Genomic DNA, 57,671 nt, shown 5'->3' with positions numbered 1-57,671 from the left:
CTAAAAATCGAGCGAGTCCCATCTCATCGGATGGAGCGTTAGGGCGTTGGTCATTAATCTCACTAATTAATAGATCGACGCTTAACTTATCCCTCAGTCGTTGACGCTGTTCTTGATCAAAGGTTACAGCGTTGATGAACTGCTCTCGCACTGCCTGGGTCTGCGCCAGTGCCGCATGCAAACGAGCAGACCAGTCGATGTCTTGGTTGTGGTAATAGTCTCTGGTAGTGACATATTCTCCGTGCACATCTGGAGGAGTAAGTAGATCACCAGGAAATATCTCACCTCGTTCGGCGCACTGATCCCTTAGCTGCTTAAAAGCGGCTCGCAGCCAAGTCTTGCGAAGGAGACGCATAGGAATGGCGTCGTGAGCGGGCGCAAGGAAGGGAGGAGGTGGCGGGTCGCCAGTGATCGCGTGCGGATGTGCGAAGTAATATGCATCGTGGCTCCGCCCGCGACAGAAAGTTACGACGAACGAAAAGGCTTGCCCACGACGACCAGCGCGCCCCACCCGCTGTTGATAGTTGAATCGTTGAGGTGGCATGTTCGCTTGATACACAGTCTGTAAAGCGCCGATATCGATCCCAACCTCCATCGTTGTCGTGACAGACAGCATGTCTATCTCTGAAGCTAGCCTCTCTAATTCGCTAACTTCATCAACGAAAATACCCTTGAACTTTCTGAGTCGATCAGAGAAGTCATCTGTTTGACCTGTTAGTTCTTCCACGCGCAAGCGGAAGCGCCCCACACCATCGCGCTCGCTGCGAATGATTCGCTTTCCTAGGAAATTGGTAGACCAGAGCTCCTCAACCTTTCCACTTGGCTCTGGCAGCGGCGTAGCGCAGCGAGTGCATATCCCTAGCCCTTCATGCAAGTGAACACGTTCGCAGTTGGTGCAGCGCCAAAATAAATCACCCGGCTTAGTAACTTTCAGGAATAGCTTTCCAATATTGAATAAGCCGCCGCGATGTCCAGAGCGGTCAAATTTATATAAGACCGTCGTTAGTTCATCAATATACAGTGAGTTACCGTACAATGCCTGGGCGATTTTCTTGATTCGACTATTGCTGATGTCGCCCCCTCTTTGCCAAAGCTTTACCTTGTTCTTATCAAAATACTTATTTTCCTTAACACGATAGGCGCTTGCAAAAATACGAAGCCATGCATCCAACGCTTGATTTTCTTCATCACTCGAAAGGCAAGGGTAGGCGAGACCAGTTTCCTCGAGAGCGAAGAATGTATTGGCGAAAATCACATCGTCGACTAGTTCATATTGACTATCAATGATGTCTAGATTTATTTCAGATATTTGAGGTAGGGACAGCGCATTGTCGTAGGAAATAACTTCTCCAGATTTCTCGAACTCCTGATGCCAGGGGAGCTCTTTGATGCTAGATGAGCTGCTCTTATAGGGCGATATACCTAGCCGCACTAGCTCGGCTGTTATTCTACCAATAGAACCATCCTGGCTTAACTCTAGAAGTCTGTCCAGCTTTACCTTTTGAGTTCTAGATGCATCATTTTCGGTCTGTTTAGTTAAGAGGCCGGACAACCTGCGGATCTCGTTGTTATCTCTCGCAGCATGAGCTTTACCCAGAAGCTCGATTATTTCAGCTGAGCTGAGAGCTTCTATCGATGCTTCTTTTATGTAGGATCTCGCGGTTGTAACTAGAATTTCACGACGCAGATCACGCAAATGCAGCCGCTCAATCTCCATAGCTTGCCCAGCCGCATCCTGGCGACTATCAGAAAAGACAATTCCTTTAGGCTCGGCCCCTATAGCATGTAGCAGTTCGAAAAGCTCCGTTGCCACTAGCTGCGAAGATTTAGTCACGCCAGTACGAAATGCGCGGATCGGTGAGCGTGAACGATTTGTATCAGGCCGGTTTGAGTAATCGGTGCCACATTTTGGGCAGCAAAACGGTTGCGCAGAGGGTTGCTGAACAGGCTTATTCTTTCCTTTGCTAATCGCCGTTTCTGTCTGATAATAAAGATAACCTGCTATATTTCCTTCCTTCGCAGTCTCGCCCAGTTCCACTACACCTGTATCCGGACTGAGATGGGCGGGCATCCATTGATCATAGCCCTTATCTGATCCGATCCAGTCACCACGTCGCGGCCAGAAAACTGCGAACTCATCTAAAGTCATGTCATCGTAATATTCTGCTCCTGGGCGCTCAGGTAAGTGCTCCAGATTCGCTGCCGACGGCAGTAGCTCAGTAGCATTAGTTGAACCGCTACTCTGGCCTCGCTGGCCACCGACAAACAAATCCCCACATGCTTCACAATATAAAAGCTCAAAAAGCCGGCGGCCTCGCGCTTGACCCGTTGCGGGGGATGAATGCGAAGTTCCCCGTTCTACAGAGAAATCGCTAAAGGTCACGCTATGCTGACGTGGGGTGACGGAAGCAAATAGGCCTTCTATATTCCGAATGAAGGTATGGACACGGAAGGCTGGCGTTGCACCTGCAACTCTAGCCCGCGAATCGTTAGCCTCTGGAAGCGCTCGGGCCAGCATCAGTCCGCGGAGAGCCAACTCAGTGTCGTCGCTGCCCGGGGCAAATACCCTAGCAGCAATCGATTCGGGTGTAGTAGCCCGGATAGTGTCATCGTTTTTACAAGCATGTGTTAGTAGTCCGGCTGCCGCTTCGGCTAGCAACTTCTCAAGCGAGGCTTGCGCCGTTGCTACAACACCCAGCGCTGCAGCTGCCTTAGATATAGCAGCCTCTAATGCGGGAGTCCGATCCAGTATGCCGACAAATCCATCTTTCCCCTCAAGTGCAGCCATCATCAATTGAGCGAATGGTTCAGAAGGAATGCCACCCGCTCTCGCGGGAGGGATATGCGGCACACCCTGGATTATGCACTCATTCCAAAATCTTGGATCGGTAGAACCTGGATCGTCTTCGCTGATGCTTGTGCCGAATGGTGCGAAAAGATCACGTAAGTATGTCCTTGACTGAACACCTTCGGCGCCTTCCAAAGGAAGAGAGGCCGAAGATGCAAGTAGACGTAGTTTGTACGCGTGCTCCGGTTGATCAAGGCCAAGCCGCTGAATCAGGGACTTAATTAGGCAGGCAATCTCAGTGCCGGCGGAGCCGCGAACTAAATGAAGCTCGTCGAAGACGAGGTAGAAATAGGAGTCTTTGTCTGATAAGAGCCATTCACGGGTTTTGTCGAAAATCGCATCTTCAATTTCTCTCGACAGCATAGCTCCCAGCATGGATGCGTTGGTAACTAGTATGTCTGGCGGCGAAGCCTGCATATCCCATCGCGAAACCATTTCGCCCCCATCTATCGATGGGAAGATGTAGCGCGTGGTCTCTCGAATACGTCCTTGCTGACGCTCAGAATTTTCATCAAATTTGCGGGCTGCGCTCTGGTTGCAGAAGAAATCCTGCATCGCCTTACGCAATCTAGAGATGCGTCGAGCTCGACGCTTCGCTTCCTGCTTGTCACCTGCGAGGCGAGGATGTTGCTCGTAGCCTGTTACAGGGGTAGCGCTCGTATATTGTCCGAAGAAAAGACGATTCCCAGCGAATCGAGCATCCATTACTTCATGTGCATCTTGTGAGTCGAGAGTCTTGCGCAAGCGAACCATCTGGTCTTCAACAAGAGCATTCATAGGATAGAGTACGAGTGCTCTAACGGCACTCGGCCGTTTCTCGCCAGCTCTCCGGGGGGCCCATTGGGACTTCGGAGTTTTCCACCAGTGTTCTTGCAAATATTTGGATTCCGGTTTTTGCCACTCGACTGCTTCATTAGAAAGAGCAGCCAGTATCGGAAGCATAAAACTCTCTGTTTTTCCTGAGCCGGTGCCGGAAGTTACAATACCGGGGCGGCCAGGTCGAATGCCTCGTTCAAGCATCGAGACCTGATGCCGGTATGGCGCGTATTGGGACTTCCGGAGTAAAGGGCCGTCATCAGAGCTCCCATCAAACAGACCAGACAGAGCCAGTTCAACGAAGGCCTTGCGGCCCTTTAGCGACAGTGGCTTGAGGACGCCATCTGCCTCCTCAATTAGGTCCTCAAGATTTTTATCCGAAGATTCGTAGCGAAGCACTGGCTCAATAAATGGAGCTGTGGCCAGGATGCCGCTGGTCTTGAGCAGGGCACGCCGTGCTTCAGAAGCTAGAGGGTCGGAAATTCGAAAGCTGGTTTCAACATATGAAATAAAAAAATCCCGAATGCGATAAAAACTTCCAATAGGGTCCAGCATATCGACCTCCTTATTAATATGCTACCGCAGGTTGCTCCGAACCTACGGAATTAAGAAACAATGTATTCATTCGCGCAATAGCATCTATAGCTTCCTTCCCCTTATAGAAAGTAGCTACCTCTGCTGCTGATCGAACCGCTCTTAGCGTGTTAACGAGCCCAAGGCGGTTTGCGAGCTTTTGGGCAACATTGAGGCCACCCTCGATGCTTTCAACCGGGCAATCGCCGGGATCTAATTCTCGATACTGGCTCGGAGAGAGCCACAGTGGGGCAACAGTGGCTGCATCCTTAGCGATGGCTTCCTTGACTGGCAGCCAAATCTGGCTGCCCCGCAGAGCTTCAGCCTCTTCGCAGCTATCGTCTTCAACAGTGGCACATAGCAAGAGCCGTCTGGGGAGGTCTCCACGACGGGCTCGGTCCGTCAACGCAGGCAGCCAGAACCTCGCGGCAGAGCGCTCAGCTCGATCGATTACCCCCAAAACGGAGCATGGCTCCTGGCTGCTGGCTAGTGTTAATCCTTGAGCCAAAGATGTTGGCAACCCCGTTCCTGCTCGCACCCACAAATCTTCAAATGTCAGGATTGTCGGATCTGCTTCCAAGCGCGCTGACCGTCCTGAGGCTACTAGTGACTCAGCGACCAACAAAAAGTCTGCAACATCGGGACCTACTAGCAGCGGTATCTCACCGGCCAGAGATAGCGCGATAAACTGCTCCATCAATTTTTTCCCGTTACTTGTCAGCAACGCACAGTTCTTTAATACCTCTCCAGCTTCAGAGCAACACCAGGCCGTCGAGTGTTTGGGACGGTAAAATGGGACGACAGTCACCGGAGCATAACCGCGCCCCTCTGATGCTACTCGGCTAATTTCTTTTAGGCGTTCGACTTCAGCTGTACCATGCTCTCTTTGTTCTTTCAGAATTGTAACAGCTGCACTCAGATCTCCGACCAAGGCGTTTAAATCTTCGGCTTTTATCTCGAGTTCATGTAGCGTCAAGATGAGCTCGTCCCTAGATTGCGATAGGTTGGCGCAATACTCCGTAAGCTCCGCCTTTTCTTGCTCCAGCGCGGCTAGCCGAGAGCAGATAACTTTATCGATCTCGACTTTTTGTGCGGCTTGATACGCCGCTATGGCGGACTCCGCTTCCTGCCGATCATGATCCAGCTGTTCTTTTATTTGAGCACGACTGGCCGCTTCATGCTCTTTTAGCTGGACTTCGAGCTGAGAAGTGCGAAGATCACGCTGCAACTCCATTTCCACAGCCAACTGCATCTCGAGATTGGTATGTATGGTGTTGCGTTCCTGCTCGATTAGAGCATTGCGTTCACGCTCAAGGAGACCTGCCATGCGGGCATCACCTGTCAGCGCGTCCACCAATGAACGTAAAAGCGTCTGTTCGGCGTTTAGGCGTTTGGCTAGCTCACCTGAACGAAGCGCCTCATGGGCGGCAAGCACGTCATCAGGGTTAACGGTAATTCGGCCAGTGCGCTCATCAGCGTGCTGCTGAAGCCAGGAAATAATCTCTGCCAACTGTGGTGATTGGAAACCTGCGAGGCGACGGATGACACGTTCAATGTATCCACTTTCAGGTGTCCAGTCGTAGGTGTAGCAGGGCTTGGCGTCAGAACCAAGATCATAGAACAGGTGCTCAGAAGACCCGGTCGGCATTGATATCACCGAGTCCTGATCAAACTCATACGCCGGTAGTGTAGTGATGTGAGATGCTAATAGGAGATCGTCTCCCGACCGGGTAAACTCGATCTGGACGACCTGATCTCCATTGATGCGGATCATCCATATCCCTGGCGGCCGATGCGTCGCTACCCCGTTAAACGTAAGAGTTTGGCGTGCTTCTTCAACAGATTGAGCAGATGACAAATCGTAATAGGCGTATAGGCGATGGTGCCGAGTAGCTCTCCATTGATCCTTGCGCTCGCTTGGCCCTACCTGAAATTTCACCCATTCCCCAAATCGGAGTGATGCGACATCTGCCCCGCGCATCTCGACTTCTCCCGATTTGCGGAACAACTTGTGTGGGTTCTCAACCAAGCTCCAGCCCAACTTAGTTTTAACTGCTACCACCTTGAGCTGGACGGTCATGTCATTCCGTCTTTCACAAGTCCCGGCGTACCATGGGGTAGTTGAAGCCATCACCAATAACTCCTTACGTGTGACGCGGCAGCGTCAGGCGCCCCTTGCGCCAGTGCAATCGTTGCTGCCCCCTTGACCTACGTGCCTCAGCCACAAGACGGGTAGGGGGACGCTCATCAATCAAATCCGGCCCTGCTAGACAGCCTGGCAACAGTGAGCTAAGCCAACTAAGAGCTTGCTGAGTAATCGGATAAAAATATTCATTTCCCACGGGACCCGCTGTGCGGAGCAGTCGTCGTCTGAGGCCGGCCGCGACCGCGTCGGGAAGCCCCCCGTCGCAAGTGAGGCGTACTAGTAGATTGTCGTCACGCTGCTCAAACAGGGGGGTGTGCGAAGAGGCGTGCGCAGCAGCAATTGCAGCCGTACGTGACAGATAATTCATCAGGCGACTGCGACTCGTCAGGCAGTAGAGGTCGTGATCTCGCCCGCCGGGATGAGAGAAACGAGTCAGCTTAAATGGCTCTTCGCGGGAGGCACTTTCCTTGAATCGTCTCTCATTCCAATCCCATGCAGAGGCGACCTCATGTAAGTCTGACATGCGATGAGTCTCGACGAATGCCAGTGGCTCTGCGTCAGGCATCATCGGTTGAAGTGCCAACGGCCAATCCATTTTTTCTGCCAGGGCCTCAACGGATGCAACGCTCGCCCCGATTACTGGAGGAGACCAAGGGCTTACACCGGTCCGCCTAAAGCACTGGCCACCCAACCTAGCGACCACAGACCGGAACTCGTCGATAAGTGATGCGCAGACTGCCCCCTCGATGACAGCGATGTTCTGATTACCCCTCGTTACTCCGACCAGCCGAGGCGCTACAAGAGTCCAGGCACGGCCTTTCCAACCGTTTCGCAGCCTAGGCTCGATAATGCCTGCGTCCTGAAGACAGCGAAGTAAGTCCCATGTGCTTGTATCGACACCTCGTAGAAGAGTGACAAGCGCTGCCTCTTCCCATCCACTAGCACCGTCGGCGTAGATCGCCTCAAGCAAGTCTTCGCTTTCGGAGACGATCTCTTCCCAAACTAAAGGATCCTGCCCTTCGAAAACGACGGAGGAAGGTGAGACTCGCGACCAGTCGTTCAGCTGCTCCAACTTATATCGAGCACTCGAACCCAAGCCGAGATGGGGCAATGCATTACGAATCAACTGCACTCGAAGCCGCCAGGGGGCAGCTTTCTCTACTAATTCACGCTCTGGTTCTATGACAAAGGAGCCCTCGACCGGAACCAATGCCGTTAGCTGCCCGCCCTCCATCACAATGGATTCTTTCTCGAGTCGGACGTCTACTGGGTTAATTATGTAATCAGTCGTATCGGACTCAATGTGCGGTAAAAAGCCTGGTCGTCCCAGCCAACCATGAGCTACACGTACACCTCCTGAGAGACGAGGTCGTACGATCTGCTCGGAAGCGCGCGGGAAAAAACCCATAGGAGTAAGAGTTTCATGCAGGGAGTGGTAGCTGTGCACAGTGGTTGTTAAAAACCAATCACCCTCGCACACTAATCGCCCCAATCGACTGCCTAGATGTGACACATGCCTTCGCGCCAGAGCCATATGGAGACCCTGTGGAGCGCTGCAGAGCCGAGCCTCTGCTCGCCAGCGGCCTACACCAATTTGTCGAAAGAATAAGAGACCAGTTTTAACTGCGGCGCTCAAATTCAAGCTCGACTCGGCAGAAACGCCGTTCAAAGCGAGAAATAGGGTAGGGTGAAACACTGCCTGACTCGTTTGATCCGCAGAAGAAAAATACTCCCTGGTCCCGTCAGCATCAAACATCATGTCGACCACTACGCTGTGTCGCTCGAGCTTTTCAGAGTGGGCGTGAGCGCGGCGAAGCAAGCGCCAGAAACGTAGGTCAGCTAGGGCGCGCCGGCCTAGCAAATAGGATTCGCGGAACTCACTGAAGGCTGATTTAAGTGCATCAGATGCTCGATCGTTGAGTAATATGGCTGGAAAGCTTCTTACCACTAGACCTGGGTCAGATTCAGCCTGAGGGCAGTTCGCTAAAAAAACCTCCATCAGCCGAAGATCAACCTTATTAGGGAAGGTTAATCTCAACGTATAGCCGATGTGGCACCAAGTTTTTGGAATAATCGGTAGAATAAGTCGGCGATAAGGTAAACCTTCGTCGACTCGCTTGTCCAGCCAGCGCCCAAGCGCCCCCCACATTATATTTACGCCAGGAAGCTGCTGAAAACCATGTTCAGAATTTAGCCACTTCCGCAATTTCCCTCGAAATTCATTCCCGTCGCCACTTCCTTCCAGCTGGCTATCAATCAACAGTGTCATGACGAGATAGATGAAGAAATTAGGCAGCTCGCGGGTGGATGCTCCTTGCATTCCAATATTCAGCCGGTTTGGAAGATTTGAAATCCCAGCCATAAATATTCTGAATGATTCTTCGATATTTCGCTCTTGATCAATTCCTGCCCCGCAGGCGAGCGCTAAAGTAGTAGGGGTTACCTCAAAAGAGCGTATATCACTAGCATCCCCGTCTGATCCCACAACTAGAAAATGCCGAACTAGGCAGCGCTCCCACTCTTCGAAAGTTTTGGGAGATTGAGGGTTCATCCCATAACCACCGTTTGACCCTGAAGGTTATTTTGTAGCCGAGCTGCCCATGCAAGCGGTTCAAGTAGACGTTCAGCAAGAAAGCGAACGACAGGGACTGCGACTCCATCACCTATTACCTTAAATGCATGGTGATATATGCTTGGCAATAAGAATGAATCCTCCAGCCCCATCAACTTAGACGCCTCATTAGACGTAAGTAAACGAGTTTTAACCGAGCCGCCTTCTATCGTGATGATTCTGGGTCGAGATGCGCCGCCTCGAGGAGTTCGTAAGCAACCCAGCAATGGTGAGAAAGTTATTTCTGCTCGCTGCCTATTAACCCCGCCCTCTCTGCGCATTCGCAAGTAAAGACTGCCAATAGCTAATCTGCCTGAAAGTTTTGCCTTGTCGAGGCGTGCAAGGTGGGATGGCGCCATCATGCCAATTAACCGATCAGTTTCCTCTTGCGTATTCCAGATCACATTCTTGCGCTGAATGAAACTGTGAAGTGCGTCTTCTCTTAAAGCAGGAGGATCCCCTAAATCCCACCAGACCCAGTCTTCATGTAGGCGAGAGGGGAGAGCCCTATAAGTGCGAAGCAATGTAGGGGAATGCCAGTGACTACTGGCCATCCCGCGAAATAATTTTGTAGGGATATTAATTCCCTTTAGGATTGCAATGATAAAGACTCGAGGACGAGATTGAGGGAGAAAGTGCTTGGCATCCACTATCGTTGCCCCGTAGCAATAACCCATTTCCCTGAGGCGCTCACAGATGGCGGAAAAGTCACGACCTCCTTCCAGCGTAAGCAAGCCTACTACATTCTCCAAGACCAATAGTGGCGGCTGTCGATTTTCTAAACGGAGCTGCTCTATAAGATCAAGAAAAGGCCAAAGTGCGCCAGACCTTGTGATCTCATTTCCACCAGAGCTACCAATTCCTAAGCCATTTCCTGCCACAGATAAGTCTTGACATGGAAATGACGCCCAAGCCAAATCCCCAATCCCCTTAAGGTCCGATGTCTTTACGTCTCTAACATCGCGGTTATCAAAATGGGCGTCACCCCAGTTTTCAATATAAGTGGACGCCTTAATACGATCCAAGTCATTAGCGAACAAACAGTCCCAATCGCCACCTAGGCCGGCGCGCGCCATTCCACCACCTGCAAAGAACTCATAAAACTTTAAAGCGTCATTCATATAATATTTGCCGCTAAATCAATAATGCGCGAGCACAAGCTACAATACAGGCATGAGGGACAAGCGCAGGTATTGTAAGACGCAGGAGGACGGGAGTGGATCGTTCGGAGATTATGAGGAGCATAAAGTCGGAGGACACGGCCCCCGAGCTCGCCGTAAGACGAATCGTATCCGCTCTCGGCTATCGCTATAGGCTGCATCGGCAAGACCTTCCTGGTAAGCCTGACTTGGTATTCATTGGTCGCCGTAAGGTCGTGTTCGTCCATGGCTGTTTTTGGCACGGTCACAGCTGCCCCCGAGGAGCCCGTAAGCCAAAGACCAATGGAGAATACTGGCATTTTAAGATCGAGCGCAACCGTCAGCGAGACTCACAGAACCAAGCTCGCTTGGCCGAGCTTGGGTGGCGGGTTCACGTCGTATGGGAATGCGAGCTGAAAGATCATTGTATGCTGGCGTCTCGTCTATGCACCTTTTTGAATGGATAACAGCACGCCTGCGATTCGGAACGGACTCCACTCGCTGTGCTCTCAGTGACGCTTGTGGACGCACAAGGTGGAAAATGTAGTGGTCTACTGATCCCGGACACCGATTTAGGCGAAAATCCTCGCCGTGAGAGAGGTGTCTGATGAGCAAGCAACGACGTACGTTTTCCGCCGAGTTCAAACGAGAGGCCGTGGCCCTGGTGTTGGACCAAGGCTACAGCCATATCGACGCCTGCCGTTCGCTGGGGGGGGTGGATTCGGCCTTACGCCGTTGGGTGAAGCAGCTCGAGGCGGAGCGCCAGGGTGTGACCCCGAAGAGCAAGGCGTTGACGCCTGAGCAGCAAAAGATCCAGGAGCTGGAAGCCCGGATCAACCGGTTGGAGCGGGAGAAAGCGATATTAAAAAAGGCTACCGCTCTCTTGATGTCGGACGAACTCGATCGTACGCGCTGATAGACCAGTTGAGTGAGCAGGAGTCGGTGGAAGTGGTCTGTTCAGCTTTCGATGTGGCGCGGTCTTGCTACTACGTCCACCGTCTTCGACGGCGGCGTGTCGATGCTCGCCGCGTGGCGCTACGCAGCCAAGTCAACCAGTTGTTCAGCCAGAGTCGGGGCTCGGCCGGCAGCCGCAGCATTCTGGGCATGCTGCGCGAAGAGGGCGTGACCATCGGCCGTTTCCGAGTGCGTCGGTTGATGCGTGAGCTAGGCCTGGTTAGCAAGCAACCGGGCTCGCACGCCTACAAACAGGCCACGGTTGAGCGGCCGGATATCCCGAATCGGCTGAACCGCGAATTCGCGACCGAGCATCCCAATCAGGTGTGGTGTGGCGACATCACCTACGTCTGGGCGCAAGGCCGTTGGCACTACCTGGCCGCGGTGCTGGATCTGCATACCCGGCGGGTGATCGGCTGGGCGTTCTCGGCCAAGCCGGATGCCGAACTGGTGATCAAGGCCCTGGACATGGCCTACGAACAGCGCGGCAAGCCACAGCAGGTGCTGTTCCATTCAGACCAGGGCAGCCAGTACGCCAGCCGCCTGTTTCGGCAACGGCTCTGGCGCTATCGGATGCAGCAGAGCATGAGTCGCCGAGGGAATTGCTGGGATAACTCGCCGATGGAGCGCCTGTTCCGCAGTCTGAAGTCGGAGTGGGTCCCGTCAACGGGTTACCTGACGGCGCAGGAGGCCCAACGGGACATCAGTCATTACCTGATGCACCGCTACAACTGGATCAGGCCGCATCAATTCAACGACGGGCTACCGCCTGCGGTGGCCGAAGAAAAACTCAACCCACTGTCCGGGATGGGTTGACCACTACACAACCGATCTAGGCAATCTTCATTCAATTGGATCTGTACCGAGCGGTACATCGACTCAATGACCGAGAGATGTGCCGATAAGGTTGACTCGTGCAGTGCGGCGCCATGTAACGCCACCCATACCGTCGCCCAATATCTTGGCAAGCCTTGGTCAACGACAAGCAGCCAGCCCATGAGAGCGGGTGGGACGCTGGGATCTCGAAGCCGAATACGAGCCATGCGATTCACAACAGCTAAAGCTGCCTGTTTCTGAATGGATTGTTGCTACTGAACGTGCCATGAAGGTAAGGCCAACGCAACACAACTGAGTATGCCATGCATTCGCATAATGTGCAGACGTTACGTTAGGCGCAGCCCGACCACCGGGAGAGTCACCAGTCCGGAGAATCGCCCGGCGTCCGGACTGGTGATTTACACGTAACGTCCGTTATGCGATGCCGCCCCGGGTTTTTCGTTACCGTAACGGAAAACCCTTGCTTTCGGTCCGGCAGGGCCTATGATTCGAATATTCGTTACGGTAACGGAAATTCGAAGATGGCCAAGGATACCCGCGATACCCAGACCCTCGACGCCTTCCCGGCCAAGCCATCCAGGGGCCGGCCTCGCAAGGCTGACGCGCTCTCCAATGCTGAGCGGCAGCGCCTCTACCGTCAGCGGCAGGCAAGCAAAGCACCCCAGGTGGATGCGGATGCCCTGATCCGTCTGCAGAAGGAATTCGACCGGCATGTTGATGATGCGCGCGCCCTGGTGGCCCATCTTCGAAAGAACATTGCGCAGATGGAGCTTGAGGTAGATCTGTGCCGCAAAGAGCGATCCGATGCCATGCGCGTCTACAGCATTTACCGTGAGCGCCTGGAGCTTGCTGGTCTCCCCACGGACTATTAGCCCCTCTGATCCTTCCCTAGTCAGGTGCCGCGCTCCCGGCTCGTCGGATCAGCTTCACCGATCCGGCGAACGGAAGCACGGGCGAAGCGAACTTCGGCGTCTACAAGTCGTCGACGGTGCACACGCACAAGCCGATCACGCCCAGCTACATGAAGAAAATCCCGCTGATCATCGCTCTGATGCTGATTCCGATCGGCGTGCTTGTTGGGCTTGTCGTGACCGCGATGCGTCAAGGGAATGAGGAGAAAGAAGCGGCTCTGGCGAGAAGCCAAGCGACTGAAGCGTCAGCGGGTGTTCTGCCGGGTGCTGGAAATGCTGTTCAGGCAGCCCCTAGGGCCTCCAGTGGACCGAAATCGGCCGACGAATTCATTGGTGATATGTCGCCCAGGGTGCCCGATCTCGTGGCCTCGGCGCCGCGCTATGACGATCTGAACAAGCCCAGGGATTTCCCCCGACCGGTGTGTGCGGCCAGCTCGGACCCGAACTTGATCGGCAAGGCTCCTGAGCGGCGGATTCCGCTGGGCACGTACAATGGGCGGGTGATGGTCTGCCAGTGCTACACGCAACAGGTCACGCGGATGCACACGACGTTCGAGTTCTGCATGGACGTGGTGAACAACGGCTATTTCGACGACACGCGGATGCCGCCGACCTATGCCAGCGGCAACAGCACGCGAGGCTTGATCACCAGTCCGTCGGTTGACCCGGCGACGGCGATTGAGCGAGGGCGCGCAGCGACATCGCCGACGCCGGGGGATGCGTTCTCGACACGAGTAACCATCGTGCCGGACAGCAGCAGGATGCCTAGGACGCTATGAGCGATGTGAGCCTCTCGGCTCAGGGGTTCTTATCCCTGGCTTCGCATAATGTGCAGACGTTACGTTAGGCGCAGCCCGACCACCGGGAGAGTCACCAGTCCGGAGAATCGCCCGGCGTCCGGACTGGTGATTTACACGTAACGTCCGTTATGCGATGCCGCCCCGGGTTTTTCGTTACCGTAACGGAAAACCCTTGCTTTCGGTCCGGCAGGGCCTATGATTCGAATATTCGTTACGGTAACGGAAATTCGAAGATGGCCAAGGATACCCGCGATACCCAGACCCTCGACGCCTTCCCGGCCAAGCCATCCAGGGGCCGGCCTCGCAAGGCTGACGCGCTCTCCAATGCTGAGCGGCAGCGCCTCTACCGTCAGCGGCAGGCAAGCAAAGCACCCCAGGTGGATGCGGATGCCCTGATCCGTCTGCAGAAGGAATTCGACCGGCATGTTGATGATGCGCGCGCCCTGGTGGCCCATCTTCGAAAGACTATTGCGCAGATGGAGCTTGAGGTAGATCTGTGCCGCAAAGAGCGATCCGATGCCATGCGCGTCTACAGCATTTACCGTGAGCGCCTGGAGCTTGCTGGTCTCCCCACGGACTATTAGCCCCTCTGATCCTTCCCTAGTCAGGTGCCGCGCTCCCGGCTCGTCGGATCAGCTTCACCGATCCGGCGAACGGAAGCACGGGCGAAGCGAACACTTGACGTTGCATCCCCTGAAACAGCCTCCGCAAGGGAGGGAGGGGAAGCTTTATCTCCCCTGCCTCCCGAGCCCTCGGCGGCAAGAGCGGGATGACAAGGGCAGAGCCCTTGGTGTTTACGGGCTGTCCCTCGGCAGTGGGGTTTCAGGATTTTGCCGCCCCGAAAGCGGAGTGCGATGACGAGCGAAGCGATGCCCCGCAGGGGTGACCGTAGGTCATCGAGCTCTTCCGCGAAGCTGAGCTTTCGGGGCGGCTTTTGGCTTTGGCTTTTGCTGTGCCCGGCGGGAGCCGGGTCCACCATATCTAATGGTGGACTTTTGTGCCATGGTGGCACTTTCAGTTGCCTAGCCTCTCGTGATCGATGGCTAGCAGCAGGCCTTTTATGGACGTGGTGAACAACGGCTATTTCGACGACACGCGGATGCCGCCGACCTATGCCAGCGGCAACAGCACGCGAGGCTTGATCACCAGTCCGTCGGTTGACCCGGCGACGGCGATTGAGCGAGGGCGCGCAGCGACATCGCCGACGCCGGGGGATGCGTTCTCGACACGAGTAACCATCGTGCCGGACAGCAGCAGGATGCCTAGGACGCTATGAGCGATGTGAGCCTCTCGGCTCAGGGGTTCTTATCCCTGGCTTCGCATAATGTATATTATGTTAAATTAAATGCTATGTTAGAAGCCAGGATGATTCAGTCCTAAAGCGTCAAGCCCGATCTGGCGCTGTACGGTGGTCGCTAAGCTGCTACCTTCAACGCTCAGGCGTCCTCAGATGTCATTGCCGAGGGCCTGGTGGTTGCGATGATGACGTCGTCCTCTGAGGTCACCGTTGCCAAGTACCCCTCAGATCTCATCTCGTTGACTAACCTCCGGTTTGACTCGGTGTTTCTTACCTTGATCTTCTTGACCTTCGCGCTCACGGTTTTGAAGTCCTCATCGTCGAGCAACCCTAGAGCTGCGGCAACCTCCGGCCACTTCATCCCAGGAAGACATTGTGTCAGCATTTCAGAGCGCTGCTCCGAGGTTAGGCTCGCGTTGCGAACCAGATGTCGCAGCACAGGCATCAGCGGATCAGCAAACCTTTCGCCAGCTTTATTGGCCAGCATAGATACACGGCCGAGCTCTGGAACCGCTTCCGGTTTGCTTTCAATCGTCTCTAGGCGAAGCCCTGACCACATCTGAATTTTCTGTGTGAGTGGCAGCGCTTTGCTTTTGCTCAGAGTGAGCATCGAGTCGAGCTGGAGAGAACTGATATCGATCTCTGCCTTTGCTAGATCCCACCGTTCAACCAGGTACTGGCCTTCGAGATGTGGGCAAGTATTCAGTACGATCTCCCTGACTTCCGAGCTGTATGGCAGAAATGATGAGGCTACCAGCATGACCCACCGCCCTTCAGGTAGCGCTGCTTTTATCATTGATAGGTCTTGAAGCACGACGCCATCGAGCAATATTTTGAGCACGTCATTACTGATACTGGTGGAGCTCAGAAGATACTGTTGCAGCGACCAGTCTGCGCTCGTTGACTGCCACAGCTTGCCCTTGAGAGACGATGCGTTCCTGACCTGCCCCCCGATTTCAGTACCACGTCAAACTTAGTAGAGTCCGTTTTCCGAGCAGGAGACGGCAGTGAAAAAGCGTTTTACCGAAGAGCAGATTCTCGACTTCCTCAAGCAGGCGGAGGCCGGTGTGCCGGTGAAGGAACTGTGTCGCCGACACGGCTTCAGTGATGCCTCGTTCTACACCTGGCGGGCCAAGTTTGGCGGTATGACCGTGGCGGACGCCAAACGGTTGAAGGATCTTGAACTGGAAAACAGCCGATTGAAGAAGTTGCTCGCCGAGGCCCACCTCGACATCGAGTCGCTGAAAGTGGTCGCCCGGGGAAAAGGGTAAGCCCGACAGCACGGCGGGAGGCGGTGCAGGAGATGCAGGCGCGAACCGGCATCTCCGAGCGTCGTGCCTGTCAGTTGATCGGGCTGTCCCGCTCGGTGTTGCGCTACCAGCCGCGAGCCAGTGTGCAAAACACCGAGCTGCAAGCCCAACTGGTGGAACTGGCCCAAGAGCGCCGGCGCTTTGGCTATCGCCGCCTGCACATCCTGCTGCGGCGTGCTGGCGTGCAGGTCAACCACAAGCGGATCTATCGCCTGTACCGCGCTGCCGGCTTGATGGTGAAACGGCGGCGCCGCCGCCATGGCGTCGCGGTGGAGCACGAACGTCTGAGTTTGCCGAGCGCACCAAACCAGGTCTGGTCGATGGACTTCGTCTTCGATGCACTGAGCACCGGGCGACGGATCAAATGCCTGACGGTGGTCGATGACTTCACCAAGGAGTCGGTCGGCATCCTGGTGGAGCACGGTATCAGCGGCTTTCGTGTCACACGGGCGCTGGACGAGATGGCGCGGTTTCGCGGCTACCCGAAAGCGATCCGCACCGACCAGGGGCCCGAGTTCACCGGCAAGGCACTCGATCAATGGGCCTATCAGCGCGACATCAAGCTGAAGCTGATTCAGCCTGGTAAGCCCACGCAGAATGCCTTCATCGAGTCGTTCAACGGTAAGTTCCGGGACGAATGCCTCAATGAGCACTGGTTCTGTTCGCTGGCCGAAGCGAGAATCCGCATTGCGGCCTGGCGGCGGGATTACAACGAACACCGACCGCACAGCGCGATTGGCAATCTCACCCCGGCAGAATTTGCTGCAAGTTGGCGAACTCGCCAGCAGCAACTGAAGCAGGAAAAATTAATATCAACCCCAGGGCCTACTAACTAGGCAGCGGTACTAAAACTGGGGGCAGGTCACCGCCTCTGCACGGAGCCCACTGCATGAAATGCTGTATCGCCGATACGGGCCCGTCATGAGCAAATACTCATCCTCACGCTGAATGTCCTACAGCCATGACGGTCCATCTATGCCGCATATTCGCAGCCTGCCGGCTGCTCTGGCACTCCGTCTGGACAATGGATTGGCAATCAACAGTCGAATGGATACATCGACGTTGAATGCATTGGGACGACGTCCGCTGTCTTGGGTCGAAACCGGAACATGACATGAAGATGAAATTGTAGGTATGTTCCATTGACGATGACGGCGCTGCTGCGGCAAGCGCCGTCTTGCATTGAATATTCAAAAAGTGTTCTGGCGGGACTCATCTTTCTATTCGAAGATGAAACGAGCAGGCAACCATAGCAGAAGGACGACGGATGTCACCTAGCCCCTCCCCCGACGAGCGTCGGCTTGTATTCGAAGCGCGCCGACTGACCATTGAAGCACTGGTGAAAATCTATCTTGAGCAGGTTTCTTCCTCAAGGAACCTGGTGACGGTCTACCTTCGCCTCATGTTCACGTTGTCACTCGGTGCCCTCGCCGGCGTGATAACTCTATATGGGACCATGCTTCGCTTTGGCACTTCGGCCAGTATCAGCATGATCACTCCCCTGGAGGTGGTTCTTGCTATCGCAGCGCTTGCGGCCCTGGTCACTTCGGCTCTGCTTTCCGCGCGGGCGCTCCAGAAAAGTGCATTCGATGTCGCTCCGCTCTTGCATAACCCATTTCCAAGCGCGGACTCGGTGATCGATTCAATATTCGATGCAGACGATATCGATGAGCGGCAAATACTCAGAAAGCTTTATTTCGCCCTGGACAAGACTGTCGAGCATCAGCCTCCTCTCAGGCTCAGCACTCGTCTGATCACCCTCTTCCTTATTGGTGGTCTTTTCCTGACCGGGGCATCCTTTTTACTGTGAAGAGCGCGTTCGGTCTTTATGGTTATTTATCATCATCGACCAGGGGAGTACTCCAGATCACCAGTTCAAGGGCCGCGGCGATCTGAATGCGATGATCGGCAAGCCGGACGGGCAACAGGTCCTGGGCACGCTCCAGCCGGCGCAGCAATGTGTTGCGATGCGTGCCCAGCGCTTCTGCGGTCTGGGTGACATTGCAGCCATTGGCCAGGAAGGCGTGCAGCGAGCGCTGAAGCACCGACGGCTCCGTCGCCAGACGCCCCAGGGTGCTCAAAACGAACTGCCTGGCCGCGCGGTCGTCCTGGGTCATCAGCGACACCATCCTCACCTGGTCGATGGTGGCAACGGCGGGTGCGCCCGCCAGGCGGCCCATCAGCCTTTGCGTCGTCAGGGCCTCCAGATGCGAGCGACGGAAGCCATTGACTCCCGTGCCCGGCGAGCCGATTGCCGCGCGAATCCCTGAAAACCGCAGTGCGATGCCTTGCAGCAGGTTCAGGTCCAGCGGTTTCGCCGCATGGCTCCAGACCCACAGGGTCGCGGGGCCGGCGAATACGATCAACGGCGCCGCCGTGCCCGTGAGTTGCGCCAGGGTACGCGCCACATCCTCCAGAAGGCGGATCTCGGCGTCCGGGCTTTCGCACCAGACCAGGCCGGCGTAGTGCTTCTGGAAAAGGCTGTAGCCCAGCCGCCTGCCGAATTGCTCCGTATCCACATCCCTGCCGTCGAGCAGCCGACTGACCAGGCTTCGTTTGTCGATCGGGTCGTCATGGGCCTGGGCGCTCTTTTCTTCCAGGATGATCTGGGTCACCACACGCATGTTGCTGTCGATGAATTCCGAGATGGACCGCGACGAGACCTCCAGGAACTCCTCGAGCACCCTGGGATCCTGCGTCAGGTTGAAGGCCATCTTCATCCATAGCTCCCAGGCGGTGTTCTGTGTCGACCTCGCGACATTCATCAGCAGCTCGGACAGCCCTCTGCGGGCGAGCTCCCTGGCCGTGTCCACCATGTCGGCCGAGACGTAGGGTTGCACCGGTTCTCCGGGGCGCTGCAGATTGGCGTTCGCCCAATGCAGCAACTCTGCGCGGTTGGCGCGCCGGCACGCCGCGAGGATGACCGGGTCCTCCAGCAGCTTGGCATCTTCCGGTGAAGAGAACAGCGCCTGATTGAGGCGCTCGACCCACTCCGGCGGCAGCGCCTGAGCGAGCTCGGCGCCTTTGCGCATGAGTTCACGAACGGCTTCCGATGGGCGTGGCCAGGAGGATGGCGTACTGGTCATGGGCGGTGCAAATCACTCAAAAATCACAGAGGAAATGGTGCAGTTCGTACCTTGGCGCAAGGTTGGGGGAAACCTAGCATGAACTCACTGCCTGAACAAAAAATACAAGGAGGCGCCGTGACGCTTCATGTTCTTTTTTTGGGGTTTAGCGCAGTGGCAAGCGGGCTTGTTCGCCGGTGCCCGTTGCCCGGACAGCGACCCGCCTGCGCCAACCGTTCCTTCAATCCGGAGTTCTTTCAATGTCAGCCTCTCGCGATACCTTCAGCCTGCCCGTCGTAACCCGCTCGACTCCAGCGCAAGAGATTGCACTGCTGAGCGACCAGGCAGGTGCGGTGATCATCCGCAACTTCATGACCCCCGAACAAGTCGCACGGATCAACAACGAACTGGACGCTCCCCTGGCCGCGCTCGAGGCCGGCTCCAAGCACCAGCACGAGCTGATCGCCGAGTTCCATGGCCGCCAGACCAAACGGCTCACCAACCTCGTCACCCACAGCAAGACCTTTCGCGAGGAGATCCTCGATGACGACCTCTTTCACGACCTGGGGAACGTGCTCTACGCCGCGGAGTGCGGTGACTGGTGGCTGACCACGGCCCAGTTGATCGAGATCGGCCCAGGCAACAAAGCGCAAATGCTGCACCGCGACATGGCGCAGTACCAACCGTTCGTGGCCATGAATAAACATGCGCCGCGCACCATCACCAACCTGATGCTGGCGCTGACCGATTTCACCGAGGAAAACGGTGCCACGCGCTTGATCCCCGGGAGCCAGGACTGGGATGACTTCGACGATGTAGGAACCCCAGAAATGACGATCCCTGCCCTGTTGAAAGCAGGAGATGCCGTGCTGTTCGGCGGGAAAGTCGTTCATGGCGGCGGGGCCAACGTGACCGCTGACTTCTACCGTCGCGGGCTGACCATCCCGATGCAGGCTTCGATCATCACGCCTGAAGAGGCCTACCCGTTGATCGTGCCGCTCGAACTGGTCAGAACGCTTGCTCCGCGCGTTCAGAAGATCCTCGGCTTCCGCTCCCAGTACCCCAATGGCAGCCCAGGCCTGTGGCAACATAACTACGCAGACCTGGCCGACTATCTCCAGCTCTAGAAGCCTTCCACGCTGGCCGGCCTGGCCCCGAAGGCGCCAGGCCCAACCGCGTCCCCGGACAAGCAAAGAGGCCGGTGAACACTTTCATTCCTGGCGGGGCATTACTCCGCGACGTGAAAACAGCAGCGGCGTGCCGTCGGCGTTGAACAGCGCCGCCGTCAGCGAAAGGCCGTCAGCCGACGGTGCTTCCTGGAAACTGTTTCCACCATCCCTGCTCCGTACCTTCAGTCCGTCAAGCCCGACCGCCAGTACCCGAGCGCCAGCCACTGCTATGGATGTGACCGAGCCCTTGCCTTGCGTTGGCACTCTGCGAAAAGCCTTGCCATCGGCAGAGCCCTGCAACAGGGTGCCACGCTGACCACCCAGCAGCAGACGCCCATCGGCCAGCACCGCGCCAGACCACAGGGTGCCCTCATAGCCGGTATCCAGGTAACGCCAGTTCTTCCCCTGGTCGTCGGAGCGCAGCACCTGCCCATGCTCGGCCGTGGCGTACAGGGTGCCGTGGTTGTCGGCAAACAGCCCCATCAGGTTGAGGTCGGCCCGCTTGGCTCCTGGAGGCGCTTGCAACGGCTGCTCCGTCCATGTCTTGCCGCCATCCTCGGTGGTCAGCACCAACGACCAGAGCCCTACCGCAACGCCCTGCCGGGCATCGAAAAAGTGCACGGCGAACAGCGGCCGGTCTTCTTCGCTCGACAGGTGCTGGACCTGCCAGGATTCCCCGCCGTCGGCGGTGGACAGGATCGCGCCCCAGTGACCCACCGCCCAGCCGTGCCTGGCATCCACGAAGGACACACCCGTCAATGGCGTGGATAGTGGGACCGAGCGTGCCTGGCGCCACTGCCTGCCCTGGTCGTCGGACAACAACACGACACCGTGGTCGCCCACGGCAACCACCCGCTCTCCGGCCCAGCCGGCGGCCAGCATGGTGGCCTGCGTGGCATTGCCCGCCTGCACGGCCGGCACGGCCTGCAACGGCGCGGCCTGGAGAGACATCAGCGGCAATCCTGCTGCGAGCAAGGCCGCGGTGAATGAAACCCTGAACTTCATGCTTCTCTCCTCAGTGCACCAGCGCGCCGATCATGCGCACGGGACGTTTGCGCGGGAACGCCCGCTCCAGCCATACGGCGAAGGCCGGCAGCACGGTCATGGCCATGACCATGTTGACGACGAACATGAAGGCCAGCAGCTTGCCCATGTCGGCCTGGAACTTGAGCTCCGAGAAGGCCCAGGTGGCCACGCCAACGGCCAAGGTGATGGCGGTGAAAATGGTGGCGACGCCCACCTCGAGCAGCGCGTACTCCACCGCCTTGGTGATCGTCTGGCCATGGGCCAGGTGCAGTTGCAGGCGGTTGTAGATGTAGAAGGCGTAATCGACGCCAATGCCCACTGCCAGCACCATCACCGGCAAGGTGGCGATGGTCAGGCCGATCTGCAGCTCCTTCATGAACCAGTAGCCAATGAAGGTGCCGATGGTCAGCGGCAGGCAACACACCAGGACTGCCCGCAAGTCGCGATAGACCACGAACACCAGCAAGGCGATGGCGGCATAGACGTAAAGCAGCATGGGGGTTTCGCTCTTCTCCACCTCTTCGTTGATCGCTGCCAGGACGCCGGCGTTGCCGGAGGCGAGGCGGATCGAAATGCCTGACATCGGATACTCGCTGCGGAACGCCTTGGCGGCGTCCACCACTCGGTTGATGGTCGTGGCCTTGTGATCGGCCAGGTACAGGTGCACGGCCGACATGCTGCAATCGGTGCGCATCAGCCCGGGGGTTCGCGCAACCTCGGTGGCCAGCGCGGCGTAGTTCATCGGGTCGATGGGCACCGCCGCCATCTTCGGGTTGCCTTCGTTGTAGCCCTCGTTGAACTGACGCATGGTGGTGGAAAAGGACGCGACCGAGAGGACGCCGGGCACCCCCTGCATGGCCCACACGAAACGATCCTGGTACTGGCCCAGGGCAACATCCTCGCAGGCCACCTCGGAAGGAGCCTTGTCGACTTCGAACACCACGCTGAGCCAGTCCAGGCCAATGTCGTAGTTGCTGGCGATGGAGACCGCGTCGCGATTGAAGCGCGAGTCCTCGCGCAACTCCGGCGCACCCGCCTGCAGCGTGCCGACGACGCGGTCATGGCTTTGCCAGATCGCCGCCAGGAACACCGCCAAGGCCGCGCCGAGCACCCACTGCGCCTTGCGTGGCTCGGCGAGCCGGGCCAGGCCCCGCAGCCAACGGCTGCGACGCTGCCGGGAAACCTCCTGGGCGGCTGCGTACTTGTCGTCGACGCGCAGCAACGACGCCATCAACGGCAGCATCACCAGGTTGGTGACGATCTTGTAGGCCACGCCAAGCGAAGCCGTGATCGCCAGTTCCCGCACCATCGGGATCGGGATCAACAGCAGCGTCACGAAGGAAACCAGCGCGGTCACCAGCGCCAGCGTCCCGGGAACCAGCAACCCGGTGAAGCTCGAGCGTGCCGCCTCTTCGGCGCTCTTGCCGATGGCGATCTCGCGCACGATGAAGTTGATTTGCTGCACCCCATGGGAAACCCCGATGGCGAATACCAGGAAGGGCACCAGCACTGCCAGCGGATCGAGCCCGTAGCCCAACAGGCGCAAGCTGCCGAACTGCCAGACCAGCGAGGCCAGCGAACAGACCAACGCCAGCAAGGTGAAACGCAGCGAGTGGCAATACCAGTACACCGCCCCCGCCGTCAGCAGCAACGCCAGCAAACAGAACTCCAGCACGGCTGAAGCTCCGTCGGCGATGTCGCCGATCTGCTTGGCGAAACCGATGATCTGGATTTCGAAATCGCCGTCTTCGAAGCGCTGGCGGATCTCTTTCTCCAGCCGATGGTTGAAGGTTACGTAGTCCAGATGGGCGCCCTGGCTATCGTACTCGTTGAGTTCCACCGTGATCATCGCGCTGCTCTGGTCCCGGGAAACCAGCGTACCGATGAAGCCGCCCTGGGCAGTGGAATTGGCGATCTTCGCGATGATCCGGTCATCCAGGTGCTCGGGAGAAACCGTTCCGGGTACCAGCGGATCAGCACGAAAACCTTCCTCGGTGATTTCGTTGACGAAGGCGTTGGGCGTCCACAGGGAGCGCACGCTGCTGCGCGATACTCCCGGGAGGAAGGTCACCGCCTGGGTGACGTCATACAGCCGCTTCAGGCCCGGGGCGCTCCAGATATCGCCCTCTCGGGCCTTGACCACGATGGTCAGTCGGTTCGCCCCCAGCAGGTCATTGCGGTAGGCCTCGAATGTCTCGATGTATTCGTGGCCTACCGGCAATTGCTTTTCGAAGCCGGCATCCATGCGCAGCTGTACGGCGAACCAGCCCATGATCAGCGTGAATACCGCCAGGCTCGCCAGCACCAGCCGGCGATGCCTGAACAACACACCTTCGACATATGACAACAGGCCACGTGTCGGGGCCTCAGGTAGCTTTACAGAACCGTTCACGGCAAGCCTCACAAGGTGCGGGAGATCGCGATGCCGACATAATCGCGGTCACGATAAAGCTGGTCGTAGGGCGTCTCACCGCCCATGAACTTCGCGTAGTTGAGGGAAATCTGCCAACTGGCCGGGTTCCGCACGAAGTTCAGGTACAGGTTCATGCTGCTCGCGTCCTCGGTGAAGGTTGCGCTGAGGTTCGGTGTCCGTCCTCCCAGCGACCGTGCATAGAAGACGCCCGGCGTGACCTGCCAGCCCGGCAACAAGGTGCCGTCATAGGTCAGGCTGAAGTCCAGGTTGATCCCTGAAGAGGTCTTGTCGCCACGGGACTTCGGCGCTCTGGCAGGATCCAGCTGCCAGGCATTGAGTCCCGCGGCGAGCGGTTCGCCATTGACCTCGTCATGCAGCCCCGGGTACTTGATGACCACCAGTTCGGTCAGCAAGCTGCCCGTGCTGGCCCCGCTGAAATCCAGAAGCGTCGGGGAATTGGACGGCGTGAAGCTGTACAGGCCTGTCAGGTGCCACTGGAATTTCTTCTCGTCCTTCCAGCATTTGCCGCCGTTGCCGGTACACAGGTCGATGACCGGGTTGAGCATGACCGAGTCCTTCGGCCGGTACGACAGCTCCGTACCGACGGCCCAGTCACCGATCGGCATGTTGGCACTGATGCCGTACATCATCCGGTCTTCCTGGTACTCCCAGGTCGGTGCCGCCGCGAAGGTGTTCGGGTCGAGAATGGCGACACGCAACGATGGCAACTTGTCGTGATAACGCATTACGTAGAAGCCATAGGCGACGTCGCTGTCCTCCGGCTGCCAGCGCAGCGAAAGGCCCCACTGGCCGCTGTCGCGGGCGTCCTTTTCGGAGAATCCATAGTCCCCCCTGCCCTCACCCAGCGCGTTGGTGGTGGACCAGTAGCTGCCTACCGGCGGCAATTCGCTCTTGTTCCAGCGGAATTGATAGTAGGCCTCGACGTTGACACCCGAGCCCAGGCCCGACGCGACACTGAGCATCGGCGCCGGCAGCACGGCCTCCTTGAGCTGCACGCCGGGGCGCGCCAAGGCCTGGTAATCGTAGGCGTTGGTATTGTTGATGCCACCGGCCACGAACAGGCTTTCGCCCCAGTTGATCACCTGGTTGCCCAGGCGTGCGCGGACCCGCTGCCCGCCCACGTCGAAGCCTTTGCTCACCCACAGGTCCAGCAGGCGGGCCTTGAACGCGAGGTCATCGCGGGCGTCGTCGCTCAGCCCGTTGCTGCCGACGCTCTCCGGGGTGTTGAACGACAGCGTGCCGGTGGTATCGGTGGCAGCGAAGTCGCGGATCCAGGTGCCGCGCGCCATGAAGGTGATGTCCTCGGGCATCTTCAGCAACAGCTCATGGGTGCCCTTGAGGTAGTTGGTGAACATGTCGCCGCGGTCGTAGTTCAGGTCGCCCTGGTCGGCCACGCCGGAGCTCTGCGCCAGGCAGCCGGAGGGCGCGTTGTGCCCGGTCGGTCCCTGGTTGATCAGGTTGCAGCCCCGTGACTCGGTACGCAGACCCATGCCTGCGGTGATCGTGGAGTCGAAAGAGCCATTGAGGGTTTCGGTTTCGAACGTGAATCCCATTGCCAGTGGGGTTGTGCACGCGATGACAAGGCCTGAGGCTTTCGTAATTATTTTTTTCATGCTGGCTCTCGATCTGACGTCGGTTAGCGCTCGCTGATGGCTCGCAGATTGTCGGAGGTGAAGAAGTCACGCTTCAGGCGGGGGGAGCCGTTGTCTTCGGTGAGCCAGCGAATATCGTTCTTGCCCGCACCGATCGAGGTCATGTCGAAGAGGTAGCGGCCATCCGCCAGGTTGTACTGGACCTGGGCCTGGACGTCGCAGGCGCCTGTCTCGTACACGGGAATCGAGAACCCTTCGCGCACTTTCCAGATCTGCCCTTGCTTGTCGTAGTCCACCGCCAGCAACGGGTTCCAGCTGTCCTCGTCGATGTAGAACATGCGCTTCGGCGCCTGATGGCGCATGCCTTGACGGACATTGGCCTCGACGACCCAGACCCGATGCAGCTCATAGCGACGCGACTGCGGCGCGATCGAGTCGTTGCCGGCAAACGTCTCCACCTTGGCGCCAGTGTCGTAGGCACCGAAATCGTTGTAAGGCACCAGCAACTCCTGCTTGCCGATCAGCTTCCAGTCGAAACGGTCCATGGTGCCGAAGAAGACGTTCGCCTCGTCGACGGTGTACTGGTTATCCAGGCCGATCTGTGGCGCATCGTAGGAGTACGACGGCATTCGCCGCACGCGGCGCTGGCCGGGGAAGTAGTAGAAGGTCGTGGCCTGTTCGCCGGCCACGGCAGTCTGTACCGCGGACTGGCCGGCCAGAGCAGCCGGCTCGAGGTAGTTGAAGAAGGTCGCATTCTCCAGGCGGCCAACTGACGAGAAGAGCGCACTCCCCTTTTTCCCCCAGGGCGTGAAGAAGAAGGTATCTGTCGACTGACGTAACCATTCCCCCCCTTTGCGTGGAGAAATTCCGGAAATGGTCCGGGGAATTTCGACGCCAACGCCGCGGTAGCGCATCTTCATGTTCCACATCACCTCGGCACCGGTACTCGGCATGGGGAACGGGATGCCCGGAACGTGAGCCTCGTCCAGAGCGAGGCCGGCAGCATCGAGCTTGGCGAAACCAACGTTCTGCCGGGTGTTCTCGACCACGAAGTCCGGAGCGCTACAGGTCCGACGGGTCGGATACACATCCATGCGATAGCCGGGAATCCTCTTGAACAGCTCGACCTGTCCGGGGGACAGCTTGCTCGAGTGTTGCGCGAGATTGTTCGCGTCGATGCTGTAGAGCGGCTTGTCGCCCTTGAACTTCCAGTGCTCTCCTCGCACCTGGCCGTAGCTCCATCCCTCGTCCTGCTGTCCAGGCTGCGTCCAGGCAGGAATATCCCCGCTTGCACTCGCTGCGATCTCCCCGCCCAAGGGGGTCAGTTTCGACCCCAGCGCCTCGGGGCCCTGGGGCGCAGCCTGGACCGAACAGAGCACGGTCGATACCGCGAGGGTCATGAACAACTGCTGCTGGAAAACACGACGGGTGGGCGCTTCACCTTCCAGCCGTTCAGTTACATCTTTCATTGGATGGCTCCTCACACAGGGCATGGACCGGTTGCTCGACCTCCCAAGGGGAAGAAGTCGGCTCCTGTCGATAATGATCATTTGACCTGATCAATTGACCATGTCGGACGATCATGAGGCAAACCATATGCCAGTTCTCTTTCATGTTTTTTTAATTGTTATAAATCAGGCGGTTATGGAAAAAGTTCTGTTCCAGGCCCAGTGCCCTGTGCACCACCTTGGGAAGTAAAGAAACATGTGTTACCTGGAGATGCTTGGTAACAGGGCACAAGAGAGCTTGAGGGGAACTTTCGTAGATATCGGCTCGGGCATTTTCAATTGTCGTTTCGCCTCGGGTCAGAGGGAGCGATCGGATATGACCGGTCATGAATCGAGCAACTTTATCCGACAATGCACGCTCCGCGGCGGAGCGGGACTATAGCGGATGTAATGCCTGCAAAAAAAAACCGCCCCGAAGGGCGGTAAAAGGCAGGGCCAGGGCCTGCCATGGAGTTACAGCAGAACAGTTCTGCCAGGTTATCGGGTCAGAAAGAAAAACTTGTCGCGCCGTATTGTTTATCGTGGACGAGGAAACGCTTGGCCGTATACCTTGTTCGAACGCTCCAGCGCACCATAGGCATAGTACAACTGCACCATGGAATAGGACCAAGCCAGGAAGGCCATGGTCATGAAGACCATCTTCGTGTCGTCTCCCGGAATCGGGAAGAAGTCATACCTGAGCGCTACTACCAGGCCCGCCAGCCCGCCAGCGATGGTGGCCAGAGTATGGAGGGCTTCGCCTGCACGGGCCAGTTGCAAGGTGAAGTAGCAAAGATACAAGGTATAGGCTGACCACATGAATACATAGAAATAAGGGAGGAATCCCTCGATGATTCCAGACAGGAAGTAGACGCCGGTAGCGGCAAAGCCAGCTACAAAAATGAGGATATCCTTGGCGGGCGACGGTTTGTAATCGTGGGTAACTGCCATTAGCCCGAGCGTAGCGATAACTGGCACTCCCACCCCTCGCGAAAAGGCGTCGAGAAAGATCGCGATGTTGTAGTTGGCTTGCCAGCCGGTGGCTATGAATGTAGTGAAGTTCGATGCCGAGATACCTACGATCAAGAACTCCAGACCAAGCAAATAGTTTTTCCGCCTGATGAATGCAGCGCCATAAAACAATCCGGAAATCACCAGGAGAATACATGAGAGCAGAGCGAACAAGTCTCTCGGTTCCACGTTAACTGCCCCTTCAGATAGAGTTGTATCGATGCCTTGTGTCTAATCGGTGCAAGGGAGTACGGGCATAACCCCATTAACTCCCCGCATCGTTATCAGCCGTTCAAGGCTTTGTCTTTGCGCACTTTCTTGTCGGTCCATGCATCCAGTAGCCTGGCGGCCGCAAAGGCCGTCTTTATGGCGCACCATTGAAGTGGCTCGGGTAGCATGGATGGCGTCTTGTGTTCCAGCGCCGCTAGCAGCGGAGGCTCTCCACCGCCGATTCGCTCGGCGAAAAGCGCGCCCATGAGCGATTGAGTGGCAAGGCCATGCCCTGAACATCCCGCCGTATAGAAGATGTTCTGCCTGGCCCCTGTCACCCCGACCACGGGGAGGAAGTCGTAGGCCCCGCTGATATACCCGCTCCAGCAATGCCGAATGGCAAGGCCCTGCAAGGAAGGAAAACGCTCGCGCAACACTCTCGACAACGCGGCGTAGGCGGCGTGGTCCGGAACATTGGGTGTCTTCGAGCCGTAGGCATAACCCAATTGCTTCACGGTCAGCAGCAGGGTGTCATGGGCCGTCAGGCGATGACTTTCCATGGTGTAGTGCGGCGTAATGAGGCCTTCACGCTCTTGCCAACCCAGGGACGCCAGTTGCTCCGCCGATAGCGGCTGGGTTTCGATTGCCGAAACCCGGATCGGTGCAACCTTGTTGCGGAGCACTCCCAGCTGAGGCGTGTAGGCGTTGGTCGCCAGAACCATTACAGGGGCGGTGGCGATACCCTGGGCCGTATTGCAGGTAATCACCTGCCCTTCACAGTAGGAAAGCACCGGCGTGCGTTCGTACAATTTCACGCCAGCCTTGATTGCCGCACGACGCAGGCCGTTGACGTACTTTCCCGGATTCAAGGTGCCGCCACGCTGCTCGCTGCCAAACAGGAATGCGGGCGGTATGCCTCGCGCGCGCATCTCGGCGCTATCCACGAAGCGCGTGACAGAGCCCAGCGCGTGGCCAAGCTCCATGTTCGCTCGCAGTCGCTTTTCCTGGCTGGGATGGACGGCGGCCCGGATGATTCCCGAGGGCGTGTAATCGCAATCGATGTCCAGCGCAGCCAAACGCTCTTCCACATAGGTGACGGCCTCGTCATAGAAACCGACGAACTTACGTGCCTGCTCAAGCCCCACTCGCTTGACGAAAACCTCGCATTCTATGCCCATGCTGCCGAGCAGATAGCCGGCATTGCGCCCGCTGGCCCCGAAGCCTGCGAACTGCTGTTCCAGAACGATGACGTTCGCTCCACGCGCCCTTAGTTCCAGCGCCGTTGACAGGCCGGCGAACCCGGCGCCGACCACGACTACGTCTGCGTGCTCGTGGCCTGTCAGCGCCGGCTGCAGGTCGTCTGGCTGCTCCACCCATCCGCCAAGGCTGCGGAATCTCATGGGTTCGGCATTGTTGCGTGCCGCTCCGTTGAAGGCATTCATTCACATCACTCCCGGGTTGCCGGACGTTGTTCCTCTCATGGGCCGATCCATGGCAGTGCCGCTAGAACCCCTTCCCTGCCTCGGAAAAGGAGGGCATGCCCAGCAGCTCTTGCGGGTCACGCATCTGACCATCGATCTCCACCCATCCCAGTAGCGTGGAACTGGCACTCCACCCCAGCAGACGCTGCATTTGCGCGGGGAGTTGCCGAACGCGCTCGACGGGTATGGAAAGGAAGTGGTTTTCTTCCAGGCGCAGGAAGGCCAGGTCGTAGGCCATGGTCAGGCCTGTGCGAGGAGCGTCGGATCTGTTGGCGCCACCGCCGTGATATACCGATCCCAACCAGAGAAGCGCAGTGCCTGCCTTCATTTCCGCGCCGATGGTTTCTTCCTGGGTGGGCATACGTTCGTCATCCCATTGATGACTGCCAGGAATGACCCGCGTCGCGCCGTTCTCTTCGGTGAAGTCGGTAATCGCCAGCATGAGCTGCAAGCGAGCCTCGCGACCATACTGCGGATGCCGCCAGAGCGAAGTGGCATCGTCGCGATGCAGGGGTTGAAGACCTTGTCCAGGCCCGATCTGTATGGCCTGGGTCATGCTCAGTTGGATATCGGGCGTGATCTCGACCCGATCGTTCCCTACCCAGACATGGGTGGGAGTCTGCAATACCTGCTTTGCCGTCTCGAGGAACAGGGGGTTCAGTGCCACTTCCACGGCGGAGTCGCTTTTCGCCAGGATCCGCGCGGTACGTCGAGTCTGGGTGCCGGCGAAGTAAGGGTCCATGCCGCAGGGGGTAACGCCCAGATAGCTGTCCAGGTCCTCGGTAAGAGACTTCAAGGTTTCTTCCGAGACGAAGTTGGAAATAGCGACAGCGCCATCACGCCTGATGATTTCCACTACCTGCTCGATCGGGGTGTCGCAGCTGACTGTCGTCAATCTTCGCGTACTCATCTGATGCCTACCTGTGTGGTGTTGTCATTGTTCTGCAGGGCCTCCGCAATCAGCCTCAGCCCATGAGCGTTCACTCTCATGCGGTCAGACCGCCCTCTCCTTGCGCCTGGCGCGGAAAGGAGGTTTGATCATACGACATGATCGCGTGATCAAGTCAAACGATTAATAATTCTGCGTGGCATCTCGGCGCTCAGGAAAGGCCTGCCGAATCAAGATGCGGCTCTACGCGGGTTCGCGCTGGCGATAGCGGATTGCCCAGGCTCGATCCTGTTCCGCTTCGGCTACGCATCGCCTGCGGTCGGAGCGAAACATCTGGAGAGACAAAGGGTCGCTGCCTTGGTCTTCAGGCGTGTCGACTCATGGATTGGAGAACGGCCATGCGTTAGCATTCGTCCCGGTCGACAGCGGACCAGTCGCCTGGCGGCAACACCGAAGAAGGAGAAGCTGAATGGCTCGAGTGGGCGCCGAAGTGCGCAGGCAAGATTTTATTGAGGCCGCCGTGAAGGTGATCGCGGAATATGGTGTGGCGAATGCCACTACCCGTCGCATCGCGGCCGCGGCGAATTCTCCATTGGCCTCCCTGCACTATGTCTTCCACACCAAGGACGAATTGTTCGACGCGGTCTATGAATCCCTGATAGACACGCCACAGCAGTCCTTGCTGCACGTTACGGCGGGAGCCACGGCGGCAGACTCGGTAGCAGAGATATTGCGCCAGTTGGTCGGGTGGTTCACCACGCATCCGCAACTGGCGACTACGCAGTTCGAGCTGTTTTTCTGGAATCTGCGTAACAACCCCGCGATGGCGAGCAAGATCTACACCGACTCCATCGAAGCGACGAAGCAGGCCATCGAACAGGTCGCTGGCTCGGTGCTGGACCAGGAAGCGCTGGGCACTGTCAGTCGCTTGCTCATCAACCTGTTCGATGGCTTGCTTCTCGCCTGGTCCGCCCATGGTGACCAGGAGCGGCTGAATGCCGAGACCGAAGCCGCCTGCCAGGCTGTGAAGCTGTTGGTGGCCAGCTTCTGATCTTTTCGAAGGCGCATCTCTAGAGAGGGGCATGGGGACACGGTTCGCCGTGCCCCTGCTCTTCGGGCCTCTTGCCAGTGCAGGTGCGACGCCTCTTCTAGCTCTCCTCTCCCCGCCTCCAGCGGAATCCTGGGCGGCCACCTCGCCCGGTCTCCTCCTCGTAATCCTGCAAGCTGACTGTGCGCTTCTCGTCCATGGATCAGGCCTTCCGCCATGGCCTGGTGTGGCACCTAGGTGCAAATAAACCCAAACCGATGGAAACCTGGTGCATTTCGCACCTTGTACCAGCAACTCGCTCGCGTCTATTCTGGTCAAACGATCAAGTCAAAAGATCAAGTCTCTATAACACAACAATAGGAGGCGACATGTCCTCTCACACTGCTCTTCCAATTGAGCCGCTCGATGTTCTGATCATAGGAGCCGGTGTGTCTGGCATCGGCGCTGCGGCTTACCTTCGACGTCACCAACCGAACAAGGTGTTTGCGATTCTCGAGTCCCGGGAGCGAATGGGCGGCACCTGGGACCTGTTCCGCTATCCCGGCATACGCTCCGACTCCGACCTGTACACCTTCGGCTTCGACTTCAAGCCTTGGACCAAGGCGAAATCTCTGGCGGATGCCGCCGACATTCTCGAATACCTGCGAGAAGCCGTCGCTGAATACCAGTTGGACCCCTTCATCCAGTACCGGCAGAAAGTGGTCTCGGCGAATTGGCAGAGCGACAAAGGGCTGTGGGCAGTATGCGTCGAGGACGGCCACACGGCAGAAACCCGCACCATCGAATGCCGCTGGCTGTTCAGCGCAGGCGGTTACTACCGTTATGACCAAGGCTTCAGCCCACGCTTCGAGGGCGCGGAGCAGTTCAAGGGACAAATCATCCACCCGCAACACTGGCCCGAGCGCTTGGACTATCGGGGCAAGCATGTGGTGGTCATCGGCAGCGGCGCAACGGCGGTGACCCTGATTCCCGCCATGGCCGACGAGGTCGCCAGCATCACCATGTTGCAGCGGACGCCCTCCTATATCGTCAACCAGCCCGCCAACGATTCCGTTGCCGCTTTTCTTCGCAAGATTCTGCCGGCGCAAACCGCCTACTCACTGACGCGCTACAAGAATGCCAAGATCACCCTGGTCTTCTGGCGATTCTGCCAGCGCTTCCCCGGGCTCGCCCGCAAGCTGCTCATATGGCTGACCCGTAGAGAATTACCGAAGGGCTATCCGGTCGACGTTCATTTCAACCCACCCTACAAGCCCTGGGACCAACGCTTGTGCTCGGTTCCCGAAGGCGATCTTTTCAAGGCCATCAGTGCAGGTAAAGCCTCGGTCGTTACCGACCATATCGAGCGCTTTACCGAGTCCGGTGTCTTGCTCAAGTCCGGCACGGAGCTGAAGGCCGATATCATCATCACGGCCACCGGTCTGAACGTGCAGTTGTTCGGCGGTATCGCCCTGCACAAGGATGGCGAGCCGGTAGTGTTGAGCCAGACGCTGGCGTACAAGGGCACGATGCTTTCCGGCGTACCCAACTTTGCCTTTGCGGTGGGCTATACCAACTCATCCTGGACGCTGAAAGTGTGCCTGCTGTGCGACCACTTCTGTCGCTTGCTGGGCTTCATGGACAGCCAGGGCCATAACGTCTGCGAGCCGAAGGCGCCGGATGGTGTCGAAACCCGTCCCCTGCTGGATTTCGGGGCCGGATATGTCCAGCGGGCATTGGATAGCATGCCGCGCCAGGGGCCTCGCGAGCCCTGGGTGATGTCGATGGATTACTTCCGTGACATCAAGCTTTTGCGCCGAGGGAAGGTCGCCGACGAATGCCTCCGGTTCAGCACGGTGCCTGACGCCTACCTGCACAGAAGCGTGGCGCTTCAGACTCAGGGCGGCGGGCGATGACTGCGGATCGGTTCTGCGAGCTACCGGGCAAGCGTAGCCTCTGCTATCGCAGCCACGGTCCGGAAACCGCGCCTGCGGTCATCCTCATCGTCGGCCTGGGGCTGCAATTGATCTATTGGCCTGAAGCGCTCATCGCCGGTCTGGTCGAGCGGGGCCTGCGCGTGATCACGCTGGACAACCGTGACTCGGGCAGGTCTTTCTTCACCGAGGTTACCCCGCCCACGACCCTGCAACAGTTCTTCCGTAAACCGACTGCGGGGTATGACCTGGGCGACATGGCCGACGATGTGATCGGCCTCATGGATGGCCTGCGCCTGGGTGCGGCGCACGTCGTAGGGATGTCGATGGGCGGCATGATCGCCCAGACACTTGCCGCTCGTTATCCGCAGCGAGTCATGAGCCTGGCGTCCATCTTCTCGACGACAGGATCGCTGCGAGTAGGCCAGCCAGCGTTCAAGACCATCTTGCAGCTTCTCCGGCGCCCTCCCCGGAACCAGCAGGAGAGCGTTCGCGACTATGTGGAGATCATGCGTTCCGTCGGTACGACGCTGGAATGGGACGAGCAGGCCCATCGCGACTACGCCATGCAAGCCTGGGAACGAGGCGGCGGGGAAGCGAGCAACCTCGGGATGGCGAGGCAGATCGGCGCCATCATCAACTCGGGCGACCGAACGCAGGAACTCCAGCGAATTCGCTGCAACACGCTGGTCATCCATGCTGAGAAAGACCTCATGGTCGCCACCAGCGGAGGCTTCGCCACGGCGGCGGCCATTCCCAGGGCACGCTTGGTGCTGTTGCCGGGAATGGGGCATGACTTCCCCGCCTGCCTGACAGGAACGCTGCTCTCCCTGCTCGCAGGCCAAATGCATTAGGACGGAACATCCCTTCAGGGGCGGGTGGGTGCCGCCCCTCTTTTTACACCTCGGGACTTGCATGGGGCTTTTCGAAGTTCGTGCTTATCCAGGCCCACATAAGACAAAAAGGTTCCCGGTTGATTCTCGACCGCAGAGCCATGCATCACACGCCGGGCCGTTGGTTCGCCCTGCGCGTGAATTCCTCCACTGCCGTTCAACAACGACAAAAATCGAGCAAGAGGTACGTATGGAATTCAAGTTCTTACTCCCCGCCAAAGTCGTGATGGGACCCGGCCTGCGTGAGCGCACCGGCGAATACCTGCGGGAACTCGGCATGGCGCATGTGCTGATCGTGACGGACGCCGGGGTAAAGGCCGCAGGCCTGTTGAATGGCGTGTATGCCAGCCTGAATGAGTGGGAGATCGCGTTCGACGAGATATCGGACGTCAAGGCAAACCCTCGCAGCGAAGACATCAACCAGGCGGCGCAGCTGTATCGCGGCAAAGGTATCCAAGGCCTGCTGGCCATCGGCGGCGGCAGCGCGATGGACGCGGCCAAGGCGATCAGCCTGCTGCTGACCCACGAGGGTCGGATCGAAGACTACGAGGGCTCTTTCACCCTCAGGCACGCCATCCCGCCTATCGTCGCCATCCCGACCACCGCCGGAACCGGCAGCGAAGTGACCTGTTTCTCGGTGATCACCGATACCGCCCGGCATTTCAAGATGAGCGTCCAGGATTACCGGGTGGGCCCCGTTCTGGCATTGCTCGACTCCCGCATTCTCGACACGCTGCCTGCATCGATTGCCGCCGCAACCGGCATGGATGCCCTCACCCACGCCATCGAAGCCTACACCTGCCGCGTGTCGAACCCGATCAGCGACGGGCTGGCGCTGCATGCCATCCGCCTGATCAGCCAATACCTCAGGCCCGCCGTACTGGAGCCGGGCAACCTGCATGCACGCGAGCAAATGCTGGTGGCCAGCCTGATCGCCGGCATGGCCTTCGGTAACGCGGACGTCGGCAGCGTGCACTGCATTTCCGAAGCCATCGGTGGCATGTACGACACGCCACACGGCGTGGGCAACGCGATCTTCCTGCCCTTCGTGTTCGGCCATAACCGCGACGCCGACATCACCCGCCACGCGCAGGTCGCCTATGCACTGGGTATCGACCCCAACCTCTCGCCGGCCGAGGCCGCCGAGGCCGCCGTTGGCTACCTGTTCCAGATGAGCAAGGACCTGGGCATCCCCCGCTTCGCCGAGGTGAAAGGCGTGCGCGAGGAAGACTTCCTGAGCATCGCCGAAAAGTCGAAGAAGAATTTCTCCGACGGCAGCAATGCCAAGCAAATGACGGTGGAAACCTACCGTGAAATCGTCGCCGCCGCTTACCACTACGTAGCGTGAAGGAGGCCAGTCATGAGCGAATCAATCGCCGGCGCTTCATTGAAGCGCACGCTGGGTCCGTTTTCCGTTCTGTTGTTCGGTCTGGCGTTCCTCGCTCCGTTGATCGTGTTCGGCACCTATGGCGTGATCACGCAGGCCAGCGGCAACACCACGGCGATGGCCTACCTGATCGCGGCAATCGGCGTGGTGTTCACGGCCTTGAGCTATGGCCGGCTGGTCAGGGTGTTCCCGGTCGCCGGTTCGGCCTACACCTATACCCGCAAGATGCTGAGCGCGAACCTCGGCTTCATGGTGGGCTGGGCCGCCCTGCTCGATTACTTCTTCATCCCGATGCTGATCTGGCTGCTCGGCGCCAGCTACCTCAACATGGCCTTTCCAGAGGTGCCGCAATGGGTGTGGATCATCGGCTTCATCGTCTCCACCTCGCTGCTTAATATCCTGGGCATCCAGGTCGCCAACCGCTTCAACGTGCTGTTGATGGTCGCGCAACTGGCCATCATCGTCGTGTTCATCAGCCTGTGCGTGCACTACATCGTCGCGGCCAACGGCCCTGGCGGGCTGCTGTCGGCCAAGCCGTTCTTCAACCCGGACGTGTCCTTCGCCACCAGCATGGCCGGCGCCGCCATTGCCGCGTACTCGTTCCTGGGCTTCGACGCGCTGTCCACGCTCAGCGAGGAGACCCGCGACCCGGACCGGACACTGCCGCGCGCGATCCTGCTGGTCGCATTGATCGGCGGCTCGGTCTACGTCGGCTCGTCGTACTTCATGTACCTGGCGCACCCCTCCCCCGCCTTCGAGCATGTGGACGGCGCCGCCTTCGAGATCGCCCGCATGATCGGCGGCGACCTGTTCTTCGGCGTGGTCCTGGCGGGGATCATCATCGCTCACTTCGCCGCAGGCATGTCGTTCCAGGCCAGCGTGGGCCGGCTGCTGTACGCCCTGGGGCGGGACAACCAACTGCCGCGCAAGCTGTTCGGTGCCCTGCATCCTCGCTACAAGACCCCGGCCTTCAACATTCTGCTCTGCGGCATTTTCGGCTGCGCGGGTTTTGCCCTGACGATCGCCACCGCGACGTCCCTGGTCAATTTCGGCGCGTTTCTCGCCTTCAGCGCAGTCAACCTTTGCGCGTTGCGGCTCTCCTTCGATACCCGCCTCGGAGACGGGGCGGGCTTGTTGCGCGGGGTGCTCTGCCCGCTCGTTGGCCTGGTCACGGCCGGGTGGATGCTGGTCAGCCTGGATAAAGAGGCGCTGATCATGGGCTGTAGCTGGCTGGGCCTGGGGGCGGTCTATCTCGCTTGCCGGACCAGCTTCTTCCGCAACCCGGTGCCCGACGCGCTGGCGTAGCGACCACCCTTCTATCGAACGCTCTGACAACAACCACAAGGCCGGCTTCGAGCCTGCCCTTCAATGGCGAGAATCGATATGCAAACCAAACTTCTGATCAATGGTGCCCTGGTGGCCGGCGAAGGCGAGAGCCACGCGGTGTACAACCCGTCCCAGGGCAACGTCCTGGTGCGAATTACCGAGGCCAGCGGCGCCCAGGTCCATGCCGCGGTGCAGAGCGCGGATGCGGCCTTCGACGCCTGGTCGCAAACGCCGCCCAAGGATCGCGCGACCCTGCTGCTCAAGCTCGCCGAGCGCATCGATGCCCAGGCGCACGTGTTCGCTCGCCTGGAGGCGGACAACTGCGGCAAGCCTTTCAACGCCGTGCTGCTGGACGAACTGCCCGCCGTGTCGGACGTGTTCCGTTTCTTTGCCGGCGCCGTGCGCTGCCTGCAGGGCTCGGCGGCGGGAGAGTACGTCGCGGGGCATACCTCGATGATCCGCCGCGACGCGGTGGGCGTGGTCGCCTCCATCGCGCCGTGGAACTATCCGTTGCTGATGGCAGCGTGGAAACTCGGCCCGGCATTGGCCGGCGGCAACACCGTGGTGCTGAAACCGTCGGAGCACACGCCGCTGAGTACCTTGAAACTGGGCGAGCTGCTTGCCGAGATCTTCCCCGCCGGCGTGGTCAACATCGTCCACGGTCGAGGTGCCTCGGTGGGTGAGCCGCTGACCAGCCATGCCCAGGTGCGTATGGTGTCGCTGACCGGCTCCGTGCGCACCGGCAGCCGGATCATCGAAGGTACGGCCGAGAGCGTGAAACGCATGCACATGGAGTTGGGGGGCAAGGCTCCTGTACTGATCTTCGACGATGCCGACATCGACGCCGCCGTCGAAGGCATCCGCGCCTTCGGCTTCTACAACGCCGGCCAGGACTGTACCGCCGCGTGCCGCCTCTATGTGCAGAAAGGGGTCTACCAGGAGTTCGTTCGCAAGCTCGGCGAGGCCGTATCCAGCATCCGGTGCGGGCTGCCGGACGATCCGGCGACCGAGATGGGACCGCTGATCACCAAGGAGCATCTGGAGCGTGTCGAGGGGTTCGTGAACCGGGCCAGGGAGTTGCCGCACATCGAAGTGGTCACCGGCGGCAAGCGCGCCGAGGGTGCCGGCTTCTTCTTCGAGCCGACGGTCCTGGCCGGCGCTACGCAGGAGGATGAGGTGGTGCGCCGCGAGATCTTCGGCCCGGTGGTGACCGTCTCGTCGTTCGAGGATGAAGCCCAGGCGCTGGCTTGGGCGAACGACTCCGATTACGGCCTGGCGTCTTCGGTATGGACCGCCGATGTGGGGCGCGCTCATCGCCTGGCCGCCCGCCTGCAATACGGCTGCACCTGGGTCAACACCCACTTCATGCTGGTCAGCGAAATGCCCCACGGCGGGGTCAAGCTGTCCGGCTACGGCAAGGACCTGTCGATGTACGGCCTGGAAGACTACACCGTGGTGCGCCACGTGATGTTCAAGCACTGACCGCCCACACCCCGGACTACCCAGATCATTTTTCAAGAGGTTTGCATGAACAACATCGAGACGTTCGAAAGGCTCGAGTCCAACGTGCGGATGTACTGCCGCGACTTGCCCCTGGTGTTCGATACCGCCCAAGGCAGCAGGATCCGCGGCGAAGATGGCCGCGAATACCTGGACTTCTTCGCCGGCGCCGGCGCCCTGAACTATGGCCACAACGACCCGCGCATGCGCGATGCGCTGATCGCGTATCTGTCGGCCAACGGCGTGACCCACGCCCTCGACCTGCACACCACCACCAAGCGCCAGTTCCTGGAAGCGATCGAGCGCGACCTGTTCAAGCCACGCGGCTGGGACTACAAGGTCCAGTTCACCGGCCCGACCGGTGCCGACGCCGTCGAGGCGGCGTTGAAGCTGGCGCGCAAGGCGACCGGGCGTACCAAGGTCGTATCGTTCTACGGGGCTTACCACGGCATGACCGCCGGCGCCCTGGCCGTCACCGGCAACCGCACTCGCCGTGGCCCCGGGCTTTCCACCGACGTGGTGTTCGTGCCCTACGAAGACAGCCCCTATGGCGAATTCGACAGCATTGGCTTCCTCGAGCGCCTGGCCAACGACCAGGGCAGCGGCTCGGAGCTGCCGGCGGCGGTGATCGTCGAGTCGGTGCAGATCCAGGCCGGCGTCTACCCGGCTTCCAACCAATGGCTGCAACGCTTGCGCAAGTGGACCACCGACCACGGCGTGCTGCTTATCTGCGACGAGATCCAGGCCGGTTGCGGTCGCACCGGCGACTTCTTCGGCTTCGAGCGCTCCGGGGTGGTGCCGGACCTGATCACCTGCGCCAAATCGATCGGCGGCTTCGGCCTGCCGATGGCGATCGTGTTGCTTCGTGCCGGGCTGGATGTATGGCAACCGGGCGATCACATCGGCACCTTCCGGGGCAACCAGTTGGCGTTCCTGACCGCCCGCATCGCGCTCAGCTATTGGCACGATGAGCAGTTCCTGAAATTGCTGGCCGACAACTGCGCGGCCATGGAGCGCGCGGTTGCCGGCTTTGCGGAAATTCCAGGCGTCGCGTCCGCGCGTTGTCGCGGCATGATCGCCGGCATCGATTTCGGCCGCGGCAACGTCGAGGTCGCCAAGGACGCCCAGCAGCGCGTGCTGCAAGCGGGCGTGCTGGTCGACCGCTGCGGCCCGAATGGCGAAATCATCAAGCTGATGCCACCGCTGAACACTCCGACCGACCAACTCGAAGACGGCCTCAGGGCCTTCGGCGAATCGGTCGCGGCAGCGCTGGGCGAATAGCTGCCAGGGTCACCCTTCGGCCTGTGTTGAAGCGCAGGCCGGAGACCTGTTGGACATCAGCCAGAACAATAATCAGGAGACCTCGAGCGTGCGTGAACACAATGATGAAAGCGTCGAGTTCGAAGTGTCCGTGATCGGGCTCGGAGCCATGGGAACCATCATGGCCCAAGCGTTGCTCAGGCAAGGCAGGCGCGTGGCGATCTGGAACCGCTCACCCGGCAAGGCCGCGGCGCTCGTCGCCGCTGGCGCTCACCTGAGCGAGAGCGCCGAAGCCGCGCTGGCTGCAAGCCCGGCCACGATCTTCGTGCTCCTGGACAACCAGGCGACCCACGAGGTGCTCGGGATGCCAGGTGTGATGCAGGCGCTGGCCAACCGTACGCTCGTCGATTACACGACCAACGCCCGGGACGAGGGCCTGGCGCTTCAGAGTCTCGTCAACCGCGCGGGCGGCCATTACGTCAAAGGGATGATCGTGGCCTACCCGCGCAACGTTGGTCGTCGCGAAAGCCACAGCATTCATACCGGTGATCCTGAGGCCTTCGAACGGCATCGGGCGCTGCTTGAGGGGCTTGCCGGTCATACGACGTTCCTCCCCTGGGACGAAGCATTGGCCTTCGCCACCGTGCTCCACGCGCATGCGTTTGCCGCGATGGTGGCTTTCTTCGAGGCCGTGGGGGCTGGTGTCCACTTCGGCCTGCCGCCTTCGAAGACCGCTCGGCTCATGCTCGACACGTCGCGCTTTTTCGTCGCCGATGCACTCGAGGAAGCGGTCCGTCGGCTGGAAGCGCAGGATTTCGCAGGCGATCAGGCGAGGCTCGATGTGCATGCCCAGGCCTTCGCCCATATCGCCGGAGCCCTGCACGCACAAGGGGCCTGGACGCCGGTCTTCGACGCGCTGTGCCAGGCCGTGCAACGCGCGGCAGCCATGGGCTATGGCGATCAGGACATCGTAGCCGTCACCCGCCTGTTCGCCCGCGAATGCGAGACCGCAAGCGCGGCGGGACAGTGACTGCGCTGCGCTTCTAAGGTCCTCGTGGATAGCGCCCGAAGACAACAACTATAAAAAATCGCTGGAGAATCATATGCGCCGATTCGGTTTTCTACTGGCTGTCCTTGTACTGGTCATCTTCCTGAGTGCACTGTTTTCGAAGCCTTCCGTCGTCAACCGCGGGACGGCTCAGCGCATGGAGCACTACCCCACCGTCGGTATCGGAGACATCTTCCGGGGGCACTAGCCAGGCCTCGGGCGACAGACAGCCTCAAAGCCTGCCATGCGGTCGCTGCCACCCGTTCGACAGCGACCGTGTGCGCCTCAGTGGTCTATGGCTCCGCTGGCACCAAGGCCGGTCTGGCCTCGTACGTACTGGTCGGCGAAGGCTTCCCTTTCCGCCATGGCCCGCGTGGTCCGGTCCAGGCGGGAAACGCCATACGCCACCAGGAACGCCAACGGCATGGAGAACAGCGCAGGCTGGGTATAGGGGAACAGCGGCTCGGCGAAGTGCAACACATCCACCCACACCAGCCTGGAGAAAACCACGAAGCCCATGGCGCTGAACAACCCGACGTAGCCACCGGCCAACGCGCCACGGGTGGTCAGCCCGGACCAGAACATCGACAGGAACAGCACCGGGAAGTTGGCCGAAGCGGCGATGCCAAAGGCCAGGGCGACCATGAAGGCCACGTTGATGTTCTCGAACACGATGCCCAGGGCTATCGCCACCAAGCCAAGGCCCAGGGTTGCCAGCTTGGTTACCCGCAGCTCCTGCGCCTCGCTGGCCGCGCCCTTCATGATCACCCGCGCATACAGGTCATGGGCGATGGCGGACGCCCCGGCCAGGGCCAGGCCTGACACCACGGCCAGGATGGTGGCGAAGGTCACGGCGGAGAGGAAGCCCAGCAGCAGGTTACCTCCCACTGCCTGGGCCAGGTGCATGACCACCATGTTGCCCCCGCCCAGCAGCTTGCCTCCCGCTTCCCCGCCCTCGAAGAACCGGGGCTGCTGGCTGACGATCACGATCGACGCCAGGCCCAGCAGGAAAATGACATTGAAGAAGTAGCCGATGAACCCGGTGGCGTAGAGCACCGACTTGCGCGCCTCCCGGGCATCGCCGACGGTGAAGAAACGCATCAGGATGTGCGGCAGCCCGGCGGTGCCGAACACCAGCCCCAGGCTCAGCGATAACGCGGTCAACGGGTCGGCCAGCAAGCCACCAGGGGCCAGCAGGCGTTCGCCCAGGGCATGGCTATCCATCGCCTGGCTGACCAGCCTGTCATAGCTGAAGTCGAATTCGCGCATCGCCAGGAACAGCACCAGCGAGCCGCCGACCAGCAGCAGGAATGCCTTGACGATCTGCACCCAGGTGGTTGCCACCATACCGCCGAAGGTCACATACAGCATCATCAGCGCACCGACGATCACCAGGGCGATCTGGTAGTCCAGGCCGAACAGCAGCCTGATCAACTGCCCGGCCCCGACCATCTGCGCCACCAGGTAGAAACACACCACGGTCAGCGAGCCGATGGCGGCCATGGTGCGCACCTTGCCCTGGTCGAGACGGTACGAGGTGATGTCGGCGAAGGTGAAGCGGCCCAGGTTGCGCAGCCGCTCGGTCATCAATAGCAGCAGTACCGGCCAGCCCGCGAAGAAGGCGATGAGATAGATGTAGCCATCCATCCCGGAGCTGTAGATGAGCGCGGTGATTCCCAGCAGCGTGGAGGCGGACATGTAGTCGCCGGCCAGCGCCAGGCCGTTCTGCCAGCCCCGGATACCGCCACCGGCGCTATAGAAATCCGCCGTCGAATGGGTCCGTCGCGCCGCCCACCAGGTGATGCACAGGGTGAACAGCACGAACACCATGAACATGCCGATGGCATGCAGGTTGAGCGGCTGGCGCTGGCCAGCGTCCAACGCGGGCGAGGCCGACAGCAGGCCGGAGTGCAGCGACAACGCCAGGGGAAGGAGCTTCTTCATGCGCCCTGCTCCTCTTCCAGCCCAGCGACCAGAGCCTGGGTCAGGCGATCGAATTCGCCGTTGGCGCGGTACACATAGAGCGCCGACAAGGCACAGAAGAACACGAACAGGAACACGCCGGCCGCGACGCCGAAGGTCATGTTCGAGCCCTGCGCCAGACGCCTGGCAATCAGCTCGGGGCAGAACGATACCAGCGCGATGTAGCCGTGGAACGTAGCCAGGATCAGCAGGAGCAGGCTCAGGGTGAAACGGTTTCGGCGCGCCACCAGTTGCTGGAACCGGGCACTGGCGCGGATACGCGCGTATAGCAGGCTGGACATGGGACACCTCGGGCAACCTAGTTATTGTTATGGAATGTGCGGGTGCGGCAGCGCCATCAGCGGCCGGCGTCGCCGGCCTCCTCCTCCTGCCGGGCCCACTCGCGCAGGACGAACTTCTGGATCTTGCCGGTGGCGGTCTTGGGCAGTTCGGTAAGCGTCACATGCCGCGGCGCCTTGAAGTGCGCCAGGCGCTCGCGGCACCAGCGGACCAGATCGTCACCCGTGGTTCTGGGTAAGGCATCCGCCCGCAAGGCGACGAACGCGTGGGGTGTCTCGCCCCAGCGCGAATCCGGGCGCGCCACCACCGCGGCCTCGACCACCTCGGGGTGCTGGTAGAGCACTTCCTCGATCTCCAGCGAGCTGATGTTCTCGCCGCCGGAAATGATGATGTCCTTGGCCCGGTCCTTGATTTCCACGTAGCCGTCCGGGTGCGGCACGGCCAGGTCGCCCGTGTGCAGCCAGCCGTCGGCCAACGCGGCGCGGGTGGCCTCGGGGTTGTGCAGGTAGCCTTTCATCACGGTGTTGCCCCGCACTACCAGTTCGCCAAGGGTGCGGCCGTCGGCCGGGACCGGACGGCCGGTGTCGGTATCCAGCACCGTGGCCTCCTCGAGCATCGGGTGGGCGACGCCCTGGCGGCTCATGAACTGGGCCCGGGCCTCCAGCGGCAATTCGTCGACCCCCGGCTGCCACAGGCACAGGGTGCTGGGGCCGTAGCTTTCGGTCATGCCGTAGGCGTGGGTGATGCTGAAGCCGCGTGCTTCCATGGCGGCGATGACCGCGCTGGGCGGCGCGGCGCCGCCGGTGATCACCGATACCGGCACGGTAGGGACGCTGGCATGCTCGGCATGGATCAGCATCGACATCACCACCGGCGCGGCGCTCAGGTGGGTCACGGCATGCTCGGCAATCGCAGCGTTGATCGCATCAGGCTGGACCTTGCGCAGGCACACATGGGTGCCACCGGACAACGTCACCGCCCAGGTATGGCTCCAGCCGTTGCAGTGGAACATCGGCAAGGTCCACAGGTAGACGCTGCGCGGCCCCAACTGGAAGATCAGCGCGCCGGCGCAGGCGTTGAGGTAGGCGCCGCGGTGATGCAGGACCACGCCCTTGGGATCCCCCGTGGTGCCGGAGGTGTAGTTGATGGCGATCGACTGCCATTCGTTCTGCGGCGCACTCAGCGGCCGCCCGGGGTCGCCCTGGGCCAGAAACGCCTCATAGTCCAGGTCGTGGGCGAGGTCGGCGCGCTCGGCCTGATCATCGTCGATGCCCACCAGCAAGGGCGGCGCATCGAGCATGGCCAGCGCCTGCTGGGCCACGGCACCGAACTCACGGTCGCAGATCAGCACCCTGGCCGCGCAGTGGCGCAGGATGAAGGCGATGCTGCGTGCCTCCAGGCGGATGTTGATGCATACCAGCACCGCCCCGGCACCGGGTACGCCATAGTGGGCCTCGAGCATTTCCGGGATATTCGGCGCCAGTATCGCCACCCGCTCGCCCGCTTGTACGCCGACCCGCTCCAGGGCGCTGGCCAGGGCGCAACTGCGCTCGTGCAACTGGCGGTAGCTGTAGCGCCTTGCGCCATAGACCACCGCATCGCGCTGCGGGTACACCTGCGCGGCACGCTTGAGGAACGACAGCGGCGACAGCGGGACATGGTTGGCTTCGTTGGGAGCAAGCTCGTGCTCGAGGGTAGGAACCATCATGGCAGCCACCTCATCGACACATTGCTCCGGTCTTGCACGCACATACATACCTCCTGTTCTTGTTGTTATTGCGCCAGGGCGCGTTACAGGCTGCTGCACAGGTGGCCGCCATCGACCACGATCTCGGCGCCGCTCATGGCCCGCCCGGCATCGCTGGCGAGCAGCAGCAAGGCGCCGTCCAGGTCCGCCGGCACGCTGAAGCGGCGGCAGGGGATACGCGAGCGCAACTTGTCGCCGGCCTCGCTGGCCAGGAACGCCTCGTTCAGGTCGGTCATCACGTAGCCGGGCGCCAGGGCATTCACCCGGATGCCATGGCGCGCCAACTCCAGCGCCATGGCGCGGGTCAGGTGGGCCAGGCCGGCCTTGGCCGCCAGGTAAGGGCCGACGGCACCGGCCACACGGCTGGCGAGGATCGAAGTGACATTGATCAGGCTGCCGCCCTTCCCCGCCGCGACCATGCGCCGGGCACTTTCCTGGGCCACCGCCCAGGCGCCCTTGAGGTTGGTGTCGAGCACGCGGTCCCAGCTTTGATCGTCGCAGGCCAGCAAGGGCTGGCTGTCGCTCACCCCCGCATTGTTGACCAGCACATCCAGCGGGCCGGCGGCATCGAGCACCCGGCAGATATCCTCACGGCAGGTCACATCGAGGGCAAAGGCCTGCGCCCGCCCTCCCGCCACCTCGATGGCCTCCACCAGCGCCTGCAGTGGCGCCTGGCGCCTGGCGGTCACCACCACCTCGGCGCCTGCGGCGGCCAGGGTCATGGCGAAGTGACGGCCAAGGCCGCTTGAGGCGCCGGTCACCAGGGCGCGGCGCCCGTCGAGGGCGAACAGTCGGGCAAGGTTCGGTTGCATCAGTGGGCCTCCAGACGCTGGTCGAGCAGCTTCTTCGCCAGGCTCATGCGGTGCACCTCGCTCGGGCCGTCATAGATGCGGAACGGGCGAATGTCGCGGAAGATCCGCTCCACCACGGTCTCTCCGGTCACCCCGCGCCCGCCCAGTACCTGGACGCAACGGTCGACCACCCGCCACAGCGCTTCGGCGCTGATCACCTTGGCCATGCTCGAATCGACGTTGGCGCGCCGGCCCTGGTCGAGCACCCAGGCGCAGTGCCACACCGCCAGGCGCACCACGTGCAGGTCCATCATGTTGTCGGCCAGCATGAAACCCACGCCCTGGTGCTCGCCCAGCGGCTTGCCGAAGGCATCTCGGGTGCGCGCATAGTCGCAGGCGATGTCGTGGGCACGGCGCGCGGCGCCGAGCCAGCGCATGCAGTGGGTCAGCCGCGCGGGCGCCAGGCGCACCTGGGCATAGCGGAACCCCTTGCCGATCTCGCCGAGTACGTCGCTCGCCGGTATACGCAGGTTGTCGAAGCGCAGTTGGCCATGGCCACCGGTGAAGCAGCTGTCCAGCGAGTCCAACTGGCGCTCATGGGTGATGCCATCACGCTTCATGTCGGTCAGGAACATGGTCGCCGTACCATCCTCCATGCGCGCCATGACGATGCCGAAGTCAGCGCCTTCTGCGCCGGTGATCAGCCACTTGCGGCCATTGATCAGGTAGTCGTCGCCATCGCGGATGGCGGTGGTGCGCAGCATCGAGGGGTCCGAGCCTGAGCCTGGCGCAGGCTCGGTCATGGCGAAGCAGGAACGGGCATGGCCCTGGACCAGCGGGCGCAACCAGCGGTCTTTCTGCGCCTCGGTGGCGACCACGTCCATCAGGTGGATGTTGCCTTCGTCCGGGGCATGGATGTTCAGCGCCACCGGGCCCAGCGGCGAGTAGCCGGCCTCTTCGAAGACGATCGCCTTGGCCACGTGGCTCAGCGCCAGGCCACCCATTTCGCGGCTGGCGTGGGGCGTCAGCAAGCCGGCCGCGCGGGCGCGGGCCACCAGGTCCTGGCGCAGGGCGTCGCTGGGGCCGTGGCTGTCCTGGCGGGGGTCGTTCTCGAGCGGGATGACCTGTTCGGCGATGAAGTCTCGGGTCTTGGCCTGCAAGGCGAGCAGTTCGTCCGGGAGGGTGAAGTTCATGGTTGTCCTTCTGGGTGCTTGTCTGTCGGGAATGAGATGGCTGACGCCGTTCAGGGCAAGGCCTTGGGATTGCTGATGGCCAATCGGGCGAGGGTGACCTGGCGCAATGTCTCGACCAGGGTTCTATGGTTTTGCGGGGCGTCATGGCTGCCCAGGCGAATGGCCCGTGCCAGTTGGCGGCGCAGGTCGGGCAAGGCTGCGGGCGCCTCGTCGACCAAGGCGGCCAGACGTGTCCGCTCCTGGTCCTCGGCCAGAGCCCCCAGGCGGCTTTCGCGGGCTGCGATGGCCATGGCATTGGCGATCATCAGGGCCGGGTAACGCAACTCGCCGGGCAGCGCTGGCAGCAGTTGCTCCAGAAGCGTCGAGCGAGCGATGTCGAGCAGTTCATGGGCATCGGGCTGGGTCATGGCGCTTCGGCTCCGGTCATGTGCAGGATGTCGAGCTCAAGCTCCGGCAGCAGTCGTGCGGTCAGTGCCAGCTCAATGGACGGCTCTTCGCCGGACAGGTGGCGCTGGCCTTGCTGCAGGGCGATCACCGCCCAGCGCAGGGTGGCCATGACCTGCCAGTAGTGCAGTTGGCTGCGCTCGATACGCAGCGGAGACACCTCGTGGTAGCCCCCCAGGAAGTCCTCCAGTTGGCCGATACCGCCGGCCTCGAGGTCTGGGCGGGTGAAGCGCCAGCAGCGGGCGGTGAACCAGCCTAGGTCCTCGCAAGGGTCGCCCCAGCCGGTGAACTCCCAGTCGAGTACGGCTTCGAGTCCCTGTTCGCTGGCCAGGTAGTTGCCGGTGCGGTAGTCACGGTGCAACAGACACAGGGTGCCGTTGTGCGGTGCGTGCAGCTCGCACCAGCGCAGGCCCCACTCCAGCACCGGATAGGCATCGGCGAGGGTGTCGAGGTAGTGGCGATAGGCGTCGATGGTCGCCAAGGCCGGTGAGCGGGTTGGCATCGGCAGGAAATCCAGCGCGGCGCACGGCGGGCGAACCTGATGCAGGCGCGCCAGGTTGGCGCCAAGCTGCGCCGCCAGCTGCGCCCGGCCCTGGGTGCCGGCGCCGGCGCTGAGCAAGCGACCGGCGGCGACACCCGGCACGTACTCCATCAGGAAGAACACCCGCCCATGCACGCGCATATCGCGGCACAGCCACAGCGGGCGCGGTACTTTCACACCGGCCTGATGAACCACTTGCAGCACCGCGAACTCCTGTTCGCGGTCCAGGCTGGCGGGTAGCGCGGAAAGCGCATCGCTGCGCAGCACCCAACGCCGGGCGCCAGCCCAGGGGCCGCCTTCGATCAGCAGGTCCAGCAGCCAGTTTTCCTGGATGGCGCCGCCGCTCAGGCGCTGGCGTGCCTGGATGACCACCCGCTTCGCTGCGGCGTGCTCGCGGATGAACTCGACCAGTGGCTGGTCGTCCGGGGCCACGAATGTCTCGCCGTCCCGTACGGTCGTAGGAGGAGTGCTCATGGGGTTGTAGGGCCTGCCTGTAGTCATGTTGTCAGACAGCTTTAGCAACGCCTGGGCCAATTTTCGGGATATGCCTGTAACCCGCGCGCTCTCTGGCGCCAGGCTTTTCCATGGCGCTCGACGAAGCAATCTTGGTTTCACTTTTGCAACGAACTGATTCAGTATCGAAACAATTCAATCCTGAACAGGTTTCGACATGCGTCCTCCCCTTTCCCAGGTCGTCGTGCTGGTCAGTCACCTTCAACGACCTCGGCAGCGCAGTCGCCTCGCCAGCCTGGTGGCCGGCCTGGCGGCGGGCTACCCGGACGTCCATATCGAGGTGCTCGACACCTCGGTATCCGAAGCCCTGCAAACCGCCCGCGATCTCGAACAGCGCGGCAAGGCCGACGTGTTCGTCTGTGCTGGCGCCACTGCCGCCTACCTGCGTAGACACCTGGCACGTCCGGTTCTGACGATGCGCGTTGGCGGCGGAGACCTGTTGCGTGCGCTGGAGCAAGCCCGCGAACATTCCTCCCATGTCGCCCTGCTCAGCTACAACCGCATCGACCGGGACCTGCAAGCCATGCGAACGCTGTTCACGGTGCAGGTTCACCAGGTTGCCTACACCATCCTGGAAGAGGCTCGCCAGGCTGTCCTGGAGGTAGCCCGGCTGGGTTGCCGCAGCATCATCGGCTCGTCGACGGTGGTGGAGCTGGCGGAACAGGCAGGCCTGCACGGCGTGCTGTCGCTGAGCGAAGACACTGCGCGCAAGGCGCTCGAGGAAGCCATGGGAGTCCTCGACAGCCAGCGCCTGGAGATCGCCAAGCGGCGGCATCTGGACGCGGTGCTGCAACACATTCCAAGCGGTGTGGCAGCGGTCGACAACCAGGGTGTGGTGCAATCGCTCAACCCCGCCCTTGCCCAGTTGCTGGAGTTGCCGGTCAGCTCGGCTCTGGGGCGACCGTTACAGCAGCTATGCCCGGAGCTTGACCTGCAACAGGCGCTAGAGGATGGCGGTGGCGAGGAAAACCGGGTGATCCGGCTGGGCTCGCACGCCGTGGTCAGCAATCTCCTGCCGATCCTGGAGAATGGCGAGCGTACCGGCCTGGTGCTCACCTGCCAGGACATCACCGCCGTGCAGCGCGCGGATCAACGCATCCGCTCCACTCGCCGTCCAGGTGCCTTCACCGCGCGTTACCGGCTCGAACAACTCAACGGCGCGAGCAAGGCCAACCGTGAGATGTTGCAGCTGGCCAAGCGCTTTGCCACCAGCCATTCGACCATCCTGATCACTGGCGAAAGCGGCACCGGCAAGGAACTGCTCGCCCAAGGGATCCATAACGAGAGCCCTCGCCGGCACGGGCCTTTCGTCGCCATCAACTGCGCGGCGTTTCCCGAGTCGCTACTGGAAAGCGAACTGTTCGGCTACGAGGAAGGCGCCTTCAGCGGTTCGCGCAAAGGCGGCAAGCCCGGCCTGTTCGAGGCGGCGCACCGTGGCACGCTGTTCCTCGACGAGATCGGCGACATGCCTGTGTCGCTGCAGACTCGCCTCCTTCGTGTATTGCAGGAGCGAGAGGTCTTGCGCCTGGGCGGCACCGAGCCGATCTCCATCGACGTGCGCATCGTCGCCGCCACCCACAAGGACCTGGGGGCCGCCATGAAGGATCGCGAGTTTCGCACCGACCTGTATTACCGGCTGAATATCCTGCGCTTGCAGACCACCCCCCTGCGCGAGCGGCCCGAGGACATCCCTCTGATTTGCCAGGGAATCAGCCAGCGCCTGCTGGTCCAGGGCCAGCCACCGGGTGCCGCAGGCATAACGACGCTCCTGCTACCCTACCTCGTCCGCCATTCCTGGCCCGGAAACGTCAGGGAACTGGAGAATGTCATCGAACGGGCGATGCTCTCCGCCAGCGAAATCTTCCATGAGCACGGCGTGGATGAGCATTACCTGGCTCGCGTGCTGCCCGAGCTATTCGAAGGCCAGCCTCAGCCCAGGTCCCGGAAAGAGCCATCGCGCACAAAGGATTTGCACGCCATCGGCAAAACCGCGCAGTTGCGCTACATACAGGAGACGCTGGACAGCTGCCAGGGCAGCCTTGACGAGGCTGCGCGTCGGCTCGGGATCAGCCGGACCACGCTGTGGCGGCGGCTTCGTTCGGCACGCTGAGCAAAACGATGCGCCTGGGCGATGCGGAACTCGCCCAGGCCTGGACGCGGCCGGTGCCGTGAAACTCAATTGATCAGCGGAACCTGCTTGCCGATCTGCAACGCCTCCAGCGCGTCCAGTTGCGCTTCGATCTGCAGGAAACGCATGGCCCGCCGGGGTGACATCTTCTCGGCCACTTCCTGCACGTACCGGTGCAGCACGGCCAGCTGTTTCTCCTGCAATCCCCGATAGAGGTCGACCATCCTCGAAGCTTCCGCGTCGGTAATGCTGCCGGAACCATAGGCGCGGGCATATTCGAGCAGGAGCTGGAATGTCTCCTTGTGCAGGCTGTCCGTCTCGCCTCGGTAGCGTGAATAGATCGGCCAGAACGTCTCGGCTTCGGTGCCGTCCAGCGCCATGTTTGCCTCGACCATCCGTTTGCGCTTGTAGTTGATGGTTTCCAGCTGGTTCCTGATCTTTTCCTTGTGCTCGTTCATCACCTGCTCGACCGATGGCAGGGGTTCGTCGGCATGAGCGGCAAGGGAAAGGGTCGCGACCAGGGTGGCCACGAAAAGCAAGCGCCTGGACATCGGCGTTCTCCTTCTGGGTTGATCGAATGGATTCATGCTGCCGCGGTGCGATGCGACATCAACGGGCCCCGCTCTTCAGGGCGATCCTGGGCGTCCACTCCAGCCATTCGTCATTGGCCGAATCGAACAGGGCGAAGGTCTGCCCCGGCTTGGCGGGCTCGCCCATCTGCGCATTGTTCGGGGTGGCGAAGGCAATGCCGCCCTCCATCAGCGCCTCCATCGACTCGGTGCGTAGCGACAGGCCTTTGAACAGGCTGGCGTCGACGCCGAAGCCGCTGGCATTCCAGAAACGGCTGCCGGTACGCACCAGCGGTACGTAGCGCGGTTCGATGAGGATGCCGATCAGCACCCGGTCGGCCTGTTCGCCCAAGGCCAGGTCGACGACCTTGCCCACCGGGATCTGCCGGTAGGTCACCAGGTTGCCCGGCTTGATCGAGCCCTTGCGCGGCGTGCTGAGGGTCAGCCGCAGGCCGTTTTCCCGGCCCAGCAGGTTGGGCGCTTCGGCGAGAGTCTGGAAGCGTGCCTGGCGCTCGCCCGGCGTGCTCGACGGCAGCGCCTCGATGTAGGGGCCGCTGACCAGGGTTCCGAGGTTCTCGGTACGCAGCAGGCCGAGCGCCGGACGCACCACCCAGAAGCGGGTTCCGCTGCGGGCGACGCGCTCGCCGGCGGAAGTCAGGCGGGCCTTCATCAGTACCCCGGAGAGGTCCGGGTTCAGCTCGACGCTTTCGATCTTGCCGATGTCCAGGCCCTTGAAGCGGATCGGCGTGCCTTCGCGTAGGCCGTCGGCATTGTCGATGCTCAGCTGGATTTCCACGCCACGGGCCATCGCCGCCTCCTCGCTGTCGAAGAGGGTGAAGCGACGCACCTTGGTCACGGTCGGTGCCTTCGGATCGAGGGTGTCGAAGGAAATCCCGCCGGTGATCAGGGTCTGTAGCGACTCGCTCTTCACCTGCACGCCGCTGAGGTTGCCGGTCAGGGTGATCCCGCTGGAGTTCCAGAAGCGCGTCGAGGTATTCACCAGGTGCGCGTACTCCGGCTCGATGTGCACACCCACCACCACTCGCTGGCGGTCGCGCGACAGCTGGTAGCTCTGCACGCTGCCGACGCGGACCTGGCGGTAGAGGATCGGCGCGCCGATATCGATCGAGCCGAGCTTGTCGCTGGTCAGCACCAGGTGCAGGCCGGGCGCGTCGGTGTTCAGCGGCGGCGCTTTCGGGCGGATGGTGAACTCGCGACTCGGCGCGCCGCTCTTGGCGAAGCGCACGTCGATGTAGTTACCTTTCACCAGGGCCTCGAGGCCGGTGATGCCGGCCAGGGAGATGCTTGGCTTGACGGTCCAGAACTCGGTGCCTTCCAGCAGCATGTCCTCGACCCGCGGATCCATCGCCAGGTCGGCAGTGGCACTGCTGTAGTCCTTGTCCATGTCGATCGACTTGACCAGGCCGACCTGCACGCCGTTGAACATCACCGGGGTGCGGCCCGGATCGATACCACTGACGTCGTTCATCTTCAGCTTCACGCGCAGACCGGCCTGGGCCGCGTCGTAGTCGTCGTACAGGCGGAACGGCTTGCTCGGATCGGTCGGCGGGCTGTCGCCTCGACTATCGGAAGTAGCGAAAGCGATGCCGCCGGCCGCCAGGGTCAGCAACGATTCGCTACGCACCTTGAAGCCGGACAGGCCACCGGAAATGGAGATGCCGCTGGCGTTCCAGAATCGCGTGTGCTTGCGCACCAGGTCGGCGTAGGCCGGCTCGATGTGCACTTTGATCTCGATGGTCCTCTGGTCATCGCCCAACTGGAAGCTCTTCACCTGGCCGACCTGGATCTGCCGGTAGAACACCGGGCTGCCCTGCTCCAGGGAGCCCAGGCGATCGGCCTTGAGGGTCAGGTGCAGGCCGGGCAGCCTGTCGGAAAGGGGGGGCGGCTGCTTCAGCGCGGTGAAGTTGCGTTCTTCCTTCTCGCCCTTCACCGGATCGACCGCGATGTAGACGCCAGATACCAGGGTTTCCAGGCCGGTGACGCCAGCCAGGGAAACCCGCGGCTTGACCAGCCAGAAGCGGGTACCCTTGCTCAGGTACTGGCGCGCCTCCTTGTCCATTTCGATGGTGGCCACCACGCCCTTGATATCTTCGCTGACATCCAGCGCGACGACCTTGCCGACCGCGATGCCCTTGTACAGCACCTCGGTCTTCTTCGCCTGGATGCCATCGCTGCTCTCGAAGCGCACCTGGATCAACACCCCTGCCTGGTCGTAGGCGCGCCAGCCCAGCCAGGCCCCGATAGCCAGGGCCACCAGCGGCAGCACCCAGATCGCCGACCAGTTCGAGGTCTTGTGTTTCTTCGGGCTTGGCAAATCACTCATTCTCGTCGTCCAGATTGGTGTTGTCCCAGATAAGCCGGGGGTCGAACGTCACGGCGGCGAGCATGGTGAGCACCACCACGCTGGCGAAGGCGGCGGCGCCGAGATTGGCCTCGATGCTCGCCAGGTTGCCGAAATTGACCAGCGCCACGAGGATGGCGATGACGAAGATATCGAGCATCGACCAGCGCCCGACCCATTCGATGAAGCGGTACATCATGATTCGCTGGCGGGCCGACATCGGCTGGTGCCGCTGCACCGAATAGAGCAACAGGGCGATGCCGACCAGCTTGAAGGTGGGGACGACGATACTGGCGACGAACACCACCAGGGCGATGGGAAACATGTCGGCCTGGATCAGGGTCACGACCCCGCCCATGATGGTCGCCGGGGAGCCCTTGCCGAGCATGTTGACGGTCATGATCGGTAACAGGTTGGCGGGAACGTAGAGAATCATCGCCGAGATCAGCAACGCCCAGGTACGGGCAATGCTGTTCGGCCGCCGAGGATGCAGCTTCGCGCCGCAGCGACTGCAACGCGGATGCTCGTTCCCGTCGGCGCGATTCAACTGGTGGCACTCGCCGCAGACCAGAATGCCGGCATCGATCGCACGCATTGTCGTTCTCCAGGATCTCTGCCGGGACGGTGATGGTTTGTCGTCGTCCAGCGCGGCGGCCAACCTGTGCCTTGCCCGGCAGGGAATAGGCACGGGGAAACCACCTGTCGGGGGAGGCTGCCGTCGGAAGACGATTCTGTCCGGGGCGTTACAGCGATGGCATGGGTTCGGCCACTCACGCGCATCAGTTGTCCGCTCGGCTCGATCTGGCCAGGCTGGGCCGGACTCGCTATTCATGCCGCTTGGACGACGATCGAGCGCTGGGATCGCATGATGCTTATATAGTTCACATGAGTCAATATTGTCTCATGTGTTTTTCTCCATCGCGCTATACGGAGCCAAGCGGCGATCCTGCCAGGGAGGCATCATGGCATTCGCCACGGAAGGAAGGACCCCCGGAGAGATTGTGGCGCGCCTCCTGTCTCATGCCGATGCAAGTGGCGGTATCGGCCGAGAATCCCTCGACACCGAGAAGCGGCTTTTCCGCGTCCAGGCATGGGACGATAGGAGCACTCGGGTAGCCCTGGATCGATACTCGCTTTACAGGCAGGAACACCGGCGGGCCTCTTCCGGGGCTCCTCCAGTGTCCTGCTGCACACCTCTGAGGCTCCGATATCCTCCGAACCTCGTCTTTGCCCGGTTCCTCTTTCAGTCAATCGCCGCCCGCGTCCCAACCCCGTCCACCAACCGCGCAATCCCCAATGGGTTGCCATCCTTCAGCGCTTCCGGCAGCCACGCGTCCGGGTAGTTCTGGTAGCACACCGGGCGCAGGAAACGGTCGATGGCCAGGGTGCCCACCGAGGTGCCGCGGGCGTCCGAAGTGGCCGGGTACGGGCCGCCGTGGACCATCGCGTCGCAGACTTCCACGCCGGTCGGGTAGCCGTTGAGCAGCAGGCGTCCTGCCTTCTGTTCCAGGAGCGGTACCAGGTCGGCGAAGGACGCCAGGTCTTCCGCTTCGGCGATCAGGGTCGCGGTGAGCTGCCCGTGCAGCCCATGCAGCGCGCGCTTCAGTTCGGCGTGGTCGGCGACCTCGACGACCACGCTGGCCGGGCCGAAGACTTCTTCCTGCAGCAACTCGTCGCCCTCCAGCAGCAGGCTGACGTCCGCCTGGAACAGTTGCGGCCGGGCCTGGCGGCCCTCCTGCGGTTGCCCGGCGAGATGGCGGACGCGCGGGTGGGCGTGCAGCGCCGCCAGGCCTTTTTCATAGCTGGCCAGCGTGCCGGCGTTGAGCATGGTCTGCGCCGGCTGGTCGTCCATGCGGGCGGCGAAGCGTTCGAGGAACGCCGAGAATTGCGCAGAGCGGATGCCGATGACCAGCCCGGGATTGGTACAGAACTGGCCGCAGCCGAGCACCACCGAGGCACTCAGTTCGTCGGCCACGGCCTCGCCGCGCTTCTTCAGCGCCGCCGGCAGCAGCACCACCGGGTTGATGCTGCTCATCTCGGCGAACACCGGGATCGGCTGCGCCCGGGCGGCCGCCATGTCGCAGAGGGCGCGGCCGCCCTTCAGCGAACCGGTGAAGCCGACCGCCTGGATCGCGGGGTGGCGTACCAGCCGCTCCCCTACTCCGCCGCCGTAGATCATGTTGAACACGCCCGCCGGCATGCCGGTGCGCTCGGCCGCGCGGAGGATCGCCGCGGCGACCCGTTCGGCGGTGGCCATGTGTCCGCTGTGCGCCTTGAACACCACCGGGCAGCCGGCGGCCAGGGCCGCGGCGGTATCGCCGCCGGCGGTGGAGAACGCCAGGGGGAAGTTGCTCGCGCCGAACACCGCCACCGGGCCGAGGCCGATCCGGCACTGGCGCAGGTCGACGCGTGGCAGCGGCTTGCGTTCGGGCCGGGCGCGGTCGATGCGCGCGCCATGGAAGTCGCCGCGCCGCAGGACTTCGGCGAACAGGCGCAGCTGGCCGCTGGTGCGACTGCGTTCGCCCTGGATGCGCGTGGCCGGTAGCGCGGTTTCACGGCAGACGATGGCGACGAAATCATCGTCCAGCGCGTCGAGTTCGGCGGCGATGGTATCGAGGAATTCCGCGCGGCGGCTGGCCGGCAGTTGCCGGTAGTGCGGGTAGGCGCTGGCGGCGGCTTCGGCGGCGGCGTCCACTTCTTCCGGGGTGGCTTGCACGAAGCGGTACGGCAGCGCCTCACTGCTGGCGGCGTCGAGGCTTTGCAGGAAGAGCGTGCCGGCCGCGCTGCGGGCGCCGCCGATGAAGTTGTGTCCGAGGATGGCTGTCATGTCGACCTCATACAGGGGAAGCCCCGCCGGGGATGGCCGGCGGGGTTGGAGCCAAGGCTCCGCAGGAATGAAGGAAACCGTGCCGCGGGTCTCTCGTGGAGCTCCGGCCTATGCACGGCGGTGGGGCTTCAGAGCGCTACCACCCGCCCCGGCGTCAGTGCGGTCTCGACGGCGGCGATGCCATTGCGCAGCGGCGCGCCGAACTCGGCCATGGCGATCTCGAAGACATCCCCCGGAGCAGCCTTGATCCCGTCGGCGAAGGACAGCGTGGCGGTACCGAAGTAATGCACGTGGACGTCGCCCGGACGGAGGAACTGCGCGTACTTGAAATGGTGGTACTCGAGGTTCTCCAGGCTGTGGCACATGTTGTCCTCGCCGGAAAGGAACGCCTGCTGCCAGAGCACTTCGCCGTCGCGCAGGATCCGGCTCTCGCCCTGCAGGTGGCGCGGCAGTTCGCCGACTCGCAGCTCCGGCCCGTAGCAGCAGGCGCGTAGCTTGGAATGCGCCAGGTACAGGTAGTTGCGGCGCTCCATCAGGTGGTCGGAGAACTCGTTGCCCAGGGCGTAGCCGAGCCGGTAAGGCCGGCGGTCATCGCCGATCAGGTAGAGCCCGACCAGCTCCGGTTCCTCGCCGGCGTCCTCGGCGAAGGCCGGTAGCGGGAAGTCCGCGCCGGGGCGCACGACGATGCCGCCGTCGCCCTTGTAGAACCATTCAGGCTGCGCGCCGACCTGGCCCGCCGGTGGCTTGCCGCCCTCCAGGCCCCACCTGAAGATGCGCATGGTGTCGGTCAGCGCGGTCTCGTCGCCCTGGTTCTGCTGGTGCATGCGGTCGCGCGTCGCGGCGCTGCCCAGGTGGGTCAGGCCGGTGCCGCTGACCAGGCAATGGGCCGGGTCGTCATGATCCAGCGGCGGCAGCACCCTTCCCTCCTCCAGCAACCCGGCATAGTCCGGGCCTGGCTCGCTGCCTCGGCGCAGCACCTCGTCGTGCAGGCCGCTGCCCGCGCGAATCGCCGCCAGCCCCAGTTCGCGCGTGCTGCGCACGCCGCGCACCACCTGTATCCCGGCGCCTTCGACGACGCCGACCCGGCGCTGCCCTGCCCGGTCCTCGAATTGAATCAGCCGCATCTCGGCTCCTCCTGTGGGCTCCGACTATCACTCGATGATGATGAAATCCTTGAGGTGCTCTTCGGATATCTCCAGGCCCAGGCCGGGCTTGTGGTCGTCCAGCTGGATATAGCCGTCGACCGGCTGCGGCTCGCCCTTGAACACGTAGTAGAACAGCTCGTTGCCGACCTCGACGTCGAACACCGGGAA

The 57,671-nt window shown here is 60.9% G+C and carries 43 protein-coding genes and 1 pseudogene (2 of these 44 cut by a window edge); 18 read left to right on the top strand and 26 right to left on the bottom strand.

Annotated features, from left to right (window positions below; all coding sequences use genetic code 11):
* The 4 genes from VQ065_RS16815 to VQ065_RS16800 all read right to left on the bottom strand — a co-directional run.
* A protein-coding gene (locus tag VQ065_RS16815) for a DEAD/DEAH box helicase (protein WP_003089206.1) crosses the window boundary here: on the bottom strand, nt 1–4,219 show its 5' portion. The gene continues 1,622 nt to the left of window position 1, outside the view; 4,219 of the gene's 5,841 nt are visible here — the first part of the coding sequence; it begins with the start codon at nt 4,217–4,219; the stop codon falls past the left edge of the window.
* Between the two features lie 13 nt (nt 4,220–4,232).
* Nucleotides 4,233–6,317: a hypothetical protein gene (locus VQ065_RS16810; RefSeq protein WP_169309831.1), complete on the bottom strand. Its 2,085-nt coding sequence runs from the start codon at nt 6,315–6,317 to the stop codon at nt 4,233–4,235.
* 64 nt (nt 6,318–6,381) lie between these two features.
* A complete protein-coding gene (locus VQ065_RS16805) occupies nt 6,382–8,934 on the bottom strand; it encodes a hypothetical protein (RefSeq protein ID WP_003089200.1) in 2,553 nt (850 codons plus the stop codon).
* Nucleotides 8,931–10,115 (bottom strand): DNA cytosine methyltransferase, encoded by a 1,185-nt coding sequence (locus tag VQ065_RS16800; protein ID WP_042113812.1) that lies wholly within the window; start codon nt 10,113–10,115, stop codon nt 8,931–8,933. Before VQ065_RS16800 ends, VQ065_RS16805 begins: the two co-directional genes overlap by 4 nt.
* A gap of 95 nt (nt 10,116–10,210) precedes the next feature.
* Between VQ065_RS16800 and VQ065_RS16795 the strand changes: the two genes are divergently transcribed.
* The 6 genes from VQ065_RS16795 to VQ065_RS16770 all read left to right on the top strand — a co-directional run bounded on the left by VQ065_RS16795 (nt 10,211) and on the right by VQ065_RS16770 (nt 14,911).
* On the top strand, nt 10,211–10,600 hold the full coding sequence (locus VQ065_RS16795) for a very short patch repair endonuclease (protein WP_023657416.1): 390 nt from the start codon (nt 10,211–10,213) through the stop codon (nt 10,598–10,600).
* Nucleotides 10,601–10,740: 140 nt separating this feature from the next.
* Nucleotides 10,741–11,903 (top strand): IS3-like element IS222 family transposase gene (locus tag VQ065_RS16790; protein ID WP_100814915.1). Its coding sequence is split into 2 segments (ribosomal slippage): nt 10,741–10,996 and nt 10,996–11,903, totalling 1,164 coding nucleotides; the frame shifts between segments, so codons are not numbered across the junction.
* Nucleotides 11,904–12,445: 542 nt separating this feature from the next.
* Nucleotides 12,446–12,796, top strand: coding sequence for a hypothetical protein (locus VQ065_RS16785; RefSeq protein ID WP_340080436.1), 351 nt, complete (start codon nt 12,446–12,448; stop codon nt 12,794–12,796).
* Nucleotides 12,797–12,912: 116 nt separating this feature from the next.
* A complete protein-coding gene (locus VQ065_RS16780) occupies nt 12,913–13,614 on the top strand; it encodes a hypothetical protein (RefSeq protein ID WP_340080435.1) in 702 nt (233 codons plus the stop codon).
* 254 nt (nt 13,615–13,868) lie between these two features.
* Complete coding sequence (locus tag VQ065_RS16775; protein ID WP_033940640.1) at nt 13,869–14,219, top strand: hypothetical protein; 351 nt, start codon at nt 13,869–13,871, stop codon at nt 14,217–14,219.
* A 476-nt stretch (nt 14,220–14,695) separates the two neighbouring features.
* Nucleotides 14,696–14,911, top strand: a complete 216-nt coding sequence (locus VQ065_RS16770) for a hypothetical protein (RefSeq protein WP_238328734.1) — start codon at nt 14,696–14,698, stop codon at nt 14,909–14,911.
* Nucleotides 14,912–15,071: 160 nt separating this feature from the next.
* On the opposite strand, the pseudogene VQ065_RS16765 reads toward VQ065_RS16770, so the two are convergent.
* Nucleotides 15,072–15,872: pseudogene (locus VQ065_RS16765) on the bottom strand (hypothetical protein); the annotation flags it as partial.
* A 67-nt stretch (nt 15,873–15,939) separates the two neighbouring features.
* Between VQ065_RS16765 and VQ065_RS16760 the strand changes: the two are divergent.
* Together VQ065_RS16760 and VQ065_RS16755 are read left to right on the top strand one after the other, a co-directional pair.
* A protein-coding gene (locus VQ065_RS16760; protein WP_087819173.1) for an IS3-like element ISPa32 family transposase occupies nt 15,940–17,078 on the top strand; the annotation gives its coding sequence in 2 pieces (ribosomal slippage) (nt 15,940–16,189 and nt 16,189–17,078; 1,140 coding nt in all).
* Nucleotides 17,079–17,509: 431 nt separating this feature from the next.
* Nucleotides 17,510–18,052, top strand: coding sequence for a hypothetical protein (locus tag VQ065_RS16755; protein ID WP_003122765.1), 543 nt, complete (start codon nt 17,510–17,512; stop codon nt 18,050–18,052).
* A gap of 22 nt (nt 18,053–18,074) precedes the next feature.
* Here VQ065_RS16755 and VQ065_RS16750 read toward each other — a convergent pair whose 3' ends face one another.
* A complete protein-coding gene (locus tag VQ065_RS16750) occupies nt 18,075–19,274 on the bottom strand; it encodes a PucR family transcriptional regulator (protein WP_003089192.1) in 1,200 nt (399 codons plus the stop codon).
* Between the two features lie 293 nt (nt 19,275–19,567).
* Between VQ065_RS16750 and VQ065_RS16745 the strand changes: the two genes are divergently transcribed.
* A complete protein-coding gene (locus tag VQ065_RS16745; protein WP_003089190.1) occupies nt 19,568–20,434 on the top strand; it encodes a phytanoyl-CoA dioxygenase family protein in 867 nt (288 codons plus the stop codon).
* A gap of 84 nt (nt 20,435–20,518) precedes the next feature.
* On the opposite strand, the gene VQ065_RS16740 is transcribed toward VQ065_RS16745, so the two are convergent.
* The 7 genes from VQ065_RS16740 to VQ065_RS16710 form a co-directional block, all read right to left on the bottom strand.
* Complete coding sequence (locus VQ065_RS16740; RefSeq protein WP_003089188.1) at nt 20,519–21,481, bottom strand: WD40/YVTN/BNR-like repeat-containing protein; 963 nt, start codon at nt 21,479–21,481, stop codon at nt 20,519–20,521.
* A gap of 10 nt (nt 21,482–21,491) precedes the next feature.
* Nucleotides 21,492–23,894 (bottom strand): efflux RND transporter permease subunit, encoded by a 2,403-nt coding sequence (locus VQ065_RS16735; RefSeq protein WP_023082917.1) that lies wholly within the window; start codon nt 23,892–23,894, stop codon nt 21,492–21,494.
* A gap of 8 nt (nt 23,895–23,902) precedes the next feature.
* On the bottom strand, nt 23,903–25,549 hold the full coding sequence (locus VQ065_RS16730; RefSeq protein WP_003089183.1) for a DUF1302 domain-containing protein: 1,647 nt from the start codon (nt 25,547–25,549) through the stop codon (nt 23,903–23,905).
* A 23-nt stretch (nt 25,550–25,572) separates the two neighbouring features.
* Entirely contained in the window at nt 25,573–26,997 is a 1,425-nt protein-coding gene (locus VQ065_RS16725; protein WP_003089182.1) for a DUF1329 domain-containing protein, read from the bottom strand.
* 555 nt (nt 26,998–27,552) lie between these two features.
* Nucleotides 27,553–28,200, bottom strand: a complete 648-nt coding sequence (locus VQ065_RS16720) for a hypothetical protein (protein WP_003122770.1) — start codon at nt 28,198–28,200, stop codon at nt 27,553–27,555.
* 110 nt (nt 28,201–28,310) lie between these two features.
* Nucleotides 28,311–29,678 carry an NAD(P)/FAD-dependent oxidoreductase gene (locus VQ065_RS16715; RefSeq protein WP_003089178.1) on the bottom strand — a complete coding sequence of 456 codons (1,368 nt, stop codon included), beginning with the start codon at nt 29,676–29,678 and terminating at the stop codon, nt 28,311–28,313.
* Nucleotides 29,679–29,739: 61 nt separating this feature from the next.
* Nucleotides 29,740–30,627: a phytanoyl-CoA dioxygenase family protein gene (locus VQ065_RS16710; protein WP_019485409.1), complete on the bottom strand. Its 888-nt coding sequence runs from the start codon at nt 30,625–30,627 to the stop codon at nt 29,740–29,742.
* Nucleotides 30,628–31,075: 448 nt separating this feature from the next.
* On the opposite strand from VQ065_RS16710, the gene VQ065_RS16705 reads away from it, so the two are divergent.
* From VQ065_RS16705 to VQ065_RS16670, 8 genes are all read left to right on the top strand, one after another.
* Nucleotides 31,076–31,657 carry a TetR/AcrR family transcriptional regulator gene (locus VQ065_RS16705; protein WP_003089176.1) on the top strand — a complete coding sequence of 194 codons (582 nt, stop codon included), beginning with the start codon at nt 31,076–31,078 and terminating at the stop codon, nt 31,655–31,657.
* A 365-nt stretch (nt 31,658–32,022) separates the two neighbouring features.
* On the top strand, nt 32,023–33,549 hold the full coding sequence (locus tag VQ065_RS16700; RefSeq protein WP_016253449.1) for a flavin-containing monooxygenase: 1,527 nt from the start codon (nt 32,023–32,025) through the stop codon (nt 33,547–33,549).
* Nucleotides 33,546–34,421 carry an alpha/beta fold hydrolase gene (locus VQ065_RS16695; RefSeq protein ID WP_003089172.1) on the top strand — a complete coding sequence of 292 codons (876 nt, stop codon included), beginning with the start codon at nt 33,546–33,548 and terminating at the stop codon, nt 34,419–34,421. The genes VQ065_RS16700 and VQ065_RS16695 overlap by 4 nt, the downstream gene beginning before the upstream one ends.
* Nucleotides 34,422–34,650: 229 nt before the next feature.
* Entirely contained in the window at nt 34,651–35,808 is a 1,158-nt protein-coding gene (locus VQ065_RS16690) for an iron-containing alcohol dehydrogenase (protein WP_003089170.1), read from the top strand.
* Between the two features lie 12 nt (nt 35,809–35,820).
* The gene (locus tag VQ065_RS16685) at nt 35,821–37,152 is read left to right on the top strand and encodes an APC family permease (protein WP_003089168.1); all 1,332 of its coding nucleotides are present in this window, start codon (nt 35,821–35,823) and stop codon (nt 37,150–37,152) included.
* A gap of 78 nt (nt 37,153–37,230) precedes the next feature.
* On the top strand, nt 37,231–38,655 hold the full coding sequence (locus VQ065_RS16680) for a gamma-aminobutyraldehyde dehydrogenase (protein WP_003089167.1): 1,425 nt from the start codon (nt 37,231–37,233) through the stop codon (nt 38,653–38,655).
* A 45-nt stretch (nt 38,656–38,700) separates the two neighbouring features.
* Nucleotides 38,701–39,954 (top strand): aspartate aminotransferase family protein, encoded by a 1,254-nt coding sequence (locus VQ065_RS16675; RefSeq protein WP_003089166.1) that lies wholly within the window; start codon nt 38,701–38,703, stop codon nt 39,952–39,954.
* 88 nt (nt 39,955–40,042) lie between these two features.
* Nucleotides 40,043–40,963 (top strand): NAD(P)-binding domain-containing protein, encoded by a 921-nt coding sequence (locus VQ065_RS16670; protein WP_042115189.1) that lies wholly within the window; start codon nt 40,043–40,045, stop codon nt 40,961–40,963.
* Nucleotides 40,964–41,266: 303 nt separating this feature from the next.
* Here VQ065_RS16670 and VQ065_RS16665 read toward each other — a convergent pair whose 3' ends face one another.
* From VQ065_RS16665 to VQ065_RS16635, 7 genes are all read right to left on the bottom strand, one after another.
* Nucleotides 41,267–42,925, bottom strand: coding sequence for a cation acetate symporter (locus VQ065_RS16665; RefSeq protein WP_003089159.1), 1,659 nt, complete (start codon nt 42,923–42,925; stop codon nt 41,267–41,269).
* Nucleotides 42,922–43,245 (bottom strand): DUF485 domain-containing protein, encoded by a 324-nt coding sequence (locus VQ065_RS16660; RefSeq protein WP_003089157.1) that lies wholly within the window; start codon nt 43,243–43,245, stop codon nt 42,922–42,924. The genes VQ065_RS16665 and VQ065_RS16660 overlap by 4 nt, the downstream gene beginning before the upstream one ends.
* A 56-nt stretch (nt 43,246–43,301) precedes the next feature.
* Nucleotides 43,302–44,948 (bottom strand): acyl-CoA synthetase, encoded by a 1,647-nt coding sequence (locus tag VQ065_RS16655; protein ID WP_445262790.1) that lies wholly within the window; start codon nt 44,946–44,948, stop codon nt 43,302–43,304.
* An 86-nt stretch (nt 44,949–45,034) separates the two neighbouring features.
* Entirely contained in the window at nt 45,035–45,802 is a 768-nt protein-coding gene (locus VQ065_RS16650) for an SDR family NAD(P)-dependent oxidoreductase (protein WP_003089154.1), read from the bottom strand.
* On the bottom strand, nt 45,802–46,974 hold the full coding sequence (locus VQ065_RS16645; protein WP_003089153.1) for an acyl-CoA dehydrogenase family protein: 1,173 nt from the start codon (nt 46,972–46,974) through the stop codon (nt 45,802–45,804). Before VQ065_RS16645 ends, VQ065_RS16650 begins: the two co-directional genes overlap by 1 nt.
* Nucleotides 46,975–47,024: 50 nt before the next feature.
* The gene (locus VQ065_RS16640; protein WP_003089151.1) at nt 47,025–47,381 is read right to left on the bottom strand and encodes a DUF6285 domain-containing protein; all 357 of its coding nucleotides are present in this window, start codon (nt 47,379–47,381) and stop codon (nt 47,025–47,027) included.
* Nucleotides 47,378–48,433: a phosphotransferase family protein gene (locus VQ065_RS16635; protein ID WP_023098664.1), complete on the bottom strand. Its 1,056-nt coding sequence runs from the start codon at nt 48,431–48,433 to the stop codon at nt 47,378–47,380. The genes VQ065_RS16640 and VQ065_RS16635 overlap by 4 nt, the downstream gene beginning before the upstream one ends.
* 196 nt (nt 48,434–48,629) lie before the next feature.
* On the opposite strand from VQ065_RS16635, the gene VQ065_RS16630 reads away from it, so the two are divergent.
* On the top strand, nt 48,630–50,582 hold the full coding sequence (locus tag VQ065_RS16630) for a sigma-54-dependent Fis family transcriptional regulator (protein WP_003089147.1): 1,953 nt from the start codon (nt 48,630–48,632) through the stop codon (nt 50,580–50,582).
* 65 nt (nt 50,583–50,647) lie between these two features.
* Here the strand turns inward: VQ065_RS16630 and VQ065_RS16625 are convergent, their stop codons facing one another.
* From VQ065_RS16625 to VQ065_RS16600, 6 genes are all read right to left on the bottom strand, one after another.
* Complete coding sequence (locus VQ065_RS16625; protein ID WP_003089145.1) at nt 50,648–51,151, bottom strand: hypothetical protein; 504 nt, start codon at nt 51,149–51,151, stop codon at nt 50,648–50,650.
* Nucleotides 51,152–51,209: 58 nt separating this feature from the next.
* A complete protein-coding gene (locus tag VQ065_RS16620; protein WP_023098665.1) occupies nt 51,210–53,513 on the bottom strand; it encodes a PqiB family protein in 2,304 nt (767 codons plus the stop codon).
* The gene (locus VQ065_RS16615) at nt 53,506–54,126 is read right to left on the bottom strand and encodes a paraquat-inducible protein A (protein WP_003089139.1); all 621 of its coding nucleotides are present in this window, start codon (nt 54,124–54,126) and stop codon (nt 53,506–53,508) included. The genes VQ065_RS16620 and VQ065_RS16615 overlap by 8 nt, the downstream gene beginning before the upstream one ends.
* A 648-nt stretch (nt 54,127–54,774) precedes the next feature.
* Nucleotides 54,775–56,358, bottom strand: coding sequence for an aldehyde dehydrogenase (NADP(+)) (locus VQ065_RS16610; protein WP_014603809.1), 1,584 nt, complete (start codon nt 56,356–56,358; stop codon nt 54,775–54,777).
* Between the two features lie 128 nt (nt 56,359–56,486).
* Nucleotides 56,487–57,482 (bottom strand): AraD1 family protein, encoded by a 996-nt coding sequence (araD1, locus tag VQ065_RS16605; protein WP_003089133.1) that lies wholly within the window; start codon nt 57,480–57,482, stop codon nt 56,487–56,489.
* A gap of 27 nt (nt 57,483–57,509) precedes the next feature.
* On the bottom strand, nt 57,510–57,671 hold the 3' portion of the coding sequence (locus VQ065_RS16600; RefSeq protein WP_003089130.1) for an L-lyxonate dehydratase. Its footprint extends 1,014 nt past the window's final position; 162 of the gene's 1,176 nt are visible here — the last part of the coding sequence; its start codon lies off the right edge, out of view; the stop codon is at nt 57,510–57,512.

The sequence above is a fragment of the Pseudomonas sp. KBN10P06128 genome (assembly GCF_037574945.1).
GTDB lineage: Bacteria > Pseudomonadota > Gammaproteobacteria > Pseudomonadales > Pseudomonadaceae > Pseudomonas > Pseudomonas aeruginosa.
The sequence above is the reverse complement of the archived record's forward strand: the minus strand, read 5'-3'. Positions and strand labels throughout refer to the sequence as shown.

Bases quoted from the DNA above. Each gene is read 5' to 3' on its own strand.
- VQ065_RS16730 (WP_003089183.1), bottom strand. From the start codon at position 25,549: ATGAAAAAAATAATTACGAAAGCCTCAGGCCTTGTCATCGCGTGCACA.
- VQ065_RS16635 (WP_023098664.1), bottom strand. From the start codon at position 48,433: ATGAGCACTCCTCCTACGACCGTACGGGACGGCGAGACATTCGTGGCC.
- VQ065_RS16805 (WP_003089200.1), bottom strand. From the start codon at position 8,934: ATGAACCCTCAATCTCCCAAAACTTTCGAAGAGTGGGAGCGCTGCCTA.
- VQ065_RS16660 (WP_003089157.1), bottom strand. From the start codon at position 43,245: ATGTCCAGCCTGCTATACGCGCGTATCCGCGCCAGTGCCCGGTTCCAG.
- VQ065_RS16740 (WP_003089188.1), bottom strand. From the start codon at position 21,481: ATGAAGTTCAGGGTTTCATTCACCGCGGCCTTGCTCGCAGCAGGATTG.
- VQ065_RS16640 (WP_003089151.1), bottom strand. From the start codon at position 47,381: ATGACCCAGCCCGATGCCCATGAACTGCTCGACATCGCTCGCTCGACG.
- VQ065_RS16625 (WP_003089145.1), bottom strand. From the start codon at position 51,151: ATGTCCAGGCGCTTGCTTTTCGTGGCCACCCTGGTCGCGACCCTTTCC.
- VQ065_RS16750 (WP_003089192.1), bottom strand. From the start codon at position 19,274: ATGCGCAAAGGCGCCGAGCTCGCTCAGGCGCTGCCGCCGGAGTGGGTC.
- VQ065_RS16745 (WP_003089190.1), top strand. From the start codon at position 19,568: ATGTCAGCCTCTCGCGATACCTTCAGCCTGCCCGTCGTAACCCGCTCG.
- VQ065_RS16810 (WP_169309831.1), bottom strand. From the start codon at position 6,317: ATGACCGTCCAGCTCAAGGTGGTAGCAGTTAAAACTAAGTTGGGCTGG.
- VQ065_RS16775 (WP_033940640.1), top strand. From the start codon at position 13,869: ATGGCCAAGGATACCCGCGATACCCAGACCCTCGACGCCTTCCCGGCC.
- VQ065_RS16630 (WP_003089147.1), top strand. From the start codon at position 48,630: ATGCGTCCTCCCCTTTCCCAGGTCGTCGTGCTGGTCAGTCACCTTCAA.
- VQ065_RS16650 (WP_003089154.1), bottom strand. From the start codon at position 45,802: ATGCAACCGAACCTTGCCCGACTGTTCGCCCTCGACGGGCGCCGCGCC.
- VQ065_RS16615 (WP_003089139.1), bottom strand. From the start codon at position 54,126: ATGCGTGCGATCGATGCCGGCATTCTGGTCTGCGGCGAGTGCCACCAG.
- VQ065_RS16610 (WP_014603809.1), bottom strand. From the start codon at position 56,358: ATGACAGCCATCCTCGGACACAACTTCATCGGCGGCGCCCGCAGCGCG.
- araD1 (WP_003089133.1), bottom strand. From the start codon at position 57,482: ATGCGGCTGATTCAATTCGAGGACCGGGCAGGGCAGCGCCGGGTCGGC.
- VQ065_RS16700 (WP_016253449.1), top strand. From the start codon at position 32,023: ATGTCCTCTCACACTGCTCTTCCAATTGAGCCGCTCGATGTTCTGATC.
- VQ065_RS16725 (WP_003089182.1), bottom strand. From the start codon at position 26,997: ATGAAAGATGTAACTGAACGGCTGGAAGGTGAAGCGCCCACCCGTCGT.
- VQ065_RS16785 (WP_340080436.1), top strand. From the start codon at position 12,446: ATGGCCAAGGATACCCGCGATACCCAGACCCTCGACGCCTTCCCGGCC.
- VQ065_RS16715 (WP_003089178.1), bottom strand. From the start codon at position 29,678: ATGAATGCCTTCAACGGAGCGGCACGCAACAATGCCGAACCCATGAGA.
- VQ065_RS16645 (WP_003089153.1), bottom strand. From the start codon at position 46,974: ATGAACTTCACCCTCCCGGACGAACTGCTCGCCTTGCAGGCCAAGACC.
- VQ065_RS16710 (WP_019485409.1), bottom strand. From the start codon at position 30,627: ATGAGTACGCGAAGATTGACGACAGTCAGCTGCGACACCCCGATCGAG.
- VQ065_RS16705 (WP_003089176.1), top strand. From the start codon at position 31,076: ATGGCTCGAGTGGGCGCCGAAGTGCGCAGGCAAGATTTTATTGAGGCC.
- VQ065_RS16685 (WP_003089168.1), top strand. From the start codon at position 35,821: ATGAGCGAATCAATCGCCGGCGCTTCATTGAAGCGCACGCTGGGTCCG.
- VQ065_RS16665 (WP_003089159.1), bottom strand. From the start codon at position 42,925: ATGAAGAAGCTCCTTCCCCTGGCGTTGTCGCTGCACTCCGGCCTGCTG.
- VQ065_RS16770 (WP_238328734.1), top strand. From the start codon at position 14,696: ATGGACGTGGTGAACAACGGCTATTTCGACGACACGCGGATGCCGCCG.
- VQ065_RS16620 (WP_023098665.1), bottom strand. From the start codon at position 53,513: ATGAGTGATTTGCCAAGCCCGAAGAAACACAAGACCTCGAACTGGTCG.
- VQ065_RS16680 (WP_003089167.1), top strand. From the start codon at position 37,231: ATGCAAACCAAACTTCTGATCAATGGTGCCCTGGTGGCCGGCGAAGGC.
- VQ065_RS16755 (WP_003122765.1), top strand. From the start codon at position 17,510: ATGTCACCTAGCCCCTCCCCCGACGAGCGTCGGCTTGTATTCGAAGCG.
- VQ065_RS16675 (WP_003089166.1), top strand. From the start codon at position 38,701: ATGAACAACATCGAGACGTTCGAAAGGCTCGAGTCCAACGTGCGGATG.
- VQ065_RS16800 (WP_042113812.1), bottom strand. From the start codon at position 10,115: ATGAATGACGCTTTAAAGTTTTATGAGTTCTTTGCAGGTGGTGGAATG.
- VQ065_RS16655 (WP_445262790.1), bottom strand. From the start codon at position 44,948: ATGGTTCCTACCCTCGAGCACGAGCTTGCTCCCAACGAAGCCAACCAT.
- VQ065_RS16690 (WP_003089170.1), top strand. From the start codon at position 34,651: ATGGAATTCAAGTTCTTACTCCCCGCCAAAGTCGTGATGGGACCCGGC.
- VQ065_RS16695 (WP_003089172.1), top strand. From the start codon at position 33,546: ATGACTGCGGATCGGTTCTGCGAGCTACCGGGCAAGCGTAGCCTCTGC.